This window comes from Photorhabdus akhurstii (genome assembly GCF_019090985.1).
GTDB classification, from domain to species: domain Bacteria; phylum Pseudomonadota; class Gammaproteobacteria; order Enterobacterales; family Enterobacteriaceae; genus Photorhabdus; species Photorhabdus akhurstii.
The window spans coordinates 4144378-4202048 of sequence record NZ_CP020335.1 but is presented as its reverse complement, the minus strand read 5'-3'; the positions used below and the strand labels follow the sequence as shown (position 1 = coordinate 4202048).

Here is a 57671-nt window from a genome sequence, read left to right as displayed (position 1 = left end):
GCACTAAAGGCAGTGTTCGTCCAGACTGGTGTCAGGGCAATGTTTGTAGTGTTGAAGTGAAGAACTATAATATTGCAACGAACAAAAATGGCTTGATTAATAATGTTGCCAAACAGGCGATTGAACGGCAGAAGAATCTACCTGCGGGGATGGAACAACGGATAGTTATTGATGTTCGAGGGCAAGCAATAACTGCCAAGCAAAAAATGCAAATAGTTCAAGGAATAGTGCAGAAATCAAATGGTTCTATAAATTCATCATCCATCAGGTTTAAAACAGAATGAAAAATGTTGGTATACATGCCGCTATGACATTAGCTGAAATAGGCACTGCATCTGATATAAATGGATTTTTCAATTTAGTGGTAACGTTATTGAAACATCGTAATAAAGGGAGTAAGTACCCTTGGGTCACAGAAAATCTCTATCGGCGTTCTTTGAAGTATGAGGAATTATCAAGTGTCAAAAGAGATCTTGACAGTATAGAAAGGTCATTTTCACAGATATCAGCTAAAGGTATTGATTGGATGTCGTTAGGAGTGAACGTAAATAATACGAAATTAAATCTGAAAGGAGAGTCGCTATCAATTGTTTTCAAAAGGCTTTTTAGTGCATTTTCTGAAGCATTAGAATGTACTGAAGTTTATTATCAAGAGCTTAACGAATATATCCCTGTAAGAATAGGTTTTACTGATACACCATATTATATTGATGAGATTAATCGCCCCCTTGAAAAATACGATGCTTTAGGTCCAGACGATCCTCCATTCTGGTTACGTTAAAGAAGTTCTCGATATGCTGAACTGACCTAAAGAATTGGACAGGTTGCACTAAACAGCTAATGATATCTGAGTTCGGAATTCTACCGGACTCAGGACATTCAATTTTAAAGGTTTTGTAGAGGCTAAAAGCGCATTAGATTATCTTGCTACTGCAATCGCTATTATTCCCGGTGCGGGTGATGCCGCTGGAAAAACTATCAAGGCGGTAGAGAAAGCCTTACAGAAAGGTGATATTGGGGAAGCTTCCAAACTGCTCAATAAGGCCAGTGATGAAATTACATCAGTCTCACGCCCTAGCCATAGAAAATCAGAAATTGATGTCGGGAAAGATTTGGGGGATGGAATGGTCAGGTTACATTTAAAGAGGGTAAGGAAGTCCCCTATGGAACTAAAGGCAGTGTTCGTCCAGACTGGTGTCAGGGCAATATTTGTAGTGTTGAAGTGAAAAACTATAATATTGCAACGAACAAAAATGGCTTGATTAATAATGTTGCCAAACAGGCGATTGAACGGCAGAAGAATCTACCTGCGGGGATGAGACAAGAAGTTGTTATTGATATTCGAGGGCAACATGTTACACAAAGGCAAAAGGATACTATCATTCAGGGAATAGTTCAAAAATCGAATGGTGCAATCAGTCCGACAGATATAGGGTTTAAAACAAAATGAAAAACATAGGGTTTCATGGTGGCCATACTGTTTATGAACATGGTCCTGCTTCAGATGTGGTTGTTTTTTTTCAGTGTATAACGACTTATGCCGAATATGTTCAATCTGAATATGATTTTAGTTTATTAACGGATCGTCTTTATCGTCGTTATCTGAAACAAGATGAGCTCAAACCAGCAGAGGAGCTTATGTCTATTGTTGAATATTTATTTAGTAAAATTCAGAGTAATACAGTAGATTGGCAAAAGATGGGAGGAGATACTGAGTTAACCAATCTGGATTTTAAGCAGCCAACATTAAATCTTGTATTTATGGATTATTTCCGTCGTTTTATTGATGCTAAGGAGTCTGCAAAATCATTTTTAGACACATTTAAAATATATCAACCAGTAAAAATAGTGATCTCCGATTTACCATGGTTTATTGATGATAAAAATCGCCCTCTTGAGCAATACGATGCCTTAGATCCAGATGATCCACCATTCTGGTTACGTTAAAGAAGTTCTCGATATGCTGAACTGACCAAAAAATTGGACAGGTTACACTAAACAGCTAATGATATCTGAGTCTTGGAATTCTACCGGACTCAGGCCATTCAATTTTAAAGGTTTTGTAGAGGCTAAGAGTGCATTAGATTATCTGGCCGCCGCAGTAGCGATTATTCCGGGTGCGGGAGATGCCGCCGGGAAAACTATCAAGGCGGTAGAGAAAGCCTTACAGAAAGGTGATATTGGGGAAGCTTCCAAACTGCTCAATAAGGCCAGTGATGAAGTTAATACAGCAAGATATTTTGGTCAGGAAAGAAAATATTGGTCAGCTGAGCCAATTGAATTTCAAGGAAATAAGGTTTATCAGAGAAATGATATATTCGAACCGAAATATATTGACCTAAAATCAGGAAAAACAAACATAGAGCTAATGTCATCTGGTCGCGCACCAATCGGTACAGATGGTAAGCCAGTGAATCTTCACCACATGTTACAGAAACAAGATGGTGCAATTGCAGAAATTACACAATCTTTCCATAAAGAAAATCATGGGGTTATACATATTAATGACAATAGTATTCCTTCAGGCATAAATAGAGCAGAATTTAACAAATGGCGTTCTAACTATTGGAAAGATAGAGCTAAAAGTTATAAATAGGTGTAAAAATGAATAACGATTTAGATAAAATTATCAATGAGTTAAAGCTTCTATCTGGTGGAGAAAGAAACAATATAGATCTACCAGACGATGAATTGTTGGCACAATATGAACGTGATATTGGTTTTACTTTTCCTAATGACTATAAAAAAGTTTTAAAGGAAATAGGGAATGTTTTCTATGGTTCCATAGGATTATTATCCGTAACTAAAGATAAACAAAATTATGGTGAGTTATCTCAATCTCTTGAAGATGCAAGAGAGTTAGGAGTCCCTAAAGACTGGTTACCTATTTGTGAAGATAATGGAAACTACTACTGTCTTCTTTCTGACGGTCAAGTTAGATACTGGTCCCATGACGGTTATAGTGATGAAATGTGGCTGGATATCACTGATTGGCTCCAACAAGTATGGATAAATGGTAATTAATGAATATTCACCTCAGTCAACGACTGGGGTCTGTTCACTTTGACTGGAATGTTATTGCCTCCGCCCTGATTGCAGAAAGTTTAACGGGTGGAGTACCTTTCACAGAAATACCTAATAAACCTGGTCGTTATTATGCCAAGTTAGCAAACGGTAGTACCGTAAACTTGCGTAAAGTTTCAACCAGTGCAGATAGAACTAAAGCACGCTGGACGATTGAAATTATTGGTGATGAGCAAATAGGAAAATTGCAAGATAAGGTTAAGAAACCTGTGGAAATAAAGTTTCAATAAGGCATTAATATGTTATTTCATGATGATGAATATAAAGTATTTCGAGATGAGTTAGAAGGGAGCTCCCCGAGTACTATTTGGGGGGCTATGTGTGCAAATAACTTAAACAAAATTAACCTTTCTTTTGAAGGGAGAAAGAACTATTTTTTGGAGTTTATTGAGCGGTTGTTAAAAGAAAACAAAATCAAACTTGCTAAAAACGGTGTGTTTTTGGAAGGTACCACCGACGAGCAATTGACGCATTTTCGGGTTGTTTTTCCTAAGACCGAAGAGGAGTTATATTATGGTCTATGGTTCACATTTGAAGAATGTCCTGGAGGGATAGTTTGGGTTTCGGATGACGGTTCGTTAGATTGGACATAGTTGCAGGGAGTAAATAGATGAAAAGAATAAAATTAATGGCTGATTACGATTGTTATCCATTATGGCTTGATTCAGATGATGAGGTTGGGAATATTGATCCTGATGTTTTACCAATTAGTGATTCTCTCAAAGAAGAATTAAATAATTGGTCTAAACAATATGATGAAACATTAAATTTGGATGATCCCTTAAATTCTGGATTTTCAACCCCAGAAGCAGAAATAGTCTTTAAGGAGAAAGGTCAATATCTGCGAGAAAAGCTACAAACTGAATTGAACAGTGGCTATGAAGTAGTATATCAGTAATGATTACTAATCCCCGATTGTTAGTTAACTGCACCCCAAAAGTTAGACCCTAACTGATTAAGGTGCAATTCATCCAATCGGGGCTATATTCTTCTATTTTTATGATAACTGGTTTGCCAGCATAAAAGCCGAGCTGTTCCAGTTAGAACCCTGTAATAGTGAGTTGAGGTCGATGAAAAATATGGCCGGGTAGTTACAGTAGACTTTGGGATTATAAGACAATGAATAAATTAAACAATATTACTCTTACTGAGTACGACTTTAGACAACTTAATTTGATGAAAGAAACTCTAGGAGCATATGTTGAAAATAAAATTCCTTTAAATGTACTAATTGATCGCTTAAGAGATTTATTGGATTGCTTACAAGATGTGAATAATGGATGGAAGGAGCAGTTTTATGAGCATTGGCTGGGTTTGGAGCAAGTTTATGCTGTAGCTTTAGATAGAAATGAACCACTAAGTCAATATGAAAGTTATATTAATGATTCAGTTAAGGGACTGAATAGCCTGTTAGGATTGTGATTAAAAGATACCGATTTTTTTAAGCTATACCCTAATTTCTGGATAGTTTTATCCGATGGTTAGCATGATTTGGGGCTGGTATTGTGTACCGGACTCAGGCCATTCAATTTTAAAGGTTTTGTAGAGGCTAAAAGCGCATTAGATTATCTTGCTACTGCAATCGCTATTATTCCAGGCGCGGGTGATGCCGCCGGGAAGGCTATCAAGGCAGCAGAGAAAGCCTTACAGAAAGGTGATATTGGGGAAGCTTCCAAACTGCTCAATAAGGCCAGTGATGAAATAAAAGTTAAGTGGGTTGATGAAAATGCAAGCATGAGTCAACGGGCAAAAGGCTATAATGATTCTGCATCAGGTGCTCGTTCAAATATTGAAACTAAAAAGGGACAGGCTCCCAGTATTGATAGAAGAGACACTGATGGAAAAAACAAGCCTGTTAGGTTTGATGGTGTAGATGATAATGTCATGATAGACAGAAAAATATCTGTTGTGACAACCCGAAAAGCGAAAGATCAGGCATTACGACAATCAGATGCGTTAAAGCGCAATGGTATGACAGGACGTTGGGAAGTACCTGATCAAACTCAGGCGAATAGAGCACAAAAAATGTTTGATGAATTTGGAATCAAAAACATAGAGGTGAAAGTTGTTAAAGAATAGCAATATTAGGCTTGTAAAGGTCATTATTGATCTTGCCATATTTTTGGAGTTTACAAGTGAAGAACTGCTTAATCCGGATTCAGCAATAGAAATAATGGAACAAATGGCAGCGGAACTTCAGTTACTTAATGATGATGAGAAACAAGAGGTAATTAGACTTTTCCAAGATTTATCAGATAATTATACTGGTGAAGTATATGATTATGTAAAAGGATTACCAGAATTTCTTGGCTTAATTTAATAGAAAGAACCCTGACATGTTGAATTGCACCCCAAAAGTTAGATGCTAATTGATTAAGGTGTAGTTCATCCAATTAAAGAGGCAAGGAAGTTCCCTATGGTACTAAAGGCAGTGTTCGTCCAGACTGGTGTCAGGGCAATATTTGTAGTGTTGCAGTGAAAAACTATAATATTGCAACGAACAAAATGGCTTGATTAATAATGTTGCCAGACAGGCGATTGAACGGCAGAAGAATCTACCTGCGGGGATGGAACAACGGATAGTTATTGATGTTCGAGGGCAAACCGTGTCACTAGAACAGGAGAGGGAAATTATTAAAGGCATTGTTCAAAAATTAAATGGAATTATAGACCCAGCGGTGATCGAATTTAAAGGGTAACTCACATGAAACATATCGGTTTTTATGGTGGTAGTTCTATTGTGGAACTTGGTTCTGTTTCAGAAATGACCCAATTTTTTTCTGTCTTAAATGAACAGATACACGATATTAACGATCGAAAAATCTTGTTTCAGTTTTACCAGAAGTATCTTCATCTTTATGAATTAGAAACAGCATCTTCGTTAGTAACACAACTCCAGCAGAAATTATCAAAGGAGCAGAAATGCAGATTTTTTAAATATTTTGAAGGAATAGAGCGTTGTATAAAATCAGCTCAAGTATTTCATGAAGACTGGGGTATTTATAAGCCAGTCAGAATAGTGATAACAGACATGCCTGATTTTATGACAGATAGAGATCGCCCTCTTGAGCAATACGATGCTTTAGGTCCAGATGACCCGCCATTCTGGCTACGTCAAAAAAAGCTCCTAGTTTTATGGTGTACCACCCAAAAGTTGGGCAGCTTACGCTAAGCGGCTAATAATGCCTGAGTTCGGAATTCTACCGGACTCAGGCCATTTAACCTTGGGTACTTTGGCCGCTGAATTAGCCGCGATCACGCTGGATAAAACCTTTAGCGACCCGATGGCAATTCAGGTATTAAAGAAAGTGTCAACAATCTGGCAGAAGGATTGAATCATACCGCAAAACCGCTGTTAAGAAATGCTAAACCTGATACCTATGTTAATCCATTATTCAAAATAAGGAATATTCTTAAATCGTCTAAAACTTTCAATAACGTGTTGTCGGTTAATCAGCTTTTCTTTAATACTTAATAACGCTTTATTCTATCAACAAAGGTTAAAAATTTTTAGGATTAATAAATCAGAAATGTGATAACGGTTAGACAGGTATTTAACCGGTTAACAGCGAGTGAAAGCAGCTCGGAAAAACAATGATATTAAATTGATTTTAGCGTTAAATCACACTGACGGTATAAAAATAGGAATGATTTAAATTAAACAGTAAAAAAGAGATGTTATTAAATGGGCTAAAACAGTGTAAAGCCGATTTAAACTATCACGGTTTTGTATAATAAATGTAAAATAGTAACGCTGCAAGTAACTTAATTCGTATGTTGTTAAATCGTTTATTTGATGGTTTTGTTTTTCATGATTAATGATTTAATTGGTTTATGAAAAATTTTACTCCTTGGTTAAAAGCGTATTAAAATCAATTCATTTTAAAAAATAAATTATCTGATTAACTTATTCATGTTTTTATTTGTCCGTTTTTCTCAGGAAGCATAAGCATTAATAAAATCAATTTTTGTTTTCATTTTTCACTGATGGTTTTATAATGGACAGGCTTTAAACTATTATTAAAAATCATTGTTTTTAACCCTTGGGTTAATCGGTATAAAGTTTTAACCATAGTTTTAACCATAGTTTTAACCATAGTTTTAACCATAGTTTTAACCTGTAAAACCCTTTTCTGCCTGTTTTTTATTAAGTTTAATCATCATGGTTTATTGTGTTTTATATTTAAAAAATATTAATCTCACTCGCTTTTTATCTTTATAAATCAGCCAGAAAATAGCCTGATGATGTAAAGATACTCTTTCGAATAATCACGCTTTTTTCAGGATTTAAATTCTGCCAAATTAACCTGTTTTACCCATTTTTTATTACATTATTTTAGCGACTTGCTGCGTAAAATGATGGAAATAAAGCTCTTGAATATCAGGCTGTATAGATAATATTATTTTACTTGCTGATTTCTTTTTCACTCTTTGTTAATGATTAATGGATTTCGATTAACTGTTACACTAAAAAACTCTACTTATTGAGTTAAATCCGCCTTTTATATAAAAGCTTTAATTCCTCTTTATTCTCACCGATAGATATATTAAATATGACAATAAATAAGCTTTTTAAAATCATGTTGTACCTTTTAAAAGTGAGCATTAATAACGCACTGATTTTCTTAACCCTTAGTTTACTCATTACCGATAAAAGGAGGGGGTCTTAACACCTGTTTTATCACCTTGGAATAAGGTGTAGTTAATATTATTTGCATAGGTGAATATAACATTATTGAGGAAAACTCAGCAGTGATAGTCGAGACGTTAAAAGTCAATAATCTGAAATGTGCATGTTCACTGCGTGCACGTTAATCGTAAATAATCACTAATATTATAGTTAATAAAGATATAATAACTTGAGTGTTTTATCTATCTATATTGGTGAAAGTTGATGGAAAATATAAATTTAAAAAAACACCTTTCTTGAGAATTTTTGTTTTTTTATTGAAGAAAAAAAGACATTTAGAATATTGTTCCCCGTAACAATTTAAATATAAATTGTTTTTATTTTATACTGAAAGTATTTATATGATTTTTTTGTTTATAATATAAGACTAAATTTGTTTGACAGTTTTGTATTTGATGATTATTGTTCATCCCTGATTTGCAGGTGTTATTTAAAATACAATAATATCTCTTGTTATTATTTCTTTTAAATATGAATGGAGTTTTGTGATGCTATTCAATTTATTGTTTTTTATTGGAAATTTTTATTTTCACAAATTAATTAATATGGGTGATTGTATTTGATTGATAATAAATTGAAACTATTTCTAATGTAATGGTTCGTTATTACATATTTGTTTTTAAATTTAGTGTAAATCTGAGCGTGATTCGTCATTTTAATTACTGATGAATGCAGGGTTATTTTTTTACAATTGATGTAAAGCAGTAAAAATATCCTCACTATAAGAGGATGACAATTATTTTTCCGTCGTTGTTGATAAAATATTTAAAATAAATTGGCTACAGGCCATATAGGAGTAAATAAGTGAAATACGACTTTATTGTCGTTGGTTCAGGGGCAATTGCAGGTTCAATCGCTTATGAGCTGGCAAGCAGAAATTTCTCGGTTTGTAGGGTTGGAGAGACCGATCGAACTAATGCCGCCTCCAAAGCCGCCGGTGCAATGAATGGCTGTTTTGGTGAAATTACCAGTGGTTTATTAGCCAGTGAACACGGTAAGTTGAAATTGAATATGGATTGTATCGCCAAAGAGCTTTGGCCGGCTTGGGCGCAACGGTTAGCTGACGCTTCCGGTGATACCCGATCGTTGTTCACCGCTCAAGGCACTCATGTGATACTCAACACTGCCGGGATGGAAGAGATTGACACTATCAATTATGAGGCTATCGAGCAAACTCTGATCGATTATGCGGCTGCTTATGAAACTGTTGATCCACGTGAAATTGAGTGGTTAAAACCCAACGATTTAGTGCGTCCGTTGCGTGCTCTGTATATCCCTGATGAACATGCGCTGAACTCGCATTTATTGCTGGAAAAGCTGGATGCGGCATTTGTGGCTGAGGGTGGGGTCCTTAAAGCAGAGAATATTAAATGTGTGCTAATCGAAGAGGGTTTAGCCACCGGCGTTGAATTGCTAAGTGGTGAGCGTTTAATGGCAGATAAAGTCGTTGTAGCTGCCGGTGCGCACTCGTTGGATCTGTTATCAAATATACCTTCTATTGTTCGCCAGATTCCGCCAATCTTTGCTGGTTATGGGGTATCTATTCTGGTCAAGATGCCAAAAGGCAGAGAATTACCAACGTCAGTCATCCGTACCCCGAACCGGGCATTTGCCTGTGGGCTGCATTGTGTACCACGCGGTGATGGTGTGCTGTACCTTGGCGCAACCAATATTCTGGCCGAAAAACCACGCAGTCAGGCATCGATTTCTGATGTGCAGTTCTTGTTGGATTGTGCGTTAGATCAGTTGGATATTAACTTACATGATGCTGAAATCCTTTCAATCCAGGTTGGCAACCGGCCAATCCCGGCTGATGGATTCCCGTTGATTGGTGAATGTGGCGTGAATGGTCTTTGGCTGGCTACCGGTACTTATCGCGATGGCTTACATCAGTCGCCATTATTGGCGGATTACATCGCCAACGCTTTGACCGGAGTAGAAAATAGACTGATTAATCTTGATGATTTCAAGCCCGTTCGTCCGCCGCTGGTGGGTTTCTCCCGTGAAGTGATGGCGAAAGAAACTACCCAACAAATGTTTGCTACCGGCTATGAATATCGTTGGAATATCAAACCTTATTGGCTGCCACTACTGAATGAAGGGATGATGCGCAATTATCAGAATTTAATTGAGTCTCTTCATCCGCAGTTCACTCCACCGCCGGAGCTGGTCGCCTTCGCTCATATTTATGAATCCATGCGTGAACGGTTACGTAGTTATTATGAGGCATGGTCATGAGTTTTTCGCTGAAAGATCAAGTCGTCATTGATAACGCCAGGAAATTACTGTCAGAGGCAGGGGTTTGGGATGTGGAAACTGATCTCACATGCCTGATTGACCGTTATCTGGAAAGACATTGTAAGGATCGCGCCCGTGATGAATTTATGCTTGCGGTTCATGAACGCTGTAACCGGATACCACTCGGGCATATTGTCGGTACTACGGATTTTGATGGATTGCCTCTGACGGTGGGGACGGGGGTATTTATTCCACGTCCTCATAGCCAGGTTATTCATAAATGGTTGGAGAGTGAATATCAAGCGCCTCACGGGGCAGTGGTTCTGGACTTATGTTCCGGTAGTGGCGCCATCGGTTTAGCCATTGCTAAACGTCGCCCGGATTTAAAGGTCACTTGTGTCGAATATGATGATGTGGCTTTTCAATACCTGACGCGCAATATCCATCGGTTGGCGAATTGGGCGATTAAAGCCGATGCATTAAAAGCAGATTTACGGGATTGGCAAGCATTTTCTCAATTTAACGAATCGGTGGCGTTGATTGTGGCGAATCCACCTTATGTGCCGGAACAGCAGGAAATATTGCCGGAATGGGAGGAGCATCATCCTTATGCGTCGGTGTATTCGGGGGATGATGGGCTTGACTTAACGCGGTTGATTATCAAACAAGCTAAACAGTTCCTGCAATCAGAGGGTTGGTTAGTGATTGAACATGGTGAAAGCCAGGAAGAGAGCGTCAGAGCATTATTTGCAGATGCTGGTTTTTCTCTGGTACGAACCATTATTGATGAAGATGTTTCTGACACAACGGGCAGTTCGGTAATCACTGTTGGTTGTAAGCTCCTTTGAACTTAACCAGTTGGAATCTAAATAATGAATGTAAAACACAAGCAGGATTGGATGACAATTCGCCGGTCACGGACAACCGGCGCTTTAGCACAGGCTATCGATGAAGGTTTGACCAGCTTCACTGTGGTAGAGCGTCAAGGTAAGCAAGTTACTACAGAGGAAGGAAAAGTTTTTACTGAATTTGTTTCCTGCTCTTATTTGGGATTAGAACATCATCCGGCCTTAATTGAAGCTGCAAATCAGGCAATGTCTCGCACAGGGATACATTTGTCATCGTCCCGTGGCGCGATGCGCCCACAATATTTGGGGCAATTAGAGAAACTGTTGGAAGAGATTTATCAGGGGGGGTCTGTTGCTGTGTTTACTTCCACCAGCAATGTTCACCTTGGTGTATTACCGTTATTGGGGAGTGGTTCTTTACCCAGTTATCCTCTTTCCCAGCCTGTACATTGGTTGATGGATAAAACTGCTCACGCATCTATGCAGGTATTACGCGGTATTCTCGAACAGTTCGGACCGGTATCTCGGGTTGATAGCGCAGATGTACAGTCAGTACAGCAAGTTTTGCAGAATTGTCAGGAGAATCAGCGGACGCCTATCCTGCTGATTGATGGTATTGGTTCAATGAATGGTTTAATTCCGGTTGCGGAATTAACTCGACAATTGGCCGCGGCTGGAGGCTATGTTTATGTAGATGATGCTCATGGTATTTCCATTATGGGGCGTCATGGCGCCGGTTATGCCTTTGCTGCCCTTGACCATGTTTTGCCGTCCAACTTCATACTTGCAGGTTCGTTATCCAAAGCATTTGGCGGCGCCGGGGGTTTTGTGGTGGTTGCAAGTGCCGATGATGTCGAAGTGATCAGTACCTTAGCAAATCCTCTGGTTTTTGGTCATTCGATCATGGTACCGATGTTGGCAGCTAACGTTGCCTCAGCAAAACTTCATCTTAGCCTTGAGATAGAAATCCGGCAGGAACAGTTATGGAAAAACATCAATCTGTTTGATTCTTTGATGGGTAATCAGTTGATGAATGCCGGTGTTCAATCTCCCGTTCGTGGCGCTTTATTCGAAAATGAAGCGGAAGGGCTTGAAGCGGCTCGTTTGCTGCGTGACAACGGCATCTTATTGTTCCCGGTATTTTATCCACTGGTCCCGGATGGCAATGCGATGCTGCGTTTTGCCTTCTCTAGTGAACATAAGGCCGGCGAAATCAAGCACTTAGTAAATACCTTATTTGAAATAAGGGAAAAAGGGCTGAATTGGGTGGAGCCACAGGCTGTAGTTCCACAGGTATAAACGACGCCAGCTTATCAATAAAGAAGATAATTGAAATGAATCAGTGCGAAGATTAAACATATGACTCAATCAATAATAAATAAGCAGGGTATATTACAACCTTACAGGGAATCTCTGGATGATATTAATATGCAGATTCTGGCGCTGCTTTCTGAACGAATGAAAGTCTGCATGAAAATCGCCGAGGTAAAGGCGGAACAGGATATTCCGATGATGCAGCCACAACGTATTACCTCGTTATTGGATATGTTGCGGGATAAATCAACAGATTTTGGGTTACGGCCTGAATATACTGAAGCAATATTTCAACTGGTTATTGAAGAAACTTGCCGTCGAGAAGAAGATCTGATTGATCAGTTGTTACACGAGAAAGTAAAGAATAATGAAAATACTGCTCATTGATAATTATGATTCCTTTACGCAAAACATTGCTCAATATCTGTATGAAGTGACGGGCAGTGTGCCGTCAGTAGTCACCAATTCTTTGACTTATGAAGAGTTAACAATAGACGAATATGATGCGGTAGTCCTTTCTCCAGGGCCAGGACATCCGGCTGAAAGCAGTGATTTTGGTGTCTGTGCTGAGGTTATTGCACGTGCCAAAGTTCCACTGTTGGGTATTTGTCTCGGTCATCAGGGAATTAGCCTGGCATTTGGCGGCTGTGTGGAACATGCCCCCAATCCGGTACATGGCTATCGCAGCCGCATCAGGAACACCGGAGAAGGATTATTCCTCGGTTTGCCTGAACAGTTTGAAGTGGTCAGATATCACTCGTTGGTATGTACCCGGCTTCCTGACAATCTAAAATGTACGGCCTGGACTGATGATGGCTTAATCATGGCGATTGAGCACACCGAAAGGCCGATCTGGAGTGTTCAATTTCACCCTGAATCGATTGATTCTGAATATGGGCATGAGCTACTCAGTAATTTCGTGCGTATAGCGGAGATGTATAAAGAGAATAACAAACAGGAGGTTGCCGCTCAGAATATATGTACTGATGTCAATGAGGCTTATCTTGCGGTAGGTGGAAGACAATATCTCAACCTGAATTATCGTGAATGTAAGGAGATAGTCGATCCTAACTCCTTGTTTATTCAACGTTACGGCAATGATACACACGCTTTCTGGCTTGATAGTGAAAATTCCGACAGACCTAATGCCCGCTTCTCAATGATGGGAAGCGGTAATGAGCAGGGCGCTGTCAGGCTTGAATACAGTGTACAGACTGAGAGTTTGCGTTTGACCGGTCCCGATGGCGAGAGGAGTGTTCAGGGAGACTTTTTCTCACTGATGTCTGAATTGCTTGGTTTTGTGGAAATTTCGCTGCCAAAATCGATGCCATTTGTATTTAAAGGCGGCTTTGTCGGTTATTTAGGATATGAATTAAAAGCGCTGACAATTGGCAGCAACAAATACCGTTCAGAACATCCTGATGCCAGCTTAATATTTACTCCGCATTTTTTTGTATTTGATCACCAACAGAATAAGCTTTATGAGTGTCTTATCTCGCCAATAGGACAGCCACAAAATTGGCCGCCGGAACTTTTAATTACCAATGCAGAAAATACCGGTGAAGTGATACCTGACTTTATTCCTGGCGCGGTTGATCAGAATAAAATTTGTCTGGAATATGGCGCTCAGAAGTATATAGATGGAATCCATAAATCACTTCAATACATCACAGATGGTGAATCTTATGAAATCTGCCTGACGAATAGGGCAAAGATGGCTTATTCCGGGCATCCATTGGACGCTTATCGGCGTATGCGTTATGCCAGCCCTGTACCTTATGGCGCTTATCTGGCATGTGGGGATTTTTCTGTACTCAGTGCGTCGCCAGAAACGTTTTTACGTATTGATGAGACCAGAAATATTGAATCCAGACCGATTAAGGGGACCCGGCCACGAGGAAAAACGGCAGCAGATGATCAGCGTTTGCAGATGGAATTGAGTCAATCCACTAAGGATAGGGCAGAAAATCTGATGATAGTGGACTTGGTGCGCCATGATCTTAATCAGGTATGCCGTCCAGGCAGTGTGCATGTACCTGAATTATTTAAAGTTGAGAGCTTCTCTTCTGTACATCAATTGGTTTCGACCATTCGCGGTGAGTTATGCGAAGAAACGTCATCAATGGAGGCTATCCGGGCATGTTTTCCAGGAGGATCAATGACCGGAGCGCCGAAGAAACGTACAATGGAGATTATTGATGCTTTAGAGTCATCGGCACGCGGTGTTTATTCCGGCGCGCTTGGATGGCTATCTTTCAGTGGTGAAGTGGAATTGAGCATTGTGATACGTACGGCTGTATTACATCAAGAATGTGCTGAATTTGGCATTGGAGGCGCAATTGTCGCTCATTCCGATCCTTATGGCGAATTTGAAGAAACATTGGTCAAAGCGAGTGTTCCCTATTTCAGTTTTAGTCATATGGCGGAGGAAGCGTGTGAGTAACCATAAAGTGGTCATTCTTGGTGGGCGAGGGGCTATTGGTTCTTTATTGAGTCGCCTTTTTACTGGTTGTGGTCACATAGCCTACAGTGTCGACAAACGAACGCAGGGAATGCGTTCTCATGACTATTATTCTCATGACTATCAGATTGATATCTTAAACCCGGCGGCTGATGCGGGAGAGGTTTTTAGTGGGGCGAAGGCGGTAGTCTTTGCCTTACCGGAAGCCGTCGCTATACAAGCGTTGCCTTGGGTGTTGTCTGCTGTTGGTGATGATGTACAGATCGTGTCAACCTGTTCAGTTCAGGCCCCTTTCTATTCTGCGTTAAGAGCTGCCGCCCCCGGGCAGCCTTTTATTGGTGTTAACCCGATGTTCTCGCCATCTTTGCCGGAGCAAAAAAGGCCAGTTGCAGTCATTCTCGATAACTGTCATGTTAGTGAACATTGGATTGAGCGGGTATTGGCGCAGGCTGATATGCGTATCAGTAGGATGACGCCGGAGGAACATGATCGCGTTATGGCGCTTTGTCAGGCTTTGCCTCATGCCGCGATCCTGATTTTTGGCCTGGTGCTGGCGAAAAGTCCGTTAGATATCCGTACCTTGGCAACAATTGCGCCACCGCCGATGCGTACAATGTTGGCGTTATTATCAAGGATCTTACGTAATCCAATAGAAGTGTACTGGGACGTTCAACATGAAAACCCGATGGCTGCCGAACCGCGTCAGGCGTTGCTGCATGCCATACAACAGTTAAATTCGATAGTACAGGCTGGCGATCAAACTGAATTTGGCAATAACCTCGGAGATATTGCGCAACAACTGGGGGAACAGCTCGATATCAGTGCTGCTGATTGCCAGCATATTTTTTCAACGCTTGAATGATATAGGAAAGGAGTTGAGGGGATGTCGTTAAATAGAGTTGCTGAGGCTAACGGGCGGGCAGGACTCAGAAATTGGCTGGGATTACTGATATTGATGTTGCCAGTATTATTGGTGACTGTGGACAATACGATCTTAAGCTTTGCTTTACCAAAAATTGCGGAAGCTCTGGGGCCTAGTGCAAGTCAGCAATTATGGATAATTGATGCTTATTCATTGGTATTGGCTGGTTTATTGGTATCAATGGGGAGTATTGGCGATCGTGTCGGCCATCGTTCATTACTGCTATTTGGATCGTTGGGATTCACGGTTATTTCGGTGTTCACAGCACTGTCAACTTCACCTGAACAATTGATTATCGGGCGAGCCGTACTTGGATTTTTTGGTGCGATGCTGATGCCTTCTACTTTGGCTTTAATAAGCGTGCTTTTTGAGGATCGTGAACAGCGTCGATTGGCTGTCGCTATTTGGGCGACAACATTAACTATTGGTTCAGCCTTAGGTCCCGTAGTGGGTGGTGTTCTATTACAATTTTTCGATTGGAGTGCAATTTTCCTCTTGGCAGTACCGGTATTAGTACCGTTGCTGATTTTCGGACCGATGTTATTGCCAGAGTCCGATAAAAAACAGGATGGTATTATCGATGTGTATAGCGTTCTGTTATCGATCGTTGCTATGGGTGGTATTGTTTACGCGATTAAACACCTTGCCAGTGATGGGTTTGAAATGAGTGTCATATTCGAACTGTCGGTTGGCCTTATTGCCGGCGTGCTATTTGTTCGCCGACAACAGCGTCTGCCTGTGCCGTTGATGGATCTTTCCCTATTCCGTAACGGTATGTTTACCGGTTCGATTATTGTTAACTTACTGAGCTTGGCATTGCTGGTTGGTTTTGTCTTTTTTGCCACCCAGGTCTTGCAAATTGTACTCGGTATGGAGCCGATTATGGCTAGCCTGGCGCTGGTTCCCGGACAAATAATGGCGATTGTTATGGGGATGGCGATAGTGCCCATTGCTCAACGGGTGCCGGCTCATTATCTGGTGCCAATTTTGCTGAGTATTGCAGGTATTTCATTTCTTCTGGTCGCGAGTATCGGCAGTGATTTAGTCACTCTGATTGTTGCTTTTGCGTTATTAGATATTAGTGTGGGAGCAATTGCTTCGGTATCTAACGATTTGGTGCTTTCGTCAGTACCCTCCTCTAAAGCGGGGGCGGCATCATCAATAAGCGAAACGGCTTATGAAGTGGGTGTTGTACTTGGTACGACGATTCTGGGGGGATTGGTCACGGCCTTCTATCGTATAACATTACAATTGCCGAATGAGGTCTCTCAGGAACAAGCTGGATTGGCTTTAGAGACTCTGGCAGGAGCTTACGTTGTAGCAAACTCATTAGCTGAATCAGAGGGACAGAAACTGATGACAGCGGCGGCGGAATCATTCACCAGCGCTATTCATATGATGAGCTGGTTGACAGCGGCATTGACTGCGGGGGTGGTATTGCTCGCCTGGCGTTTGCTGAAAGCGCCGCAGAAAGAACAAGTGCTTGAGTACTGATAGTTTGACGTGCAGCCATTAGAAATGGCTGCACTATTGTTTTGAGCGGCTATGTTTTGAGTGGTTATCCGCAGTTATTAAATATACTGAAAATAACATTTCATCTCACAGTATTATTTATATTTCTAAAATTCTAAAGGAATATGATAAATAGAGTAATTAATGAGTGGTAATAAATTGAAATTTATAATAATTATTTCTCCGATCTATTGTTGATTCAATTATTTCTATTTGTTCCTTGTTTTATCAGGGACATTTCATTGGTTTTTTTGCATTTAAATATTTATTTGTAAAATGAGTTTGTTTAAAAGTTGAAGTTTGTTTGTAAAAAATATTCTTATTGTTAAAAAGGAATTACTTTCCATCTTTAATTTAAATTACATTCATAGTTTCAATATTCAATAATATCTATAGGTTTTTATTTTATTGTAATTTTTAAATGCAATCTATTTGTTGTTTTTATTCTTTTTTTATAATAATACCTCGTGAGATAAATATAAAATTGAAATTTTCAATTAACACACATTAGAAGGTAGCGATATATCACATAAATACTCTCTTTAATTAATGAAAAAAGTGGGGAATTACATTAATATTTTAGATTGTGTAATTTAAATATTGTATCCAATCACTTTCTGTAAAGTGAATAAATATTTACCTAATTAATTCTCATCGTAATTATTTTTCTGGCATACCCGCTATCGAAGTGCTTATATCTTTTGCCAGAAAAAACTGATGTTTTCGCTACGGCTAATCTGGTCATTAGCCAAAAGCAAGATTTTACTATTAGCAGTTTATACCCTATGGATTTCAAGATGTATCGCGACGGCAAGGGAGTGAATCCCCGGGAGCATAGGTAACTATGTGACTGGGGTGAGCGAGTGCAGCCAACAAAGAGGCAACTTGAAAGATGACGGGTATAGTGACATTACCGGTAGTGATGGCAGTAGAGACTTTAGAACTTGGCTAAATAGACAACGGATATATGAAGTTATCCTAAATGTATAAACTTAAATTCAGAGGAATTCTCATGGATAAAATAAGAACGTTTTCTGAGGCTTTAGCAGTATTACGTCAACGTCACCATTTGTTTGGTATAGAACGACAGCCAAAGCAACTTAAGACCTCCGACTTTGATGGGCCGGTGGTATTTTCTAACGATCTGGAAACGGCTACTGTGCCGCCTGCATTTTTTACGGTGCAAACGATACAAGAGCTGAAAGCACTCGGTGGGGTGCCTGACAGTCATTATGGCTCTGGAAAAATGGAACCCCATCATCCGTTGCCTGAACCGTTTTCTGCTGAACGACTGGCAGACGCCTCTGGTAATCATATTGATTTATGCAAAGCCTTTCGTGCCTATATCTATGGTGATTCTGCTTTGGTCAGAGATTATGAGGAAATGCTTAATGCTAAGCGTTTTCCGATGAAAATTGCGTTCTTCGGTGGCGAAGAACTCACAATATCCGCAGATAATCCATTGATTATTGCAGATAAAGATTGCTATGGCGAACCTGTTGTCTTGGTATACGACCAGATAACCATTGAGCCAGGAGGTGAAATTATTTACTGCACTAATGGTACGGTTAAAGCTAATGCTATTGTAGGTCATGGAAGTGCTCAGAAGCCTGATTTTATCAGTAAAGGCAGTAATGGAATTGATGGTTTTGATGGTGAATCAGGATGTAATGGACTTAATGGCAGAGATGGTGTTGCTGGCATAGATAAGGCATACGGCTGCGCTGTTGAATCCACCGCCGGTACTGATGCAATTGACGGCTCTTCCGGAGGATTAGGGATGGGGGGAGGAAGTGGTGGAAATGCAAATGACATAGTTATTGATGTTCAACTTATTACTGGGCCAGTAAATGTGTTGTCGATAGGCGGCAATGGAGGGAATGGCGGTAATGGTGGAAATGGCGGCAATGGAGGGACAGGAGGCAATGGAGGTAATGAAGTAGGCAAATGTAGCGCAGGGAATGGTGGGAACGGGGGTAATGGTGGAGATGGAGGGCATGCGGGCAATGGAGGGAAAGGTGGAGATAGTGGTAACGTATATATTTATTTTCCTGAAGGTCAGCCGGTAATTAATGCTCGGTCATATGGAGGTAATGGCGGTAATGGAGGGAAAGGCGGGAAAGGTGGAGAAGGCGGGAAAGGTGGAGCTGGCGATAGTAGTCAGCCAGGAATATCTGGTCAAGATGGTATTGATGGAAAATCAGGAGGGGTAGGTGTAGCTGGCAAGATATATGTTAACGGTAATGTACAGGGTTAATCCTTAGGGGCGCAATAATCAGGCTGGTTTGAACGACGGTAATTGAGCTGACGGTTTGGCGTTGATGAGTAAATATAATAATTTTTTTGCAAATGATTAATCGAAGTAAGAAATATCGATGTGAATCGGCAGCGGGTCTGATGGTTTATGAAATTGGAAGCTTTGTCCGACAGAACCGGGGAACCGTCACCATATTAAATTGCCGATTTGCCCGTATTGAACTACAACAAGATGTGCAGCTATTGCCGATAGCTGCACTATATCATGATAATTAATGTCTATGGATTTATATCTTATGGTGATTTTTGAAAAATAGAATCGTACTTATTGTTTTATTTGTATTTTCTAATAATACCTCATGAGATAAGTATAAAATTGAAATTTTTAATTAATATCTATTAAAAGGGGGTGATGTATCACAGAAATATTTTCTATAATTAATGGAAAAGATGGGGATTTACATTAATATTTTAAATTGCGTAATTGTAATATCGTATCTAATTGCTTTCTGTAAAGTGAATAAATACTTACCTAATTCATTCTCATAGTGATTATTTTTCTGGCATACCTATTGTTGAAGTGACCATATCCTTTGCCAGAAAAAATCGATATTTTTGCTATGGCTAATCTGGTAACTAGTCAAAGGCAAAATTCTGGCTATTTAGCCATTCAGTACCACAACCGGTAGTAATAACAGTAGATACTTTAAAACCTGGTCAAATGAACAACGGATATGTGAAGTTATCTTAAACAGCGTATAAACTCAGGAGAATTCCCGTGGACAAAAGAAAAACTGTTGCTGAAACTTTGGCGAAATTACATCAGTATCATCATTTGGTTGGTATAGAACGGCAGCCAAAGCAACTTAAGACCTCGGATTTTGACGGCAAGGTAATATTCTCTAACGATCCAAAGACAGCTACTGTGCCACCTGCATTTCTCACGGTACAGACAATACAAGAGATGAAGGAACTCGGCGGTGTGCCTGACAGTGAATATGGCCCCGGCAAAATGGAGCCTCATCATCCGTTACCTGAGCCGTTTTCTGCTGAACGACTGGCAGATGTCATGGGGTATCATATTGATTTGTGCAAAGCTTTTAGGGCCTATATTTATGGTGATTCTGCTTTAGTCAAAGATTATGAAGAAATGCTTAATGCGAAGCGTTTCCCGATGACGGTTGCATTATACAGTGGGGAAAAAATCACTATCACCGCTGATAATCCATTGATTGTTGAGGATAAAGATGACTATGGCGAACCGGTTGTTTTGGTATATGACGAGATAATCATTGAACCGGGAGGTCAAATTATTTACCGCACTAATGGTCGGATCGAAGCTAACACTCTTGTAGGGAATGGAAGTTCTATACATCAAGGCATTATTAATAAAGGCACTCATGGCGCCAATGGGGTTGATGGTGCAATGGGATCTCGTGGAGCTACCGGCAGCGATGGTGGTGATGGTATATCGGATAAATATGGCTGCTTAATTGACGCTACGCCGGGTATGGATGGTGCGCCGGGTTCTGCCGGAGCGCCTGGGGGTGATGGCGCTCCAGGGGGAGGAGCAAATGACCTAACTATTGATGTTCAATATGTTACTGGAATAATAAGGGCGGTAACGTTAGGTGGCAGAGGTGGAAATGGCGGTACCGGGGGGCTTGGCGGCGCCGGGGGGCAAGGGGGAAATGGAGGGAGTTCGGGACCTTTGAAAAATGGAGAAATCAGGAAGTGTCTTAGTGCGGATTCGGGAAATGGGGCAAATGGAGGAGATGGCGGAAATGGAGGGAATGGGGGTAAAGGTGGCGACAGTGGCAACATATATGTTAATTACTCTGATGGTGATCCAATACTTGAGGTTGAGTCATATTGTGGTTTTGGCGGGGAAGGCGGGAGAGGGGGATTGGGCGGAATAGGTGGTTATCCTGGAGATAACCCTATGCCACACTTTCCTAAAAAAAGTGAAAAATATGGGTTCAGTGGTAAAACTGGTCGTGTGGGAGAATTTGGCGATGACGGCGCCACTGGCAAGATATATATCAACGGTAAAGAAAAAAAACCTGATCATTAGTGGTGCCGCAATCAGGCTGGTCTGAGCTAATACATATACCTAATGGATTTCAAGATGGATCGCGACGGCAAGGGAGTGCAGCCAACAAAGAGGCAACTTGAAAGATGACGGGTATAGATAAGCATTATTTTTTATCCTTTATTTAAATTACACTCATAATTTCATTGTTCGATAATATCTATATATTTCTATCTTGTTGTGATTTTTGAAAAAATACAATCATATTTATTGTTTTTGTTTCCTAATAATAACCAGTGAGATAAATATAAAATTGAAATTTTTGACTGGCATACATAAAAAGATAGTGATGTATCACAGAAATATTATCTTTAATTAATGAAAAAAATGGATAATTACATTAACATTTCAAATTGTGTGATTTAAATGTTATATCCAATCCCTTTATATAAAGTGAATAAATGCTTACCTAATTAATTCTCATGGAAATTATTTTTCTGGCCTACCCGTTGTTGAAATTTTATATCCTTTGCCAGAAAAAATCGATGTTTTCGCTATGGCTATTCAGCCATTCAGTACCACGAACGGTAGTAATAACAGCATATATTCTGGAGATTGACCAAATGGATAATGGATATATGAAGTTATCTTAAACAACATATAAACTCAGGAGAATTCCCGTGGATAAAAGAAGAACTGTTGCTGAAACCTTGGCGGTATTACGTCAGGATTATAATCTGATTGGTGTGGAACGGCAGCCAAAGCAACTTAAGACCTCGGATTTTGCCGGCAAGGTAATATTCTCTAACGATCCAGAGACAGCTTCTGTGCCGCCTGCGTTTTTTACGGTACAAACCATACAGGAGCTGAAAGCACTCGGGGGTATTTCTGACAGTGAGTATGGCCCTGGCAGAATGGAGCCCCATCATCCGTTACCTGACCCGTTTTCTGCTGAACGACTAGCAAATGTCACCGGTTATCATATCGATTTGTGCAAAGCTTTTAGGGCCTATATTTATGGTGATTCTGCTTTGGTTAAAGATTATGAAAGAATTCTTAATGCTAAGCGTTTCCCGATGAAGGTTGCGTTATACAGTGGCGAAAGAATTACTGTTACCGCAGGTGCGCCATTGATTGTTGAAGATAAAGATGATTATGGCGAACCCGTTGTCTTGGTGTATGACCAGATAATCATTGAACCGGGAGGTCAAATTATTTACCGCACTAATGGTAAGGTCGAAGCTAACACTGTTGTAGGGAATGGCAATGATAAAAAGCAGAGCATTGTCAGTAAAGGTCTTGATGGAGCCGATGGTTTTGGGGGCGAACAGGGAAGTAATGGAGTGAATGGCAGCAATGGTTATATTGGTTCAGAGGATAAACACGGTTGCTCTGTTAAATCCACGCCAGGCACTGATGCAACTGGCGGTTCTTCTGGAGCGCAAGGGATGGATGGCAAAAGGGGGGGAAGTGCAAATGATGTCATTATTGATGTTGAACTTTTTACTGGAGTAGTCAACGCGGCATCGATAGGCGGTAAGGGGGGGAATGGTGGATATGGCGGTAATGGGGGGAATGGAGGGAATGGGGGAAATGGAGGAGATGCAACAAAAAAATGTATTGCTGGATATGGAGGCAGGGGAGGGGATGGCGGAAATGGAGGGGATGGGGGGAATGGGGGTAAAGGTGGGGACAGTGGTAACATCTATGTCAATTTCACTCAGGGTCAGCCAGTAATTAATGCGCTGTCATATAAAGGTTATGGCGGAAATGGAGGGATAGGTGGTAAGGGAGGAACAGGCGGAATAGGTGGGTCAGGTGGCGGTAGTAGTGGTGAATTAAGTAGTGGTGAATTAAATAGTGAGGGTCATGACGGAGTATCTGGTGACGCTGGTACTGATGGAAAATCCGGCGATGCAGGTACCGCTGGCAAGGTATATGTTAACGGTCATGCACAGAAGCATGGTGATGATCGGGCTTTGGACTGGCTAAACGACTATAAATAAGGGAGAGAGGGGGTCAGAGCTTTGGCTTACCACCTCATCCGCCGAAATGTATTCCTAGTCCGACTGAATGGTGTTAGTGAGTAAGCGCGATAATCGGGTAAGTAATAGATCGGAGTAAAGAATCCCACTATGGATATCAATATGATGAGATGTGACAATATGCCGATTGCCATTATCGGTATGGGTTGCCGTTTTCCTGGGGGCGTTAACTCCCCAGAAGAATTTTGGCAACTGTTGTGTGGTTCAAGCGACGCTATTACCCCAGTCCCCCCCGAACGTTGGTCAACTCAGGTTTATTATTCTCGGGATCGCAATCTACCAGGGCGAATGGTGGCGCGAGAAGGAGGGTTTATCACTGATATAGCCGGTTTTGATGCAGCGGCGTTTAGTATCAGTAGCGCAGAAGCGCCTTTTATTGATCCACAACATCGTCTGATGTTGCAGGTAACTTGGGAAGCGCTGGAGCGTGCGAGAATACCACCAAAATCGTTGGCGGGTCAGGCGGTTGGTGTCTATATTGGCGCTTTCACTCATGATTATTTGCACCTGCAATTTACTGATTTGCGTCAGATGACGGGCTATACCTCAACTGGCACAATGGGAACTATGTTGTCAAACCGTATTTCCCATGCGTTTGATTTTCAAGGGCCATCTTTGACCATCGATAGCGCCTGTTCATCGTCCTTATTGGCGATACATTTGGCTTGTGACAGTTTACGGCGGGGAGAGTCACAATTGGCGCTGGCAGGCGGCAGTCAGTTAATGCTGATCCCTGATTTTTCGATAGTGGAAAGCCGTACTGGTTTTCTGTCACTGACCAATCGTTGTCACAGCTTTTCAGCTAACGCTGATGGTTATGTGCGTAGTGAGGGGGTGGGCGCTGTTTTGCTGAAACCCTTGAGTGCGGCTTTACAGGATGGCGATCCCATCTTGGCAGTGATCCACGGTTCGGCCGCAAATCAGGATGGCCGTACTGCCACGATGACCCAACCAAGCGGCGCGGCACAGCAGCGGGTGATTCGAGCAGCTTGCGCTCAGGCGGGGATTTCGCCGGAAGAGATTGATTATATTGAGGCTCATGGTACTGGAACGGCGGTCGGTGATCCGATAGAAGCAGAAGCTTTGGGGCTGGTATGTCGTCCAGAACCGACAGATCGCCCATTACTGATCGGTGCGTGTAAATCCGTGATTGGTCATACAGAAGCCGCGGCGGGCATTGCCGGATTGATTAAAGCGGTATTATGTTTACAGCGAAGGCAAGTGCCGGGCAATTTACATGCCGATCCGCCTAACCCCTATATTCGTTTTGCGGAATTAGGATTGCAGGTTCCACGACAGTTAACGTCATTGCCTAAAGGTAGAGTTGTCGCGGGAGTGAATTCTTTTGGTTTTGGCGGGACGAATGTCCATGTGGTATTGAGTAATTATGTGTCCCCTTGCGTACAACTTCGCGAAACCGAAGGGCTGGCTTTCATGTTGCCATTATCTGCCCAATCTGAGTTTTCCCTGACACAACAAGCACAGCGTATCGCCGATTTACTACAGCAGCAGCCAGAGATTGCCCTTGATGATCTATGTTACAGTTTAGCGATGACTCGTCACCGTTTCCCGCTGCGTAAAGCCATAATATTTAGTGATCGAAAACAGTTGCAACAACAGTTAACGCATCTGAGTCTGTCGCCGAAGCATAATAATAGAAAGGTAGATCACTTGGCTTGGGTGTTTCCTGGTGTTGGCGGTGAAGGGTGGCAGGAGGTGGCAACTTGGTTTCAGTTATTTCCTGCATTTGCCGAGCAATTCAGGCGTTGCGAAGCTATTTGGGCTGAGTTTTCTGCGCCGTCTCTACGTGCTGCATTACTGGTTACTGACGATTTAATGGCGCCGCCGGTGCAGTTTGCGGTACAAATATCTATGGTCGCTCAGTTGCAGCAGTGGGGATTTAGGCCAGCGGCATTGCTTGGTCATAGTACCGGTGAAATGGCGGCTTGTTATCTGGCGGGAATTTATGATCTGACTCAGGCATTGACACTTTTGTATCATCGTTATTACCGCTATCGTGATCTGCAAAGCGCGTTGGATCAGAAGGGCGGATTGTTGATGGTAGCGGCCACGGTGGAACAGATACAGCCCTATTTGTCTGCCCATGATGTTGATCCCGCAGTCGTGATTGCTGGAAGAAACAGCGCCAATAGTTGTCTGTTATCGGGTCCGGTAAGCGGATTAACTGCCATTTCCCATCGTTTAAAACATCATCGTATCGCCAGTAGCCACATTAACTATGGTATTGCTGCCCATTCTCCATTGCTGGAACCACTCCGGGCAGGGTTAATTGCCGATGCTGCGACTATTCCGGCCTCAAAACCCTTATTACCTGTGTTCTCATCAGTCACAGGGAAGAAAATTAATGATAAGTTGGGTCCTGAGCATTGGGCTGACAATATGATCGAACCCTTTCGTTTTGATGATGCGATGGAAAATATGCTGAAAGCAGGTTTCCACCATTTCCTTGAAATTTCACCCACATCCCTGTTGAGCGGTGGATTGAAGGATTGGAGTAAACCTTATCGCGGCCAGGTGTTTGCTTGTCGAACAGGGCAGAACTGGTCACAGCTATTGGGCCAATTATTTGAAGCCGGTATTGAGCCTGATTGGCGGACTATGACGCCTATGGCTCATTTAATCGATCTGCCAACGTATCCCTGGCATCAGCAATCTTATTGGCATGAACCGAAAATCAGCCGTCGCCACCGGCTGCGCAAGTCGAGCGGTGTGTTATTGGGCGAAGCACAGCCAGGTAGCGAGAGTTGGCAGGCTGAATTGGTTGTTGAGCAGGCGCCTTGGCTACTCGATCATGTCGTCATGGGAAATGCGATGTTTCCTGCTGCCGGCTATATCGAAGTCATGTTAACCGCGGCGCGTATCTGCTTTCCGGGTGTTGGATTGGCGCTGAATAATATTGTGTTGCAATCGGCTTTACTGCTGGAACCCGGCATGGAGTTCAGGCTAAAAACCCGCTTGGATCGTCAGCGAATGGAAGTGCAGGTATACACTGCCAATAATCTGGATGAAGATACCCAATACCAATTTGCAGCCAGTGCACAAGTAAACATTGTCGTGCCGGGCGCGACTGCCTGTGTTATCCCATCATCAGTTGTAAATGAGCGCTATCTTGGTACGCAGAATCAGGAGGCTCAGGAGACGTTGTGTCAGGGGGAATTGTATCAGAAGGAATTGTATCAGAAAGAATTGTATCAGAAAGAATTGTATCAGGCGTTTCAACACCTGCATTTTAGTTATAGCGGGGTATTTCGTACTCTGTGTCAGGCGATTATCGGTGAAAAGGAGACAATCTGTGAGATTGAGTTGCCACCTACGCCAGAGGGAATGAATTTCCACCCGGCGGCTTTGGATGGCATTTTCCAGTCGCTGCTGGCGATTCAGTCTGTTGGCGTTAATGCTCCAATCCCTGCTAGCGATTTCCGTATTCCGGTAACTATTCGACATCTACGCATTAACGGTAAACTATCCGGCCGAGTGAGAGCCTGTGCTCGAATGACTGAGCAGACACAACAACAGTGGCTTGGTGATATTGATGTATGCACTGACCGCGGCATACTGATTTGCCAAATCAAAGGATTTTGCGTTCAGCTTGTCAGTAACAGGAAAAGCGATTTATTGCCAGTACCTCACAATCTGGTGATAGGTCAACCCCTGTGGCGTGAAGTGCCTTCTTGCCCATTGCTAGCGCCTTTAGCACCATGTTTAGCACGATGGGCTATTTTTGGCGATGAAACTGTGTTGGCAGAGGAATTGGCGAGTGAATTGCAACGGCGTGGTGGATATGCCTATCTACGTTCCGGCCTGCCTGACAGTGAGCAGAAAGTTCAGGAGTTGGTTGATACTCTTCCTTCTGAGGTTGAAAGGATACTGATCCTCTGGCCGTTACATAATCCACGCAAGACCTATCATGCTTTGATCTATTTGTGTGCGGCATTGGCAGAACGAGCGGTGAAACCACGCCTGTGGGTCATAACTCGATATGCTCATCAGGTGACTGAACAAGATCTGCCTGATCCGTTTGCTGCTGCATTATGGGGAATGATGCGGGTTATCGGTCAACAGGAAGCGACTTCACTCTGGGGAGGGTTGTTGGATATTGACAGTACTACTGCGCCAGCTCAGTGGTGGAATGCATTATTAACGGATGATGGTGAGGATCAATTAGCTCTGCGTCGTGATCAACGCTATGCGCTACGTCTTGTGCCGTTGCCAGAAATGCCGCCATTGTTGCCGTTGGCGCATTTTCGTCCAGACGGCAGCTATTTGCTGACGGGCGCTTTCGGGGGAATGGGACGTCAGTTGATTTCCTGGATGGTAAAGCATGGTGCTCGTCATTTGTTGTTGATCGGCCGTTGTCATACGCTTGAGACGGATGATCAGATGTTACTGGAAATGCTACGTCAACAGGGGATTGAAGCAGAATATCTGCCGGTTGATCTGGGTGATGTAAAAATGACTAATAATTGTCTGGCTCAGTATCGGCAACGGGCCAGTCAGCCGTTACGAGGCGTAATTCATTGTGCCGCGCATGTTGAAGCTCAAGGATATCGTGAACTGAGTACTCAGGCTTTCGATAGAGTCTTTGCCGCTAAAGCACTTTCTGCCTGGACACTGCATCAGGCATTAGCTGATGCGCCGTTAGAGCATTTCGTTATGTTTTCCTCAATAAGCTCATTATTGTCTTTGCCGGGTATGGCATCTTATGCAGCCGCAAATGCCATGCTGGACAGCTTGGCCTATTTGCGGCGTCAGCAAGGTTTACCTGCGTTGAGCCTTAACTGGGGGCCGTGGAAAGCAGGTATTGCTTTACGAGATAGTCGCATGCTCCCGGTGTCCGAAGACAATGGGCTGCCGCTATTTAGCTTAGAAGAGGGGTTAGCCACGTTAGAGCGTCTGTTTGCCCGCATTGAGCCGCAACTGGTGCCGTTCTTGGCTGATTGGTCAGTATTACTCTCTGGTCCAATGCGCCATCTGGCATTATTTCGTGATATTCAGCAGGAAAGCGTAGCTCAGGCTTTACCAGCAGACAGGGGGCTTGAGGCCAATAACTTGGATGATGTTGTCAGTTTATTACAGGCTTTCTGCGGTGAGATTGTTGGGACGAAAGCTGAGGTTTTTCATCCGGATCAACCACTGACTGACAATGGTATTGATTCGCTGAATGGGGTGATGTTGGTGCAAAAAATTAACAAACAGTTACGTGTGGATATTCCATTGGAATTGTTGTTGAACAATAAGCCACTGTCAGAACTTGCATCGTTGATTACGTATCGATTGCAAGTTAAGTTAATTGCGAAGTAGGAATAACCTGAGTCAAAGTATTTTCTGAAAGCCCGATAGGGCTTTCAGGTTGTTGATTTTTAAAGCTTCGACTATCACTGCCGAGTTTTTACCAATGATAAAATAGATAAGAAGAGACGTTTTTTATCTGTCAGTGTGGCTTTAAAATCTGGAAAAATAGCTTGATATTAGAAGAGAAAACATCAGGAAACACGGGTTTTACATGACAGAGTTATTTACAGATTCTTTGTGATTTTTGAAAAATACAATTATGCTCATTGTTTTTATTTGTATTTTATAATAATACACCATGAGATAAATATAAAATTGAAATTTTTAATTAGTATCTATTAAGGGGTAGTGATATATCACGGAGATATTCGTCATAATTAATGGAAAAAGTGGTGAATTATATTAATATTTTAAATTGTGTAATTTAAATTTCATATTTAAATTGACTTCCGTAAGTGAATAAATATTTACCTAATTAATTCTCGTCGTAATTATTTTTCTGGCCTGCATGTTGTTGGAAGTGGCTATATCCTTTGTCAGAAAAAATCGATGTTTTCACTCTGGCTAATCTGGTGATTAGTCAGGGGAAAAATTCTGACTATTCGCTATTTAGTGACATAACCGGTAGTGATAGTAGTAGAGATTTGGGAACTTGGTCAGATGGGTAATTGATATACGAAGTTATTCTAACTGTATAGACTTAAACTTAGGAGAATTTTCATGGAAAAAATAAGAACGGTTGCTGAAACGTTAGCAATATTACATCAATATCACCATCCGGTTGGTCTGGAACGACAGCCAAAGCAACTTAAGACCGCCGACTTTGACGGGCCGGTAATATTTTCTAACGATCCGGAAACGGCTACTGTGCCGCCGGCATTTTTTACAATACAAACGATACAAGAGCTGAAAGCACTTGGCGGTGTACCTGACAGTCGGTATGGTCCTGGAAAAATGGAACCCTATCATCCGTTACCTGAACCGTTTTCTGCTGAACGTCTGGCAAACGTCTCGGCTAATCATATTGATTTATGCAAAGCCTTTCGCGCCTATATCTATGGTGATTCTGCTTTGGTCAAAGATTATGAAGAAATGCTAAATGCTAAGCGTTTTCCGATGAAAGTTGCGTTTTACAATGGTGAAGAGATCACTGTTTCTGAAAGTAATCCATTGATTATTAAAGATAAAGAACAATGTGGCGAACTGGTTGTCTTGGTGTACGACCAGATAACCGTTGAACCGGAAGGCAAAGTAATTTGCTACACCAATGGCAGGATTGAAGCGAATGCCATTCAAGGGCTTGGAGGCGGGCCGCTGCACTTTGTCCATAAAGGGCGAGATGGAGAAATGGGTGCTCCTGGCGCGGCTGGAAATAGCGGAGTGAATGGCATTGATGGTTTACCTGGTCGTAAGAAAAAAGATACCTGTGTAACTCCCCCTACACCGGGTACCGATGGAACTGAAGGTTCTCCGGGAACGAAAGGATCGGATGGAGAACCAGGTGGAGTGGCGGAGAAATTAAGTGTCACAACTGCTCATCTGGATGGAGAGGTATATTTGGTGTCTGAAGGAGGGGCTGGGGGAAATGGAGGGGGTGGCGGTGATGGTGGCGGTGGGGGGAACGGTGGAGATGGAGGCTTTTGTTATAATGGTGCCGATGGGGATTGTTCTGGTGGTCATAGTTATGTTACTACGGACCCACGTTATTTTTCTGGGAATGGGGGGGATGGAGCAAATGGAGGGGCGGGTGGGAATGGAGGTAATGGGGGGAATGGTGGAGATGGGGGTGACATAGAGTGTAACTATTCTACTGGTAATCCAAACATGAGTTATTGGTCAACAGCAGGTTTGCCAGGGGCTGGTGGTAGAGCGGGAAGGGGAGGGAAAGGCGGTGATGGTGGTTCTGCGTGGTGTGATATGAAGGATAGAATTAGAAACTTAAATTGTTCTGGAATTCCTGGTAAAAAGGGGATTAATGGAGAGTCAGGGAGGCCAGGGATGCAAGGAAAGGGGGGGCAGATATATATCAATGGCAAATTACGTTGAAGGAAAATTATGTTGAACGTTCCGTTTTCTAAACATAAACTGTTTGGAAACGATAAATATAAAATCGAAATTTTCAATTAGCATCTATTAAAAGGTAGTGATATATCACGGAAATATTTTCTATAATTAATGGAAGAAATGGTAATTTACATTAATATTTTAAATTGATAAATTCCAATATTGTATCTAATGACTTTCTGTAAAGTAAATAAATATTTACCTAATTAATTCTCGTCGCAATTATTTTTCTGGCCTGCCGGTTGTTGAAATGGTTATACCCTTTGTCAGAAAAAATCGATGTTTTTGCTCCGGCTAATCTGATGATTAGTCAGGGGCAAAATTCTGACTATTAGTTATTTAGTGACATAACCGGTAGTGATAGTAGTAGAGATTTGGAAACGTGGTCAGATGGATAATTGATATATGAAGTTATTCTAAACGTATAAATTTAAACTTAGGAGAATTTTCATGGAAAAAATAAGAACGGTTGCTGAGACGTTGGCAATATTACATCAATATCATCATCCGTTTGGTCTGGAACGACAGCTAAAGCAGCTTAAGACCGCCGACTTTGACGGGCCGGTAATATTTTCTAACGATCTGGAAACGGCCACTGTGCCGCCTGCATTTTTTACAGTGCAAACGATACAAGAGCTGAAAGCACTCAACGGTGTGCCTGATAATCAGTATAGCTCTGGAAAAATGGAATCCCATCATCCGTTACCTGAACCATTTTCTACTGAACGGCTGGCAAATGCCCCTGATAATCATATTGATTTATGCAAAGCCTTTAGTGCTTATATCTATGGTGATTCTGCTTTGGTGAAAGATTATGAAGAAATGCTCAATGCTAAGCGTTTTCCGATGAAAGTTGCGTTCTACAGTGGCGACGAGATCACGATAAGCAAAGATAATCCGTTGATTATCAGAGATAAAGATCACAGCGGCAAACTGGTTGTCTTGGTGTATGACAAGATAACTATTGAACCGGAAGGTGAAGTGATTTGCTACACCAATGGCAGGATTGAAGCGAATGTCATTCAAGGGAACTCGTATCACTTTACCAATACAGCGGACTATGGAAAAGATGGTGCTGCTGGTACAGATGGAAACAGTGGAGCTGATGGCGCTAAGGGTAATCCTGGTATTCAGAATAAACATGAGTGTACAACGGACGCAGCACCAGGTTCTGATGGAACTAACGGTTCTTCGGGAGCGCGGGGAGCAGATGGTGAGCCTGGTAAAGCGGGGGAGAAACTAACTATCGCATGCCCTTATGTGAGAGGTACAGTAAATTTGTGGTCGGCGGGAGGTAATGGAGGTAATGGTGGTGATGGCGGTCATGGAGGTAATGGTGGTAAGGGAGGAGACGGGGGTTATGGTAGTGTTGATAAGGCTGTTGGTGATCATCATGATTATAATACTACTACCTCTCTGTGTAAGTCTGGGAACGGAGGGAAAGGAGGAGATGGAGGCGATGGAGGGGATGGGGGTAATGGCGGTCATAGTGGGGATGGGGGGGACATATATTTTAGCTATTCCGAAGGCAATCCGCTCATTAAATGTTTAGCATCACCAGGTATTGCGGGAGCTGGTGGTCATCCGGGAATGAGAGGGAAAGGTGGTGATGGTGGCTCTACATTGACTAACTCTGGGGGTGGAGGTACAACGTCGAGTATTACCGGAGAATTTGGTCAAGCGGGTACTGATGGAAAGCGGGGAGAGCCAGGAGAGCAAAAAGGAAATGTGGGGCGGATCTATGTTAACGGTAAATTGCAAGATAGCCAATAAAGAAAGTTTATTTCCGTTTCCTAAACATCAACTGTTTGGAAATGAGTGAGTTCGGGTTTTCGTCTGTATCGCATTAGTTTATTGGATATGGTGATATTTAAACTTGTTTTACTTAGAGAAAATTTATTGGCCAACAACACGCTATCTGAAATTTTCGATGATGCGAAAATACCCTGTTTTTTAAATAGGTTTATCAGCAACCTGATGTGTAGCCATTTCCAATGGCTACACTGTATCGGGATAATTATTGCTCCAAATCTATTGTTGATTCAGTTATTTTGATTTACTGTTTATTTCACTAGGGCTATTTTATTGACCTTTTTGTTGGTCATTTTAGGCGTCTCTTTGTAAAGTGAGTTTTTTAAAAATTGGATTTTATTGGTGAAAGAATCTTTTTCTTGTAAAGAAGAATTATTTTCTATCTTTAATTTAAATTACATTCATAATTTCATTATTCGGTAATATCTGTGGGTTTATATTTTTTGTGATTTTTTAAAATTAAAACAATATTATTATTTCCTAATAATACAATGAGGAAAATATAGAGTTGAAGTTTTTAATTAGCATCTGTTGAAAAGTAGTGATGTATCACAGAAATATTTTCCATAATTAATGAAAAAAGTGGAGGTTTATATTAATATTTAAAATTGTGTAATTTAAATATTGCATCTAATTGTTTTCTGTAAAGTAAATAAATACTTGCCTGATTAATTCTCATGGGAGTTATTTTTCTGGCCTGCCTGTTGTTGAGGTATCCATATTCTTTGCCAAAAAAAATCGATGTTTTTGCCTTGGCTAATTTGGTGATTAGCCAGAGCGAAATTCTGACTATTAGCAATATTAGTGACATAACCGGTAGTGATAGTAGTAGGAACTTTTCAACTTGGTCAGATGGATAATTAATATATGAAGTTATTCTAAACGTATAAATTTAAACTTAGGAGAGTTCTCATGGATAAAATAAGAACGGTTGCTGAGACGTTGGCAATATTACATCAATATCATCATCCGTTTGGCTTGGAGCGACAGCCAAAGCAACTTAAGACCTCTGACTTTGACGGGCCGGTAATATTCTCTAACGATCTGAAAACGGCTACTGTGCCGCCTGCGTTTTTTACAGTACAAACGATACAAGAGCTGAAAGCACTCAACGGCGTGCCTGACAGTCAGTATAGCTCTGGAAAAATGGAATCCCATCATCCGTTACCTGAACCGTTTTCTGCTGAACGGCTGGTAAACGTCCCGGCTAATCATATTGATTTATGCAAGGCCTTTAGTGCTTATATCTATGGTGATTCTGCTTTGGTCAAAGATTATGAAGAAATGCTCAATGCTAAGCGTTTTCCGATGAAAGTGGCGTTCTACAGTGGCGACGAAATTACTATAAGTAAAGATAATCCGTTGATTATCAGAGATAAAGATAACCGTGGCGAACCGGTTGTCTTAGTGTACAACAAGATAACTATTGAACCGGAAGGCAAAGTGATTTGCTACACCAATGGCAGGATTGAAGCAAATGTTATTCAAGGTAGCTCATATGACCTTACCAGTAGAGGGAAAGATGGAAAAGATGGTGCTGTTGGTACAAATGGAAACAGTGGCGCTGATGGTGCTAAGGGTACTCCTGGGCTTCAGGATAAACATAAGTGTATAACGAACCCTTCACCAGGTTCTGATGGAACTCATGGTTCTTCGGGAGTGCGGGGAGCGGATGGCGAATCTGCTAAGGCGGGGGATAAACTAACTATTGCATGTCCTTATGTGAGAGGAACAGTAAATTTGTGGTCGGCGGGAGGTAATGGAGGTAATGGTGGTGATGGCGGTCATGGAGGTGATGGTGGTAAGGGGGGAAATGGGGGTTATGGCAGTTTCTTTGAGGTTATTGACTCTAATCATCGTCATATTACTACTAACTCACTGTGTCAGTCTGGGCTTGGAGGGAACGGAGGAAATGGAGGCGATGGAGGAGATGGGGGTAATGGAGGTCATAGTGGGGATGGGGGGGACATATATTTTAGCTACTCCGAAGGCGATCCGCGCATCAATTGTGGGGCATTCCAAGGTTTTGCGGGAGCGGGCGGTAGGCCGGGATGGAGAGGGAAAGGCGGTGATGGCGGTTCTACATTAACTAATACTGGGAATGGAGATACAACGTCGAATATTACCGGAAAGTTCGGTCAGGCGGGTGTTGATGGAAAGTCGGGGGAGCCAGGAGAGCGAACAGGAAATGCGGGACGGATATATGTTAACGGCAAATTGCAAAACTGATTACGATAAAGAAAGTTTGTTTCCGTTTCCTAAATACAAACTGTTTGGAAACGAGTGAGCTAGAGTTTTCGCCTGTATCGCATTAGTTTATTAGGGATAGCGAGGTTGACTACTATTAATAGTGCAACGATTTGGTTTAGCTGGCGATAAATAGCAATCTTGTTCCAGGCAATCCAATTTACTTGAACACAACGACAGAAGACTTGGTATCTAACCAGCAGATACAGTGATTGAGGTGAATAATTTGGATGATGTTGTTAGAGTGTTAAGTTGGTGTTGGAACGTGCATCGTTGATTACCTATCTAGTGTTAAAACAACCGTAGTTTGTAGTTAATTCAGTGCACCATATGGTTAATGTGTGCACTGAATTCTGAACGCTCTCAAATTTTCGAGAAAAGTTATTTCAACCAACCTTTCTTCTGTGCGGTTTCCAATTGCGGCAGCAGATACTGCCATAATTCAGGATAGACATCGGCAATAAATTTATTGCGGTTAATTACTTGCTCAAAACGAATACCATCTTCTACCCAACTCTGCCCTTTATTATACAGATTCATCAGCATCGGCATGAGTCTATCCAGTGTAAGGGCAAAGCGGGCGTCTTGGCTTTCTTTGGCTTCATACTCTTGCCAAAGTGACATAAAATGACTTTTTTGTGGTTCGGGGAGTAAACCAAAAAGACGGTGGGCGGCTTTGACTTCCTGTTCATGAATGGCCTCACGGGCTGCTAAATCGTAAACCATCACATCACCGGCATCAATTTCTACAATATCGTGAATTAATGCCATTTGAATAACCCGCTGGATATCTACCCCTTTTACATAGGGCGCAAAACTCATTGCGGCGATAGCAAAATGCCAACTATGCTCGGCTGAATTTTCCCGACGATAGTTATCCAGCAACTTAGTTCGCCGCTGAACTTTTTTCAGCTTATCCAGCTCCATCAAAAAACCGATGACATTAGTAAAAGGGCCAAAATCAACGGTAGGTACTGCTAACGACATATAAACCTCATCAATTATTTTCTTCATCGAGAGAATAAGGCAGAGGCTGAATAGCGAGTGAATGTCCTTCATCGTCGCGGACACGGAATACACTATGATTTTCCATATCGTTATTCATGACGACTTGTACCCAGACACTATTATCATTCAGTTTAACGGCAGCCAAAACGGTGCCTGTTCTCCGCCACTTATCTCCTAATTGCCATTCCAAATCATCTCCAGCCATAGGAGTTTTGGTAGCACTGCCAGCCAGCCAGTACATGGCGCGTTTATTGGCGCCGCGATATTTAGCGCGGGCCACCATTTCCTGACCGGTATAACACCCTTTTTTAAAACAGATACTTCCTGCCAATGCTTGGAGGTTAGTTGCCTGAGGAATAAATTGCGTACTATTTGCGGCATCAATGATCGGGAAACCAGCTTCAATATCCAGAGCTAACCACTGTTCGCTGTTATTAAGCTGAGCTTGAAGTTTTTCTGTTAATTGTTCAACGGTTGCGGTGTTTGTTACCAAGAGGAAACGTTCAGACGGCAAGGTAAAATGGAGCAAAGTCGTAGTTTCATGTTCAACGACAGCATTATCAGCATCGGGTAGTGTTGGGAAAATATTATTCAGTGCCTCGCGGCAGTTTTTACCTGCAACTCCGAGCAATACCGCGTTTTCATCTTGAACTAGCGTAATTTTAGAGAATACGGCATATTTTTTCAGTTCTGTAAGCTGGTTTTCCAACACACTGCGACGTTCAATATAAGCAAGGCTTTCACCACGATGGAAGAGGCGCAGATTACTCCACATTTTGCCTTTTGCATCACAATGCGCACTAAGTACATGCTGATTCGTTGCAAGTGCGGAAATATCTGCTGTAACCTGACTTTGTAGATATTTTTCTGTATCCGGTCCAGTTGCGGTTATCAGGCCCCAGTCATCCAGTGATATTAATGTCAGGGGAAGGGTTGATGAAGACGATGGAGATTGTGAAGAGAACGGAGTTTTATAAGCCATGACACATCCTGCCAGTCAGATATTTGAGCCAATGATGCATCAATGGTAAAAGAGCTGAAGCACAATGCAAGTAGTTATTATTGCTATTAGCTGGCATGATGCATGAGTTTGCCGGGCGACTTAATGGCTAATGGCGTTAAAACTAACAATGAGAATTAAAAAGGGGATTCTTTGAACATGGATATTGATAATAAAGCACGTATTCATTGGGCATGTCGACGTGGAATGCGTGAGCTGGATATTTCAATTATGCCGTTTTTTGAGTATGAATATGACTCACTCAGTGATGATGATAAACGACTTTTTATTCGCTTGCTTGAATGTGCTGATCCTGATCTATTTAACTGGTTGATGAATCATGGACGCCCGGCAGATGAAGAGCTATTTCGCATGATTAAACTTATTCAGAATAGAAATAAAGATCGTGGTCCTGTGGAGGTGTGATCTCAGGGTATCTTGGCATACCCAGTTAATTTCCACCTGTGTTCATGGTGTAATCGCGCTTATAGTGCTACTTGCTCCGTGGCCTGCGGATAACGCTGTTTTCTGGATTTTCTGGCTTCCTTTGGTACTGTTGATTATTGCCAGTTGGGGGCGTAGCCAGAAAAATATCCGTAAATCACAAGGGCTTTTAGTTCTGTTCAGTGATAATAAGTTGCAATGGAAGAAGCACGAGTGGCGAATTATCCGGCGCCCGTGGTTATGTCGCTATGGCATATTAATTACGGCTCAATCTTTTTATAACCAGAAAAAAATCCGTTTATGGGTCGCATCCGATGGTATGTCACAGGATGAATGGAGGCATATTAATCAACTGTTGTTGCAATATCCTGATATCTGATTGAGCTGAAATTTTTCTGAATTTAAAGCAGAGGCTCCATTTCTTGCAGGATTTGCATACACCATTGCGATAAACGATCATCAGTTTGTTCATACTGGTTTACGTCATCTAATGCCAGCCCGACAAATTGTGTGCCATTATCCGTTAATGGTTTCGGGCTGGTAAATTCATAGCCTTCGGTTGGCCAGAAGCCAATGAAATGGACACCTGAAGGGCGTAAATGGTGATATAGCATACCGAGAGCGTCAAGAAACCAATCGCTATAATCAATTTGATCGCCCATACCATACATGGCGACAATTTTCCCCCGTAAATCGAGGGAAGGAATTTGCTCCCAAATATCCAACCAATCTTCCTGTAATTCGCCAAAATCCCATGTCGGAATGCCAAGAATCAGTACAGCGTACTCTTCCATTAATTCAGGTGTTGTCTCTTTGATATTGTGGAGATCAACTAAATCTTCACCGAGGATATCGCGAATTTTCTCTGCTGCCATTTCGGTGTAGCAGGTGCTGGAGCCGTAAAAAAGACCAATCTTCATCATTAATCATTATGGTTTTTGAATATCTGGATTGGCATTGTAACAGAATAATTGCTTTTTCAGGCATAATAGCCGACAGAGATGTGCAGATTTAAGGGAAGTATTTCGTGTCAAAACAACCAACTCAGTTGACTAATCCACTGATAGAACAATTTCTTGATGCTATCTGGTTGGAACATGATCTCGCGGAAAATACGCTTGCTTCTTACCGGCTGGATTTACAAGCCCTGGATAACTGGTTGATACATCATGGTCATAATTTATTATCTGTCCAGACGATAGATTTGCACTCTTTTCTGGCGGAACGCATGGATGGCGGGTATAAAGCCAGTAGCTCGGCGCGTTTACTCAGTGCTATGCGCCAGTTGTTTCTCTATTTTTATCGGGAAAAAATGCGGGAAGATGATCCGACAGCGCTTTTGTCCGCACCGAAATTACCAAAGCGATTGCCTAAAGATTTGAGTGAAAAGCAGGTCGAGGATCTACTTAATGCGCCCTGTACAGATCAACCGGTGGAGCTAAGGGATAAAGCGATGCTTGAAGTGCTTTATGCCTGTGGTTTGCGAGTATCTGAGCTAGTAGGGTTGACCCTTTCCGATGTCAGCTTGCGTCAAGGCGTGGTGAGAGTGATTGGTAAAGGGAATAAAGAACGGTTAGTACCTTTAGGGGAAGAGGCGATTTACTGGCTGGAGCATTATGTGGAGTATGGAAGAGCCGGGTTACTGAATGGTGCAACGCTGGATGTGCTTTTTCCTAGCAAACGGGGGCGACAAATGACCCGGCAGACTTTCTGGCATCGTATTAAACATTATGCGCTGTTGGCTGGAATCGATACTGAACGGTTATCTCCCCATGTTTTGCGTCACGCATTTGCCACACATTTGCTTAATCATGGCGCTGATTTGCGAGTTGTGCAGATGTTATTGGGGCATAGTGATCTATCCACAACACAAATATATACTCATGTAGCAACAGAACGGCTTAAATTGCTACATCAACAACATCATCCGCGTGGGTGAGCACGGATTTAAAGGAACCGAAAATGAAAAAAAGCGTGTTATGTTTCCCTCTGTTACTGGCCTGGTTTAGCGGAAATGCGCTTGCTGATGATGATGCTGTCCATAGAACGATGCAGAAACTAGGGATAAAAGCAGAAAACATCCAGCCATCACCTATTGTTGGTTTAAATACGGTAGTGACCGAGCAAGGGATCATTTATCTCTCTGATGACGGGAAATATTTATTGCAAGGGCCAATTTATGATGTCAGTGGCAGCTCTCCTGTCAATGTCAGTAATCAATTGTTGATGAAAAAGCTGGAAGCAATGACAGATCAAATGATTATTTACAAAGCGCCAAAAGAGAAGCATGTCGTTACCGTTTTCACGGATATTACCTGTGGTTACTGCCATAAATTGCATGAAAACATGCAAGAGTACAATAAACTGGGTATTACTGTGCGCTATCTGGCGTTCCCCCGTCAGGGCATGCAGCACCAATCTGCTAAAGATATGCAATCTATCTGGTGTAGCGCAACACCGCAGAAATCATTGGATGCTGCGTTTAAAGATGGAGATGTTTCGCCAATTAAGAGCTGTAAAGTGGATATTGCTAACCATTACAAATTGGGTCTCCAGTTTGGCGTCCAGGGAACGCCGGCGATTATCCTTAAGGATGGCAGTCTGTTAGGTGGATATATGCCGCCAGAGGCTTTGGCAGCGGCATTGGCGCAACGTGGTAAATAAGTTTAGTGAATATTGAAACACAACTCCGCCGCCGCCCGGTGGTGGATGACAGTCATCTTCCACAACAGATTCATCCATTACTGCGTCGTTTGTATGCCATTCGTGGTATCCAGCAAGCGAATGAATTGGAGCGTGGCGTTCAAGGCTTATTGAATTACCAGCATTTGAGTGGCGTGGAACAGGCGGTGGCGCTCTTGTTGACAGCACTTCATGAACACTGGCGTATTGTTATTGTCGGTGATTTTGATGCTGATGGGGCAACGAGCACGGCATTGGCGATCCGATCATTACGCTCGATGGGATATCGCCATCTGGATTATCTGGTGCCAAATCGTTTTGACGATGGTTATGGTTTAAGCCCGCAGGTGGTCGAAGAGGTCGTCAAAAAAGGCGCTGACCTAATTATTACCGTGGATAATGGTATCTCTTCCCATGAAGGAGTTGCGGCTGCCCATCAGCACCGTATGAAAGTGATTGTCACGGATCACCACTTGCCGGGCGATATTTTGCCGGCTGCCGATGCCATTATTAATCCCAATTTATCCGATTGCTCTTTCCCATCTAAATCTTTGGCAGGGGTTGGCGTCACGTTTTATCTGATGTCGGCTTTAAGGGCGGCGCTGAGAAAAGATCAGTGGTTTGAAAAGCAAGGAATTGCTCTGCCGAATCTGGCAGAAATGTTGGATTTGGTTGCGTTAGGCACGGTTGCCGATGTTGTACCTTTGGATGCCAATAACCGGATTCTGGTTTATCAGGGATTGAATCGCGTTCGTGCAGGGCGTTGCTGTGCGGGAATTCGGGCATTATTGGAAGTTTCCAAACGTGATGCCTATAAGCTAGCAGCCAGTGACTTAGGCTTTTTTCTTGGGCCAAGACTGAATGCCGCTGGTCGCCTCGATGATATGTCCATTGGCGTCACTTTATTGCTAACTGACGACATGGCAAAGGCGCGCCAGATAGCTTGCGAACTGGACAGTCTTAACCATACCCGGCGTGAAATAGAGCAGGGAATGCAACAAGAAGCCCTGCAAATTTGTGACAAACTTGAACGTACCAGTACTGAGCTGCCTTATGGGCTGGCGCTTTATCATCCAGAATGGCATCAGGGAGTAGTCGGCATTCTGGCTTCTCGCATTAAAGAACGTTTTCATCGGCCTGTTATCGCTTTCGCACCGGCAGGGGACGGTATTTTGAAAGGTTCTGGTCGTTCAGTGCAGGGGTTGCATATGCGTGATGCGCTTGAGCGGCTTGATACTTTGCATCCGGGGTTGATACTTAAATTTGGCGGTCACGCGATGGCTGCCGGTTTGTCACTTGAGCAGGATAAATTTGAACAATTTCAGCGTCACTTTTCTGCGTTAATGGCGGATTGGTTAGATATTTCGCAACTTGAAGGTGTTATCTGGAGTGATGGTGAGCTAGCGATCAATGAACTGTCATTGGACATTGCAGAGATGTTGCGTGATGGCGGTCCTTGGGGGCAGGCATTCCCGGAGCCGGTTTTTGACGGTAAATTCAAGCTACTGCAACAGCGCATTGTTGGAGAACGTCATTTAAAGGTGATAGTGGAGCCATTAAACGGTGGCCCGATGCTAGACGGGATCGCGTTCAATATCGATCCTACCCGCTGGCCGGATAACAGTGTCCGTGAAGTAGAACTTGCCTATAAACTGGATATTAATGAATTTCGTGGCAACCGTAATGTACAGCTTTTGATCCAACATCTCTGGCCTTATTAACCGCGTGATCAGTAGGTAGCCAGTTATTGTCATGTACGCTTGTATGAATGCGTGACAAATCTGTTGAAGTGCTATAAACCCTGTGTCGAATCCGCTACAATACGCGGTTCGAAAATTATCCATTTATCTACGACTACACAACGTAAGACACGAAAATATGTTTGAAATTAATCCGGTAAAAAACCACATTCAGGACCTGTCTGAACGGACAACGGTTCTGAGGGGGTATCTTTGACTATGATGCCAAGAAAGAACGCTTAGAAGAAGTTAATGCTGAACTGGAACAGCCTGATGTTTGGAATGAACCGGAGCGGGCACAGGCTTTGGGTAAAGAGCGCTCTTCACTGGAAGGGATTGTTGAGACTATCGATCAGCTTGAGCAAGGTCTGGAAGATGTACAGGGCCTGCTGGAATTGGCAGTAGAAGCTGACGATGAAGAGACTTTTAATGAAGCAGTGGTAGAGCTGGGACAGCTTGAAGACAAGTTGGGTGAGTTAGAATTTCGCCGTATGTTTTCTGGTGAGTATGACAGTGCGGACTGTTATCTTGACTTGCAGGCCGGCTCTGGCGGCACCGAGGCTCAGGATTGGGCAAGTATGCTGATGCGTATGTATCTGCGTTGGGCTGAATCCAAAGGTTTTAAAACTGAAATCATTGAAGAATCAGATGGTGAAGTTGCTGGCTTGAAATCAGCGACTATCAAGATCATGGGTGATTATGCTTATGGTTGGTTGCGTACTGAAACCGGTGTGCACCGTTTGGTACGTAAAAGCCCATTTGATTCTGGCGGTCGTCGCCATACTTCATTCAGTTCTGCTTTCATCTATCCCGAAGTGGATGATGATATCGATATTGAAATTAACCCGGCGGACTTACGTATCGACGTTTATCGCGCATCCGGTGCGGGTGGGCAGCACGTTAACAAAACAGAATCTGCGGTGCGTATTACCCATATTCCAACCAACATTGTGACTCAGTGTCAGAATGATCGTTCTCAGCATAAAAACAAAGACCAGGCGATGAAACAGCTAAAAGCGAAGCTGTATGAACTGGAAATGCAGAAAAAGAACGCCAATAAACAGGAAATGGAAGAGAATAAATCCGATATTGGTTGGGGTAGTCAGATTCGCTCTTATGTTCTGGATGACTCACGCATCAAAGATTTGCGCACCGGCGTTGAAACACGTAATACACAAGCGGTGCTGGATGGTGATCTCGATAAATTCATTGAAGCAAGCCTTAAAGCTGGCTTATGAGGAACTAAAATGTCACAACAACAACAGGGTGCTGAGCAGGCTCCCGATTTAAATAATGAACTGCAAACCCGCCGCGAAAAACTGGCTACTTTACGGGAAAATGGTATTGCGTTCCCGAATGATTTCCGTCGTGAAAATATTTCAGAAGATTTGCACGCCAAATACGACGACAAAACTCAGGAAGAGCTGGAAGCACTGAATATTGAAGTGACGGTTGGCGGTCGTATGATGACGCGTCGCATCATGGGTAAGGCTTCTTTCGTCACGCTACAAGATATGGGCGGTCGTATTCAGTTATATGTTGCCCGTGACGATCTGCCGGAAGGTATTTATAACGAACAGTTTAAAAAATGGGATCTGGGAGACATTCTGGGCGCGCGTGGCAAACTGTTTAAAACTAAAACCGGCGAACTTTCTGTTCACTGCACCGAACTGCGTCTGCTGACAAAAGCGCTGCGTCCATTGCCGGATAAATTCCACGGTTTGGCTGATCAAGAAACTCGTTACCGCCAGCGTTATCTGGATCTGATCGCCAACGAAGAATCGCGCAAAACTTTCCAAATTCGCTCTCAGGTCTTATCGGCCTTGCGTAGCTTTATGGTCAGTAAAGGCTTTATGGAAGTGGAAACGCCAATGATGCAGGTTATTCCTGGCGGCGCCTCGGCACGTCCATTTATTACTCACCACAATGCGCTGGATATTGATATGTATCTGCGTATTGCGCCGGAACTTTACCTGAAACGTCTGGTTGTTGGTGGTTTTGAGCGTGTGTTTGAAATTAACCGCAACTTCCGTAATGAAGGCGTATCTCCGCGCCATAACCCTGAGTTCACCATGATGGAACTCTACATGGCGTATGCGGATTACAAGGATCTGATCGTCCTGATAGAAGAGCTGTTCCGCACGCTGACGCAAAATATTTTGGGGAATACTCTGGTTAAATATGGCGAGCAGGAATTTGATTTCGGTAAACCGTTTGCTCAAATGACCATGAAACAGGCCATTTGCCAATATCGTCCTGAAACCAACATGGCTGATTTGGATGATATGGATAAAGCGGTGGCTATCGCTGAATCTCTTGGCATTGAAGTGGAAAAAGGTTGGGGTCTTGGTCGTGTTCAGTGTGAAATCTTTGAAGAAACGGCGGAAAGCCATCTGATTCAACCAACATTTATCACTGAATATCCGGCAGAAGTTTCTCCGCTAGCGCGTCGTAATGATGCAAATCCATTTATCACTGACCGTTTTGAATTCTTTATTGGTGGGCGTGAGATTGGCAACGGCTTCTCAGAGTTGAATGACGCCGAAGATCAGGCGGAACGTTTTGCTGAACAGGTTCGCCAGAAAGATGAAGGCGATGACGAAGCTATGTTCTACGATGAAGATTATGTAACGGCTTTGGAACATGGTATGCCGCCAACAGCCGGTTTAGGTATTGGTATTGACCGTATGATTATGTTGCTGACAAATAGCCATACCATCCGTGACGTCATTCTGTTCCCGGCAATGCGCCCGCAGAAATAACAGATTGAATTAAATTTTAAATTCCAACTCCTCTGTAGCATAACTGCTAGGGGAGTTTTTATTTTCAACTGCCTTAAATATAGACAACTGAAACAGATAATGGCTTGCTGATGCCAACGAAGTCGCTATAATAATTTATGTTATCCCCAAGCGAGCGTAGTTCAATGGCAGAACGAGAGCTTCCCAAGCTCTATACGAGGGTTCGATTCCCTTCGCTCGCTCCAGTTCTGTTTTCTTTCTAGAAAATGCTGTCGCATTGAAAATATGCTTTTTGATATGATGTAAATTAAATCAAAAGAATTTACGAATGATAATCAATATAAGTTAATAATTAACTCATCGTTTAATATGAAAAGAATCCCGTTATTAAATCAACCTCGAATCGGCTAGGCGTGATGTATTTTGAGTGCGAATACATCACCATAGAAAGCATTCTATGGTAAATAAATAATTAATAGAGACTATTTACCATGAAAGAAAAACATTGGTCAAAAATCCAATTTTTACATGAAGCTATAACTAATCAAAGTATTGTCATCAAAGGAACCCATAGCTATTATAGCGATTGCTGGAGTGGCGGTTTTGAAGAATCTGTCGTTCGCTATTTGTATGGTGATAAGATCAGTCTTCAATGGGAGTCTAAGTGGCCAATTGATAAATTGTATATTGGCGATTATGTTTGTATAGGTGCTGAAACTATCATTCTTATGGGTGGAAACAATACACACAGAGCGGATTGGTTCTGTTTATATCCATTCATGGAATATATCGAAGAGGCGTATGTAGGCAAAGGTGACACGCATATTCATGATGGCGTGTGGCTTGGTATGCGTTCAATGATTATGCCAGGCGTTACTATTGGAGAAGGCGCTATCGTTGCTGCTAATAGCGTTGTCACTAAAGATGTTGAGCCATATAGTATTGTTGCTGGAACGCCTGCGAAATTAGTTAAATATCGCTTTGAGCCGCACATTATCAATGAGCTACTTGCGTTAAAAATATATGATTGGTCAGAAGAGAAATTTAATGCTTTAAAACCCTATCTCTGTGCTTCGGATATTAAGGCATTAAGATCTGCTGTAAGGTCATATTGATGGGAATAGTTAATTAGTTCCGTAGAATAATTAATTAGGCTTGATTAGACTAATTAAATGTGATTTTTAAGACGTTCTATTATTGAATTATTTAACTGAAATACATTAATTGTTAGTTTAAATACCGTTTCGGCATTCAAGCCGCAAACGGTATTTATTTAATATTCCTTCAATATAAAAGAAAATATGTTACTATCCTCTTATGAAAAGAAAAAATACACCGACGCCACATGATGCTATTTTTAAAAAATTTTTAAGTCATACTGATACCGCCAGAGATTTTCTAGAGATACACTTACCTGCGACATTACGGGCAGTTTGTGATCTTGATACACTGCGACTGGAATCGGGGTCATTTATTGAGGACAATCTGCGGGTACATTATTCCGACATCCTGTATTCATTAAAAACTACGCAGGGTGAGAGTTATGTGTATTGCGTGATTGAACACCAGAGTTCCCCGGATAAGATGATGGCATTCCGGCTGATGCGTTACAGTATTTCAGCGATGCAATGGCATTTGGAGCAGGGACATAAAAAATTGCCGCTGGTTATTCCGGTGTTGTTCTATCACGGAAAAGTGCGGCCGTATCCGTGGAGTACCAACTGGTTCGACTGCTTTGATGCTTCGGCTCTGGCGGAAGAGATCTATTCCAGCGCGTTTCCGCTGGTAGATGTGACGGTAATCCCGGATGATGAAATCTTGACGCACAAACGGGTCGCACTACTGGAAATAGTACAAAAACATATCCGGCAACGTGATATGGCGGAGTTACGGCAAAAGCTGGCCATGTTGTTTGCGTATGATTACTATACAGATGAGCAGCTAAAAAGCATGCTAAACTACATATTACTGGTGGGAGATACCGCCGATCCAGAAGGTTTTATCCGGCAACTGGCAGAACAGTTCCCGAAGTATGAGGAGGTACTGATGACAATAGCGCAGAAATTGAAACATAAAGGACTTCAAGAAGGACTTCAAAAATGCCAAGAAGCACATCAAGAAGGATTGCAGAAAGGTAAAAAACAGGCGATTCTGGAAATCGCCTGTAGAATGATGAACAATGGTATCGATCGTGAAACAATAATGAAAAGCACAGGGTTGAGCCAGAACGAACTTGAACAAATACATCACTGATTCGTGCTGAGAGCCGTAATCGGTATTTAAAGATTCGTGTTAGAAGAGGGGCTTGTCCAGCGAGTAACGGGACCGTCCCCTAGAAATATGAGGAGGTAATTGATGACAATAGCGCAAAAACTGGAGCAGAAAGCGTTCCAAGAAGGATTTCAGGAAGCATACCAAGAAGCATATCAAGAGGCATACCAAGAGGCATACCAAGAAGGATTACAGAAAGGTAAAAAACAGAAGATTCTGGAAATCGCCTGTAGAATGATGAACAATGGTATCGATCATGAAACGATAATGAAAAGTACAGGGTTGAGCCAGAAAGAACTTGAACAAATACATCACTGATTCGTGCTGAGAGCCTGAATCGGTATTTAACGATTCGTGTTAAAAGAGGGGCTTGTCTGGCGACTGGCAGAACAGTCCCTGAAATATGAGGAGGTACTGATGACAATAGCGCAGAAACTAACGCAGAAAGCATACCAAGAAGGATACAGAAAAGGATTACAGATAGGTGGAAAACTGGCGCTTGTGAAAATCGTGTATGCAATGATAGACAATGGTATAGACCATGAAACGATAATTAAAATCATTGTGATGAGCCGGAGTAAGATTGAACAAATAGCCGATTAACTTATGCTGACACCTTATTGGCATGAAAATTCGTGTAATATAATAGGTGCACAGAACTTTACATAGAAGCTGTATATTATTTGGATAGGTTTAAAATCATACTTTTTCTGTCGGGTATTAAGCTTTTTAATTGAAATAGTATTTGAATAATTAAACAATACTCTTCAAATAAAACATTTGAAACATCGTAATCCGATAAATTTTCTCTTGGAAGCGGCAACCGGATTGGTTGCCTATACCGTTTAATCTAAAAAACAAATCTGAATCTATGTACCTCTGAGTTAGACGTTCTTATAATAGGAAATATTTCCGTTATTGGTAAATAATCGAATGCTGAAACAGGTTGAATTAAGCCATCATACGAAAATAGATTCAGTAGATATCTGATATTCTCTTGGCGCTTTTAATTAAGATTTCTTTGTAATCAGGCGTCTGTTTTTCCACATTGGAAAATATAGCTTGAAGCGTGGCATGAGTTATTTCTTTGCCGGCGAATTCTGGCATGCCGCTATTGAACGGTGGTTCTGGGCTATATTGCATTGCCAATTGGACTGCTTGTGCATATTCTTCACCTTTGATTTCAGCAAGCAATGTTAAACCGAAATCAATACCTGCGGTGACTCCACCTCCAGTAACCCGGTTTCTATCAATAACGACTCTTTTATTAACCGGTATTGCACCGAATTCGTTGAGATCGTCTATCATCGACCAATGAGTCGCCGCCTGATACCCTTTTAGCAAGCCTGCGGCTCCTAATAGGATAGATCCTGTACATACACTTGTTACCCAAGACGCTTTATTTCCCACTTTATGCATCCAATCAAGCATGTCTAATTCGGCAAGCAAAGCATAAGGATTTCCTGTACCGGGAACACATAAAATATCCACTTTATCTAATTGCTCAAATGTAGTGCTCGGCGAGAATGATATATATTCCAGCTCAGTACGCACCGGAAGTAAATCGTGCCAAACATATTCAATATTTAACCATCCTCCTACTTCAAGAACTGTTGCGGGACCAATCATATCAAGTGGCGTCATGCCTGGGAAAATGACAAAGGCGAGAGTGGGTTTTTCTCCAGACGATGTTTTCATTAACGAAGATAATGCCGCAGGATGTTCCTTAGATGTGTTTTTCATGGAGAAGTTTTCCTTATCGAGATTGAAACGAGAACTGAAATTCATATGCCGCTATTTTTAGCGATCGCTGAATATTTGTATTCCCGGTAGTAAATTGATGGAACAACTGTAACCCTAAACTAATTGGCGTATATGCCAATATTGCGACGATTTACGCCAACTGCCATAATTGCCTTATGGACATTAAAACTCTCTATTTTCTAATCTTCCCCAACGTAAATCTGCTGGACCTTTCAGGGCCATTGCAGGTCTTTACCACAGCCAATGAACTGGCAGAGAAGGCTGGTCACAGGCGGCCTTACGCCATAAAAGTCGTGGCTTGTGAGTCCGGGCAGGTAATGACGCAAGCCGGAATAACTGTGCAGGCAGAACCCTTACCTAAGTTGGATTCTCCCGCCGATACTCTGATCGTTGCCGGGGGCATTGGCGTTGAATCAGCGTCGAACCATTTGCCATTACGTGATTGGTTAAAGGGGCATGCATCGCTGGCCCGGCGTATTGTGTCTATATGCAGTGGGGCATTCATTCTGGCTGCTTGCGGGTTGCTTGATGGTCGCAGAGTCGTCACACACTGGAGTAGCTGTGCCGAGCTAGCCCGGCGTTACAGTAAATTGCGGGTAGAATGTGATCCTATTTTTATTCAGGATGGCCCGGTGTGGACTTCTGCTGGCGTCACCGCAGGAATCGATTTGGCTCTGGCATTGTTGGAGGAAGATTTCGGTCATAAATTGGCGCTGGATGTTGCACGGGAACTCGTTATGTTTCTCAAACGTCCCGGTGGGCAGGAACAGTTTAGTGCTCCACTGGCATTACAAAGCAGTACGAGTAAATTTGCAGATTTGCACGCTTGGATGACCAACAATTTGGCGGGAGACCTCTCAGTAGCCGCTTTGGCCGCCCGGGCCAATATGAGTGAGCGCAGCTTTGTGCGCCACTATGGCCAACATGTAGGAATTACGCCAGCTAAGGCGGTGGAGCGATTCCGCTTGGAAGCGGCGCGTCAACTTTTAGTTGAATCTACGCTATCGCTCAAGTGCATAGCCTCCCGTTGTGGTTTCGGCTGTGAAGATACTTTGCGTCGTAGTTTCTTCCGGGCATACGGTAGTACTCCACAGGATTATCGTAAGCATTTCAAAACGACGTTTTAAATCACGTTTTCGTTAACGTTCGTTCCTTCATTCCCCGCCAATTCTTGTTTCAGTCGTCGCCACAATGTAGTGCGGCTAATCCCCAGATACTCCGCAGCGGCTTGGCGATCGCCAGAAAACCGTTTCAAGGTTTCATGGGCTGAAAGTGGCGCAACAAGTGAGGATTGTTCAGTCAACGAAGGTTTTATACTTTTTTCTGCCAGCTTGAGTGTAGATTTACGCTCCGGTGAAAGGGCTAATATCAATTCCGGTGTTAAGGTATGCTCAGGATGAGCACTGAGATATAACGTTACCCGTTCCATGAGATTACGTAATTCTCGGACATTGCCGGGCCAATGATAGGTTTGCAATGCTTCCTGACAGGCAGCAAGCTCTTGCACTCTTGATTGTGATACCGGCAAGTTCAATGCGGCAAATGCTCGTCGCAGATATTCCAGCGCCAATATACCAACATCGTTGCCCCTTTCTCTGAGGGCTGGAATATTGATCCGTAATACACTCAGACGATAGAACAGGTCTGTTCGAAAACGCCCCTCTTGCACCCAAGTATCCAAATCGCAATGTGTGGCGCAAATGATCCGAACATCAACGACAATGGGGCGGTGCCCTCCTACTCTGACAACGGATTTTTCTTCTAGTACCCGCAATAGCCGCGTTTGAAGGGGCAGTGGCATTTCACCAATTTCATCCAGAAATAACGTGCCTCGATGAGCAACTTCAAAAAGACCCGCACGTCCTCCACGTCGTGAACCGGTGAAAGCCCCTTCCTCATAACCAAACAATTCAGCTTCCAATAGGGATTCAGCAATGGCGCCGCAGTTAACGGCGACAAACGGGCGTTGATGTTTACCTGCAATCTGACCATACCGCAGAGCATATTCATGGTGAATGGCTTGTGCCACCAGTTCCTTCCCTGTACCACTTTCCCCTTGTATTAGCACTGTGGCAGGCGAGCGGGCGTATAGCATAATAGTGTTGCGCACATGTTCCATTACCGCTGAATCTCCCCGGATATCATTGAGAGTATGACGGGTACGCAAACTATTCTCGGTTGGATAAGCAGAAACTGAGGCTTGGTTGAGTTTGGTCATTCTGGCGATATCCAGAGCATCACGGAATGCCTGGCGGATAGAATTAGCGGAGTAGACAAAAACACCCACCAATTCAGCTTCATAGGCAAGATCGGTAATCAACCCGGCACCGACAATCACTTTAATGCCGATGGCTTTTAGTGCATTGACTTGGGCCCGTGCGTCTTCTTCCGTTACGTAACTGCGTTGTTCAATTCGCAAGTTGAACCGTTGCTGAAATTCTTCTAGCGCGGGTAACGTGTTCTGATAGGTGATAACACCAATACGAGAGCTGATTTGTCGTGCACGGGCTAATGCCTGCATAAAATCAAATCCGCTGGCTTTGGCGATAATAACGGGCACTGACAAACGGCTTTTAAGATAGGCGCCATTAGAACCGGCACAGAGCACAGCATCACAACATTCAGTTGTTAACCGTTGACGAATATGCTGAACCGCATTTTCAAAACCGAGTTGGATAGGCGTGATATTGGCCTGATGATCGAACTCTGGTGTGATATCACGGAAGAGATCAAAAAGACGGGAAACAGATACTGTCCAAATGACCGGTTTATCACGTTCTGTTGACGGTATTTCTGCCATGCTATTCCTCTATCTGTACGCTGCTTTCGTTTTTCCCACCACAATAGTTCAATGTTTCGCAATTGTTTCATTCATGTTTCGTGAAACGTAATTGATTCATTATGAAACAGGTGTGTTTTTCTATCAATGGTACTTTCCTACAAACTAATAAATATTTTTATCGTTACTTTTCGATTAAAAAACAAAATCTTATCGTTATTTTGTGTTTGTTTTTTAAAACCGCCAGCCATTTTTTATTTTGTTGGCACACCTATTGCTAGGTAACAAATGAGTTTCATTATAATAACAATGAGGTCCTAACATGGCGCTTTCCTCTGCTGGTTTGGCATTGCGTCAGGCTATAGAAGCCGAATCTCCACTACAGATCGTTGGCGCCATTAATGCGAATCATGCGTTGCTGGCTAAACGGGCGGGCTATAAAGCCATCTATCTTTCTGGTGGTGGTGTATCGGCGGGTTCATTGGGGATGCCTGACCTGGGAATTTCAACGCTGGATGATGTGTTAATAGATATTCGTCGTATTACGGATGTATGTGATTTGCCATTGCTGGTGGATGCTGATATCGGTTTTGGCTCTTCTGCCTTTAATGTGGCACGTACAGTGCGCTCAATGATCAAAGCAGGGGCGGCGGGGTTGCACATTGAAGATCAGGTCGGTGCGAAGCGCTGCGGTCATCGCCCGAATAAAGAGATTGTATCAAAAGAGGAAATGGTTGATCGCATTAAGGCCGCAGTCGATGCTCGTACTGATAAGCATTTTGTCATTATGGCCCGCACTGATGCCTTGGCTGTTGAAGGATTAGCTGCGGCTCTTGACAGGGCAAAAGCCTATATCGAAGCCGGGGCAGATATGCTGTTTCCTGAAGCGATCACTGAATTACACATGTATCAAGCATTTGCGTCAACAACCGGGGTTCCAATACTAGCCAACATCACCGAATTTGGTGCGACTCCACTTTTCACGACTGAGGAGTTGAAAAGTGTGGATGTTTCCATCGTGCTCTACCCGCTTTCTGCTTTCCGAGCAATGAATAAAGCAGCCGAGCAGGTTTATGCCACACTCCGTCGCGAAGGGACGCAGAAGAGTGTGATCAGCATGATGCAGACTCGCAATGAGTTATACGAGAGCATCAACTACTACGATTTTGAACAAAAATTGGATGTGCTTTTCTCCCAGAAAAAGTCTCAATGATGGACAGTTCCACCTAATTTCATCGTTTTATATGGCATAAAAACAGTAGAGGTGATACCCATGAGCGAACAGAACACGATGACTGAGTTAACCACTTTCAAGCCTAAAAAATCGGTAGCCCTTTCTGGCGTCAGTGCGGGTAACACAGCGCTTTGTACCGTTGGAAAGACCGGTAATGATCTGCATTACCGTGGTTACGATATTCTTGATCTTGCGACCCAGTGTGAATTTGAAGAAGTTGCATACCTACTGATCCATGAAAAATTGCCTTCCTGCGCTGAACTGGCTACCTATAAAACGAAATTAAAAGCATTACGGGGTCTGCCGAGTAGTGTAAAGGCAGCACTGGAAACATTGCCCGCAGCTGCCCATCCGATGGATGTCATGCGTACGGGCGCCTCTATTCTTGGTTGTACATTGCCTGAGAAAGACGATCATAATCTTGCGGGAGCGCGTGATATTGCTGATAGATTACTAGCCTCTTTCAGCTCCATGTTGCTCTATTGGTATCACTATAGCCACAATGGGCGTCGTATTGAGGTGGAAACGGATAATGAGTCGATAGGCGGGCATTTTCTGCACCTCCTGCATGGTAAAAAACCCAGTGAATCGTGGGAAAAAGCCATGCATACCTCCCTAATTCTTTATGCGGAACACGAATTTAATGCTTCGACATTTACCAGCCGGGTTATCGCAGGAACTGGTACGGATATCTACTCTGCCATTATCGGAGCGATTGGTGCGTTGAGAGGACCAAAACATGGTGGAGCAAATGAAGTCTCTTTTGAAATTCAACAGCGTTATGAAAATCCTGATGAAGCAGAGAGGGATATCCTGGCGCGATTAGAAAGAAAAGAGGTCATTATCGGCTTCGGTCATCCGGTTTATACCATCTCTGATCCCCGTCACAAAGTGATTAAAAATGTGGCTCTGCAACTTTCCAAACAGGCAGGAACCACCAAAATGTTTGATATCGCGGATCGAATAGAAGCGGTGATGTGGGCCAATAAGAAAATGTTCCCGAACCTTGATTGGTTCTCAGCGGTTTCTTATCACATGATGGGAGTGCCAACTGCGATGTTTACACCACTGTTTGTGATTGCTCGCACTGCGGGATGGGCGGCCCACATTATTGAACAGCGTATTGATAACAAAATTATTCGTCCAGCAGCCAACTATACCGGGCCAGAAAATCAAGTATTTATGCCAATTAGTAAACGTGGGTAACGCTATTTTCGATGCAGAGATCCCTGTATACGTGTTTTTTTAACAAGGAATTATTATGTCTACCTCTGTTGTAAGCAATCGCCCTGAATATGATCAGGTGATTGTGGATATTGTGGATTATGTTATGGAATACGCCATCACATCATCCATCGCCTATGAAACGGCTTATTACTGCTTTCTGGATACATTAGGTTGCGGGTTGGAGGCACTGGAATATCCGGCTTGTAAGAAATTGCTAGGGCCGATTGTGCCGGGGACAGTGGTACCTAATGGCGTGCGCGTGCCGGGAACGCGGTTTCAACTCGATCCGGTACAGGCGGCATTTAACATTGGTGCGATGATCCGCTGGCTAGACTTCAATGACACATGGCTTGCCGCTGAATGGGGGCATCCATCCGATAACCTCGGTGGCATCTTGGCAATAGCTGACTGGCTATCAAGAAATGCCGTTGCTGGTGGGAAAAAGCCTCTCACGATCAAAGATGTTTTGGCGAGTATGGTTAAAGCGCATGAAATTCAGGGATGTCTTGCACTGGAGAATGCATTTAATAAAGTCGGTTTAGATCATGTTGTGCTGGTAAAAGTGGCTTCGACCGCTGTTGTTGCTGAAATGTTGGGATTGAATCGGGAAGAGATCCTGAGCGCGGTATCGCTGGCTTGGGTTGATGGACAGTCGCTGCGAACTTACCGCCATGCTCCCAATACCGGTTCACGCAAATCTTGGGCTGCCGGCGATGCGACATCCCGCGCGGTGCGTTTGGCTTTGATGGCGCAAAAGGGTGAAATGGGATATCCCTCGGTATTAACCGCAAAAACGTGGGGATTCTATGATGTTCTGTTCAATGGTCAGCCTTTTAAATTCCAGCGTGCCTATGGCTCTTATGTGATGGAAAACGTGCTGTTCAAAATCGCTTTCCCGGCAGAATTTCATGCTCAAACTGCGGTGGAAGCGGCAATGAGCCTGCATCAACAATTGAAAGATGCAGGTAAAACTATCAATGACATTACAAAGATCACCATTCGTACCCATGAAGCCTGCATTCGGATTATCGATAAACAAGGCCCGTTAAACAATCCTGCGGACCGAGATCACTGTATTCAGTATATGGTTGCGATTCCTTTGATTTTTGGCCGCCTTACTGCGGCGGATTACGAAGATAGCGTTGCGGCAGATCCCCGCATTGATGCACTGCGGGAAAAAATAGTGTGTGTTGAAGATCTTGATTTTACCCGTGATTATCACGATCCAGAAAAACGCTCTATTGCTAACGCATTAACTGTTACGTTTACAGATGGCAGCCAGCTTGATGAAGTTAAAGTTGAATTCCCCATCGGCCATGCTCGCCGCCGTAAGGAAGGTATTCCATTATTGCTGAAAAAATTCAGCACCAACCTGGCACGCCAGTTCCCTGAGACACAACAGAAAAAAATCCTGTCTGTTTCCCTTGACCGTTCGTTACTGGAAAACATGTCTGTAAACGAATATCTCGATTTGTACGTTATTTAAATTTGTCATGCTATCGGCGGCCGCTCTCCCAAGTGCCGCTCTATCATCTACGGCAGCACTAGGAGAGATTATGTCATTCAACGCTTTTTATCAGCAATCTATTGATGATCCCAATTCTTTCTGGGCAGAACAGGCGCAACGTATTTTCTGGCAACACCCGTTTGAGCAAGTGCTGGATTATAGCAATCCTCCCTTTGCTCGCTGGTTTTGCGGGGGAAAAACCAACCTATGTTACAACGCGTTGGATCGCTGGCTGGAAAGCCAGCCCGATGCCAAAGCGCTTATCACGATTTCAACAGAAACCAATAGTGAGAAAGTATTTACTTTCAGGGAATTACATCAGGAAGTGAATAGAACGGCGGCTATGATGCTCTCTCTGGGGGTTAAAAAAGGTGACAGGGTTTTAGTTTATATGCCAATGGTTGCTGAAGCTTTGTTTGTTTTGCTCGCTTGTGCCCGTATTGGTGCCGTTCACTCTGTTGTCTTTGGTGGTTTTGCTTCTCAAAGCCTTGCTACTCGGCTGGATAATGCTGAGCCAGTGTTGGTGGTGTCTGCTGATGGAGGATCGCGCGGCGGCAAAGTTATTCCTTACAAGCCATTGTTGGATGAGGCTATCGAACTGGCGAATCACAAACCCCGTCATGTGTTGATGGTTAACCGCGGACTATCGGAAATGGTTTGGGTGCCGGGGAGAGATATCGATTTCGCTACATTGCGGCAAGAGCACTTTGATGCAGACGTACCCGTGACCTGGCTTGAATCAAATGAAACCTCCTGTGTGCTCTATACATCCGGCACAACGGGCACGCCAAAGGGCGTACAGCGTGATGTTGGAGGTTATGCTGTCGCACTGGCAACATCTATGGATATCATTTTTGGCGGTAAAGCGGGGGAGGTGTTTTTTAGCACCTCAGATATCGGCTGGATCGTCGGGCATTCTTATATTGTTTATGCTCCTTTAATTGCAGGAATGGCGACGATTATGTATGAAGGGCTGCCGATACGGCCAGATGCGGGCATTTGGTGGAAAATAGTGGAGAAATATCAAGTAACGCAGATGTTTTCAGCACCTACAGCGATTCGTGTACTGAAAAAATATCCAATTGAATGTATTGGTAAATACGATATTTCATCACTTAAAACATTGTATTTGGCGGGAGAACCGCTAGATGAGCATACCGCCCGCTGGATTGCTGAGGCTATTAATGTCCCGGTCATAGATAATTACTGGCAGACCGAGACCGGTTGGCCGATTATGGCTATTGCCCGCCCGCTGGATGACAGGCCGAGTCGATTTGGCAGTACTGGTTTCCCGATGTATGGTTTTCATGTCAAGCTCATCAATGAACTGACTGGCAAAGCGTGTGGTGATAACGAAAAAGGAATGCTCGTTATTGAAGGGCCTTTGCCCCCAGGTTGCATCCAAACTATCTATGGTGATGATACACGTTTTCTCAACACCTATTGGCGACATTTTGAGCATGCTGTTTATTCCACATTCGATTGGGGTATCCGTGATAGTAATGGTTATTATTTTATTTTGGGGCGTTCGGATGATGTGATTAACGTGGCCGGGCACCGTCTGGGAACAAGGGAGATAGAAGAGTGTATTGCCAGCCATGAAGATGTTGCCGAAGTGGCTGTTATTGGCATTAAGGATGCTATCAAAGGGCAAGTCGCGGTTGCTTTTGTTGTCCTAAAGGATGGGAAGGAGATCCAGAATGCCGAGCATTTTGCTGTTTTGGAAAAAGTCTTGATGGATTTGGTCAATAAGCAAATTGGTAGTGTAGGCCGCCCGGCACGGATCTATTTTGTCTCTCAGCTTCCCAAAACACGTTCAGGAAAAATGTTGCGTCGAACCATGCAGGCAATATGTGAAGGACGTGAACCCGGTGATCTTGCCCTGATTGAAAATCCTGCTTCATTAGACGTCATTCGAGAAGCTGTTTTTCAGTGAATAGCTTTTCATAATATTGCGGCGCTTTGATTTTTCCTTGTTGATTTTCTAGAAGCGGGATACTGCCTCCATAAACTGCTTTATTAACAATTACTATATACCCTATGGATTTCAACATGCAGGTTGGCCCTTTCTCGAAGCCTTGCCGCGTTAGTTTCAGCACTGAGGGAAACAAGTGTGATTTTTGGCATTATTTTCAGTGCATGGATTCTCAAAGAGAAGATAGGGCTGGTAAGATTGATTTGTACTTTGATAGTCATGGTTGGCATTTTTTTAACCATTTTAAAGTAAAATAGTATCTTGTGCTTTACCGGATATATATGGCGGGCTGAAATTTTGGTCGAATTTAATGAAAATAATCCCGCAGATTTTAGAAAAATAATAAATTTTGCCGCTAAAGCGACATTCCTGCATAAAGTGTTTTAACATTTGGTCGTTAAATACGTACAATCTCGTCCCTGAATGTGTTCTCTACAGAATAGGCTTAGTTTGTCACTGATC

53 protein-coding genes, 1 tRNA gene and 1 pseudogene (1 of these 55 running past the window's edge) are annotated in these 57671 nt (G+C 42.8%); 50 read left to right on the top strand and 5 right to left on the bottom strand.

Features of this window, described 5'->3' with window-relative positions; translation table 11 throughout:
- Positions 1 to 56 precede the first annotated feature (56 nt).
- The 31 genes from B0X70_RS17940 to B0X70_RS17800 all read left to right on the top strand — a co-directional run bounded on the left by B0X70_RS17940 (position 57) and on the right by B0X70_RS17800 (position 34820).
- Positions 57 to 284 carry a hypothetical protein gene (locus B0X70_RS17940; RefSeq protein ID WP_246593337.1) on the top strand — a complete coding sequence of 76 codons (228 nt, stop codon included), beginning with the start codon at positions 57 to 59 and terminating at the stop codon, positions 282 to 284.
- Positions 281 to 781: an Imm70 family immunity protein gene (locus B0X70_RS17935; protein WP_217470021.1), complete on the top strand. Its 501-nt coding sequence runs from the start codon at positions 281 to 283 to the stop codon at positions 779 to 781. The genes B0X70_RS17940 and B0X70_RS17935 overlap by 4 nt, the downstream gene beginning before the upstream one ends.
- Positions 782 to 1222: 441 nt before the next feature.
- Positions 1223 to 1450: a hypothetical protein gene (locus tag B0X70_RS25365; RefSeq protein ID WP_235319431.1), complete on the top strand. Its 228-nt coding sequence runs from the start codon at positions 1223 to 1225 to the stop codon at positions 1448 to 1450.
- Positions 1447 to 1947: a hypothetical protein gene (locus B0X70_RS17925; protein WP_036810725.1), complete on the top strand. Its 501-nt coding sequence runs from the start codon at positions 1447 to 1449 to the stop codon at positions 1945 to 1947. The genes B0X70_RS25365 and B0X70_RS17925 overlap by 4 nt, the downstream gene beginning before the upstream one ends.
- Positions 1948 to 2005: 58 nt before the next feature.
- The gene (locus tag B0X70_RS17920; protein WP_217470019.1) at positions 2006 to 2596 is read left to right on the top strand and encodes an HNH/ENDO VII family nuclease; all 591 of its coding nucleotides are present in this window, start codon (positions 2006 to 2008) and stop codon (positions 2594 to 2596) included.
- An 8-nt stretch (positions 2597 to 2604) separates the two neighbouring features.
- Complete coding sequence (locus B0X70_RS17915; protein ID WP_036810732.1) at positions 2605 to 3024, top strand: SMI1/KNR4 family protein; 420 nt, start codon at positions 2605 to 2607, stop codon at positions 3022 to 3024.
- Entirely contained in the window at positions 3024 to 3314 is a 291-nt protein-coding gene (locus B0X70_RS17910; RefSeq protein WP_105399597.1) for a hemagglutinin, read from the top strand. Before B0X70_RS17915 ends, B0X70_RS17910 begins: the two co-directional genes overlap by 1 nt.
- 9 nt (positions 3315 to 3323) lie before the next feature.
- On the top strand, positions 3324 to 3677 hold the full coding sequence (locus tag B0X70_RS17905; protein ID WP_036810729.1) for a DUF596 domain-containing protein: 354 nt from the start codon (positions 3324 to 3326) through the stop codon (positions 3675 to 3677).
- Between the two features lie 17 nt (positions 3678 to 3694).
- A complete protein-coding gene (locus tag B0X70_RS17900; RefSeq protein WP_105397039.1) occupies positions 3695 to 3982 on the top strand; it encodes an immunity protein CdiI family protein in 288 nt (95 codons plus the stop codon).
- Between the two features lie 221 nt (positions 3983 to 4203).
- Positions 4204 to 4506, top strand: a complete 303-nt coding sequence (locus tag B0X70_RS17895; protein WP_217470017.1) for a hypothetical protein — start codon at positions 4204 to 4206, stop codon at positions 4504 to 4506.
- Positions 4507 to 4575: 69 nt separating this feature from the next.
- Positions 4576 to 5163, top strand: a complete 588-nt coding sequence (locus B0X70_RS25360; RefSeq protein ID WP_246593336.1) for a hypothetical protein — start codon at positions 4576 to 4578, stop codon at positions 5161 to 5163.
- Positions 5150 to 5404: a hypothetical protein gene (locus B0X70_RS17885; protein WP_036782105.1), complete on the top strand. Its 255-nt coding sequence runs from the start codon at positions 5150 to 5152 to the stop codon at positions 5402 to 5404. The genes B0X70_RS25360 and B0X70_RS17885 overlap by 14 nt, the downstream gene beginning before the upstream one ends.
- Before the next feature lie 190 nt (positions 5405 to 5594).
- Complete coding sequence (locus B0X70_RS25355) at positions 5595 to 5783, top strand: hypothetical protein (protein ID WP_246593335.1); 189 nt, start codon at positions 5595 to 5597, stop codon at positions 5781 to 5783.
- A gap of 5 nt (positions 5784 to 5788) precedes the next feature.
- Entirely contained in the window at positions 5789 to 6256 is a 468-nt protein-coding gene (locus B0X70_RS17875) for a hypothetical protein (protein WP_217470015.1), read from the top strand.
- 10 nt (positions 6257 to 6266) lie between these two features.
- Complete coding sequence (locus B0X70_RS17870) at positions 6267 to 6419, top strand: hypothetical protein (RefSeq protein ID WP_217470014.1); 153 nt, start codon at positions 6267 to 6269, stop codon at positions 6417 to 6419.
- Positions 6420 to 8578: 2159 nt separating this feature from the next.
- Positions 8579 to 10012: an NAD(P)/FAD-dependent oxidoreductase gene (locus tag B0X70_RS17865; protein WP_217470013.1), complete on the top strand. Its 1434-nt coding sequence runs from the start codon at positions 8579 to 8581 to the stop codon at positions 10010 to 10012.
- The gene (locus tag B0X70_RS17860; protein ID WP_217470012.1) at positions 10009 to 10860 is read left to right on the top strand and encodes a HemK/PrmC family methyltransferase; all 852 of its coding nucleotides are present in this window, start codon (positions 10009 to 10011) and stop codon (positions 10858 to 10860) included. The genes B0X70_RS17865 and B0X70_RS17860 overlap by 4 nt, the downstream gene beginning before the upstream one ends.
- Before the next feature lie 24 nt (positions 10861 to 10884).
- On the top strand, positions 10885 to 12159 hold the full coding sequence (locus tag B0X70_RS17855) for an 8-amino-7-oxononanoate synthase family protein (RefSeq protein ID WP_217470011.1): 1275 nt from the start codon (positions 10885 to 10887) through the stop codon (positions 12157 to 12159).
- A 60-nt stretch (positions 12160 to 12219) separates the two neighbouring features.
- The gene (locus B0X70_RS17850; RefSeq protein ID WP_036810691.1) at positions 12220 to 12561 is read left to right on the top strand and encodes a chorismate mutase; all 342 of its coding nucleotides are present in this window, start codon (positions 12220 to 12222) and stop codon (positions 12559 to 12561) included.
- Complete coding sequence (gene pabB / locus B0X70_RS17845; protein ID WP_217470010.1) at positions 12542 to 14617, top strand: aminodeoxychorismate synthase component I; 2076 nt, start codon at positions 12542 to 12544, stop codon at positions 14615 to 14617. Before B0X70_RS17850 ends, pabB begins: the two co-directional genes overlap by 20 nt.
- Complete coding sequence (locus B0X70_RS17840; protein ID WP_217470009.1) at positions 14610 to 15497, top strand: prephenate dehydrogenase dimerization domain-containing protein; 888 nt, start codon at positions 14610 to 14612, stop codon at positions 15495 to 15497. Before pabB ends, B0X70_RS17840 begins: the two co-directional genes overlap by 8 nt.
- Positions 15498 to 15518: 21 nt before the next feature.
- Positions 15519 to 17051 (top strand): MFS transporter, encoded by a 1533-nt coding sequence (locus B0X70_RS17835; RefSeq protein ID WP_217470007.1) that lies wholly within the window; start codon positions 15519 to 15521, stop codon positions 17049 to 17051.
- A gap of 1030 nt (positions 17052 to 18081) precedes the next feature.
- Positions 18082 to 19326 (top strand): hypothetical protein, encoded by a 1245-nt coding sequence (locus B0X70_RS17830; RefSeq protein WP_217470006.1) that lies wholly within the window; start codon positions 18082 to 18084, stop codon positions 19324 to 19326.
- A gap of 140 nt (positions 19327 to 19466) precedes the next feature.
- Positions 19467 to 19601 carry a hypothetical protein gene (locus B0X70_RS25620; RefSeq protein WP_256448140.1) on the top strand — a complete coding sequence of 45 codons (135 nt, stop codon included), beginning with the start codon at positions 19467 to 19469 and terminating at the stop codon, positions 19599 to 19601.
- Positions 19602 to 20103: 502 nt separating this feature from the next.
- Complete coding sequence (locus B0X70_RS25350; RefSeq protein ID WP_036810678.1) at positions 20104 to 21399, top strand: hypothetical protein; 1296 nt, start codon at positions 20104 to 20106, stop codon at positions 21397 to 21399.
- Between the two features lie 638 nt (positions 21400 to 22037).
- Positions 22038 to 23363 carry a hypothetical protein gene (locus B0X70_RS17820; RefSeq protein WP_217470004.1) on the top strand — a complete coding sequence of 442 codons (1326 nt, stop codon included), beginning with the start codon at positions 22038 to 22040 and terminating at the stop codon, positions 23361 to 23363.
- Between the two features lie 141 nt (positions 23364 to 23504).
- Positions 23505 to 28724 carry a type I polyketide synthase gene (locus tag B0X70_RS17815; RefSeq protein WP_217470003.1) on the top strand — a complete coding sequence of 1740 codons (5220 nt, stop codon included), beginning with the start codon at positions 23505 to 23507 and terminating at the stop codon, positions 28722 to 28724.
- Positions 28725 to 29248: 524 nt separating this feature from the next.
- On the top strand, positions 29249 to 29383 hold the full coding sequence (locus B0X70_RS25615) for a hypothetical protein (RefSeq protein ID WP_256448139.1): 135 nt from the start codon (positions 29249 to 29251) through the stop codon (positions 29381 to 29383).
- Between the two features lie 52 nt (positions 29384 to 29435).
- Positions 29436 to 30761: a collagen-like protein gene (locus B0X70_RS17810; RefSeq protein ID WP_217470002.1), complete on the top strand. Its 1326-nt coding sequence runs from the start codon at positions 29436 to 29438 to the stop codon at positions 30759 to 30761.
- 468 nt (positions 30762 to 31229) lie between these two features.
- Positions 31230 to 32552, top strand: coding sequence for a collagen-like triple helix repeat-containing protein (locus B0X70_RS17805; protein ID WP_217470001.1), 1323 nt, complete (start codon positions 31230 to 31232; stop codon positions 32550 to 32552).
- A 951-nt stretch (positions 32553 to 33503) separates the two neighbouring features.
- Entirely contained in the window at positions 33504 to 34820 is a 1317-nt protein-coding gene (locus B0X70_RS17800; protein ID WP_217470000.1) for a collagen-like protein, read from the top strand.
- A gap of 399 nt (positions 34821 to 35219) precedes the next feature.
- Here the strand turns inward: B0X70_RS17800 and B0X70_RS17795 are convergent, their stop codons facing one another.
- Entirely contained in the window at positions 35220 to 35825 is a 606-nt protein-coding gene (locus B0X70_RS17795) for an HD domain-containing protein (protein WP_046394519.1), read from the bottom strand.
- 10 nt (positions 35826 to 35835) lie between these two features.
- A complete protein-coding gene (ygfZ, locus tag B0X70_RS17790; protein ID WP_046394520.1) occupies positions 35836 to 36828 on the bottom strand; it encodes a tRNA-modifying protein YgfZ in 993 nt (330 codons plus the stop codon).
- Between the two features lie 177 nt (positions 36829 to 37005).
- Between ygfZ and sdhE the strand changes: the two genes are divergently transcribed.
- Both sdhE and B0X70_RS17780 read left to right on the top strand, forming a co-directional pair.
- Complete coding sequence (sdhE, locus tag B0X70_RS17785; protein WP_036777610.1) at positions 37006 to 37272, top strand: FAD assembly factor SdhE; 267 nt, start codon at positions 37006 to 37008, stop codon at positions 37270 to 37272.
- Positions 37253 to 37669, top strand: a complete 417-nt coding sequence (locus B0X70_RS17780) for a protein YgfX (RefSeq protein WP_046394521.1) — start codon at positions 37253 to 37255, stop codon at positions 37667 to 37669. The genes sdhE and B0X70_RS17780 overlap by 20 nt, the downstream gene beginning before the upstream one ends.
- A gap of 22 nt (positions 37670 to 37691) precedes the next feature.
- Here B0X70_RS17780 and fldB read toward each other — a convergent pair whose 3' ends face one another.
- Positions 37692 to 38210: a flavodoxin FldB gene (gene fldB / locus B0X70_RS17775; RefSeq protein WP_217469999.1), complete on the bottom strand. Its 519-nt coding sequence runs from the start codon at positions 38208 to 38210 to the stop codon at positions 37692 to 37694.
- A 107-nt stretch (positions 38211 to 38317) separates the two neighbouring features.
- Here fldB and xerD point away from each other — a divergent pair, with 107 nt between their 5' ends.
- The 10 genes and pseudogenes from xerD to B0X70_RS17725 all read left to right on the top strand — a co-directional run bounded on the left by xerD (position 38318) and on the right by B0X70_RS17725 (position 47326).
- Positions 38318 to 39229, top strand: coding sequence for a site-specific tyrosine recombinase XerD (gene xerD / locus B0X70_RS17770; protein ID WP_051560698.1), 912 nt, complete (start codon positions 38318 to 38320; stop codon positions 39227 to 39229).
- Between the two features lie 23 nt (positions 39230 to 39252).
- Positions 39253 to 39954: a bifunctional protein-disulfide isomerase/oxidoreductase DsbC gene (gene dsbC, locus B0X70_RS17765; protein ID WP_105398497.1), complete on the top strand. Its 702-nt coding sequence runs from the start codon at positions 39253 to 39255 to the stop codon at positions 39952 to 39954.
- A 5-nt stretch (positions 39955 to 39959) separates the two neighbouring features.
- Positions 39960 to 41693 carry a single-stranded-DNA-specific exonuclease RecJ gene (gene recJ, locus B0X70_RS17760; protein WP_217469998.1) on the top strand — a complete coding sequence of 578 codons (1734 nt, stop codon included), beginning with the start codon at positions 39960 to 39962 and terminating at the stop codon, positions 41691 to 41693.
- A 157-nt stretch (positions 41694 to 41850) separates the two neighbouring features.
- Positions 41851 to 42949 (top strand): peptide chain release factor 2 gene (gene prfB, locus B0X70_RS17755; protein WP_105395549.1). Its coding sequence is split into 2 segments (ribosomal slippage): positions 41851 to 41925 and positions 41927 to 42949, totalling 1098 coding nucleotides; the frame shifts between segments, so codons are not numbered across the junction.
- 9 nt (positions 42950 to 42958) lie between these two features.
- Positions 42959 to 44473, top strand: coding sequence for a lysine--tRNA ligase (lysS, locus tag B0X70_RS17750; RefSeq protein WP_217469997.1), 1515 nt, complete (start codon positions 42959 to 42961; stop codon positions 44471 to 44473).
- Positions 44474 to 44623: 150 nt separating this feature from the next.
- Positions 44624 to 44697: transfer RNA gene (locus B0X70_RS17745), tRNA-Gly, on the top strand.
- A gap of 246 nt (positions 44698 to 44943) precedes the next feature.
- Positions 44944 to 45567: a CatB-related O-acetyltransferase gene (locus B0X70_RS17740; RefSeq protein ID WP_217469995.1), complete on the top strand. Its 624-nt coding sequence runs from the start codon at positions 44944 to 44946 to the stop codon at positions 45565 to 45567.
- Between the two features lie 202 nt (positions 45568 to 45769).
- Positions 45770 to 46705: an Rpn family recombination-promoting nuclease/putative transposase gene (locus tag B0X70_RS17735; protein WP_217469993.1), complete on the top strand. Its 936-nt coding sequence runs from the start codon at positions 45770 to 45772 to the stop codon at positions 46703 to 46705.
- An 83-nt stretch (positions 46706 to 46788) separates the two neighbouring features.
- A pseudogene (locus B0X70_RS17730) lies at positions 46789 to 47041 on the top strand (ISNCY family transposase); the annotation flags it as partial.
- A gap of 99 nt (positions 47042 to 47140) precedes the next feature.
- Complete coding sequence (locus tag B0X70_RS17725; protein ID WP_217469989.1) at positions 47141 to 47326, top strand: RpnC/YadD family protein; 186 nt, start codon at positions 47141 to 47143, stop codon at positions 47324 to 47326.
- A 372-nt stretch (positions 47327 to 47698) separates the two neighbouring features.
- Here B0X70_RS17725 and B0X70_RS17720 read toward each other — a convergent pair whose 3' ends face one another.
- Entirely contained in the window at positions 47699 to 48466 is a 768-nt protein-coding gene (locus tag B0X70_RS17720; protein ID WP_113025066.1) for a DJ-1/PfpI family protein, read from the bottom strand.
- A 176-nt stretch (positions 48467 to 48642) separates the two neighbouring features.
- Between B0X70_RS17720 and B0X70_RS17715 the strand changes: the two genes are divergently transcribed.
- A complete protein-coding gene (locus B0X70_RS17715; protein WP_036810638.1) occupies positions 48643 to 49614 on the top strand; it encodes a GlxA family transcriptional regulator in 972 nt (323 codons plus the stop codon).
- Here the strand turns inward: B0X70_RS17715 and prpR are convergent.
- Positions 49611 to 51287, bottom strand: coding sequence for a propionate catabolism operon regulatory protein PrpR (prpR, locus tag B0X70_RS17710; RefSeq protein ID WP_217469988.1), 1677 nt, complete (start codon positions 51285 to 51287; stop codon positions 49611 to 49613). The genes B0X70_RS17715 and prpR overlap by 4 nt on opposite strands.
- 301 nt (positions 51288 to 51588) lie before the next feature.
- Here prpR and prpB point away from each other — a divergent pair, with 301 nt between their 5' ends.
- From prpB to B0X70_RS17680, 6 genes are all read left to right on the top strand, one after another.
- Complete coding sequence (prpB, locus tag B0X70_RS17705) at positions 51589 to 52479, top strand: methylisocitrate lyase (RefSeq protein ID WP_217469986.1); 891 nt, start codon at positions 51589 to 51591, stop codon at positions 52477 to 52479.
- A gap of 60 nt (positions 52480 to 52539) precedes the next feature.
- Positions 52540 to 53706, top strand: a complete 1167-nt coding sequence (gene prpC, locus B0X70_RS17700) for a bifunctional 2-methylcitrate synthase/citrate synthase (RefSeq protein WP_217469984.1) — start codon at positions 52540 to 52542, stop codon at positions 53704 to 53706.
- A 55-nt stretch (positions 53707 to 53761) separates the two neighbouring features.
- Entirely contained in the window at positions 53762 to 55213 is a 1452-nt protein-coding gene (locus tag B0X70_RS17695; protein ID WP_217469982.1) for a bifunctional 2-methylcitrate dehydratase/aconitate hydratase, read from the top strand.
- A gap of 7 nt (positions 55214 to 55220) precedes the next feature.
- Positions 55221 to 57170: a propionate--CoA ligase gene (locus B0X70_RS17690; RefSeq protein WP_256448138.1), complete on the top strand. Its 1950-nt coding sequence runs from the start codon at positions 55221 to 55223 to the stop codon at positions 57168 to 57170.
- A 123-nt stretch (positions 57171 to 57293) separates the two neighbouring features.
- On the top strand, positions 57294 to 57461 hold the full coding sequence (locus tag B0X70_RS17685) for an EamA family transporter (RefSeq protein ID WP_250150892.1): 168 nt from the start codon (positions 57294 to 57296) through the stop codon (positions 57459 to 57461).
- A 171-nt stretch (positions 57462 to 57632) separates the two neighbouring features.
- Positions 57633 to 57671: the 5' end (the start) of a DUF2946 domain-containing protein gene (locus B0X70_RS17680; protein WP_256448137.1), read on the top strand. It continues 480 nt past the right edge of the window; the window shows 39 of its 519 coding nt (coding positions 1–39); the start codon lies at positions 57633 to 57635; the stop codon falls past the right edge of the window.

What these genes read in the sequence shown, in the direction of transcription:
- B0X70_RS17860 (WP_217470012.1), top strand. Translation starts at nt 10,009, where the DNA reads ATGAGTTTTTCGCTGAAAGATCAAGTCGTCATTGATAACGCCAGGAAA.
- B0X70_RS17875 (WP_217470015.1), top strand. Translation starts at nt 5,789, where the DNA reads ATGAAACATATCGGTTTTTATGGTGGTAGTTCTATTGTGGAACTTGGT.
- B0X70_RS17855 (WP_217470011.1), top strand. Translation starts at nt 10,885, where the DNA reads ATGAATGTAAAACACAAGCAGGATTGGATGACAATTCGCCGGTCACGG.
- B0X70_RS17695 (WP_217469982.1), top strand. Translation starts at nt 53,762, where the DNA reads ATGTCTACCTCTGTTGTAAGCAATCGCCCTGAATATGATCAGGTGATT.
- B0X70_RS17805 (WP_217470001.1), top strand. Translation starts at nt 31,230, where the DNA reads ATGGAAAAAATAAGAACGGTTGCTGAGACGTTGGCAATATTACATCAA.
- dsbC (WP_105398497.1), top strand. Translation starts at nt 39,253, where the DNA reads ATGAAAAAAAGCGTGTTATGTTTCCCTCTGTTACTGGCCTGGTTTAGC.
- B0X70_RS17810 (WP_217470002.1), top strand. Translation starts at nt 29,436, where the DNA reads ATGGAAAAAATAAGAACGGTTGCTGAAACGTTAGCAATATTACATCAA.
- B0X70_RS17795 (WP_046394519.1), bottom strand. Translation starts at nt 35,825, where the DNA reads ATGTCGTTAGCAGTACCTACCGTTGATTTTGGCCCTTTTACTAATGTC.
- B0X70_RS17900 (WP_105397039.1), top strand. Translation starts at nt 3,695, where the DNA reads ATGAAAAGAATAAAATTAATGGCTGATTACGATTGTTATCCATTATGG.
- B0X70_RS17835 (WP_217470007.1), top strand. Translation starts at nt 15,519, where the DNA reads ATGTCGTTAAATAGAGTTGCTGAGGCTAACGGGCGGGCAGGACTCAGA.
- B0X70_RS17905 (WP_036810729.1), top strand. Translation starts at nt 3,324, where the DNA reads ATGTTATTTCATGATGATGAATATAAAGTATTTCGAGATGAGTTAGAA.
- B0X70_RS17720 (WP_113025066.1), bottom strand. Translation starts at nt 48,466, where the DNA reads ATGAAAAACACATCTAAGGAACATCCTGCGGCATTATCTTCGTTAATG.
- B0X70_RS17740 (WP_217469995.1), top strand. Translation starts at nt 44,944, where the DNA reads ATGAAAGAAAAACATTGGTCAAAAATCCAATTTTTACATGAAGCTATA.
- B0X70_RS17935 (WP_217470021.1), top strand. Translation starts at nt 281, where the DNA reads ATGAAAAATGTTGGTATACATGCCGCTATGACATTAGCTGAAATAGGC.
- sdhE (WP_036777610.1), top strand. Translation starts at nt 37,006, where the DNA reads ATGGATATTGATAATAAAGCACGTATTCATTGGGCATGTCGACGTGGA.
- prpR (WP_217469988.1), bottom strand. Translation starts at nt 51,287, where the DNA reads ATGGCAGAAATACCGTCAACAGAACGTGATAAACCGGTCATTTGGACA.
- B0X70_RS17910 (WP_105399597.1), top strand. Translation starts at nt 3,024, where the DNA reads ATGAATATTCACCTCAGTCAACGACTGGGGTCTGTTCACTTTGACTGG.
- B0X70_RS17735 (WP_217469993.1), top strand. Translation starts at nt 45,770, where the DNA reads ATGAAAAGAAAAAATACACCGACGCCACATGATGCTATTTTTAAAAAA.
- prpB (WP_217469986.1), top strand. Translation starts at nt 51,589, where the DNA reads ATGGCGCTTTCCTCTGCTGGTTTGGCATTGCGTCAGGCTATAGAAGCC.
- B0X70_RS17925 (WP_036810725.1), top strand. Translation starts at nt 1,447, where the DNA reads ATGAAAAACATAGGGTTTCATGGTGGCCATACTGTTTATGAACATGGT.
- ygfZ (WP_046394520.1), bottom strand. Translation starts at nt 36,828, where the DNA reads ATGGCTTATAAAACTCCGTTCTCTTCACAATCTCCATCGTCTTCATCA.
- B0X70_RS17715 (WP_036810638.1), top strand. Translation starts at nt 48,643, where the DNA reads ATGGACATTAAAACTCTCTATTTTCTAATCTTCCCCAACGTAAATCTG.
- B0X70_RS17850 (WP_036810691.1), top strand. Translation starts at nt 12,220, where the DNA reads ATGACTCAATCAATAATAAATAAGCAGGGTATATTACAACCTTACAGG.
- lysS (WP_217469997.1), top strand. Translation starts at nt 42,959, where the DNA reads ATGTCACAACAACAACAGGGTGCTGAGCAGGCTCCCGATTTAAATAAT.
- pabB (WP_217470010.1), top strand. Translation starts at nt 12,542, where the DNA reads ATGAAAATACTGCTCATTGATAATTATGATTCCTTTACGCAAAACATT.
- B0X70_RS17895 (WP_217470017.1), top strand. Translation starts at nt 4,204, where the DNA reads ATGAATAAATTAAACAATATTACTCTTACTGAGTACGACTTTAGACAA.
- B0X70_RS17690 (WP_256448138.1), top strand. Translation starts at nt 55,221, where the DNA reads ATGCTATCGGCGGCCGCTCTCCCAAGTGCCGCTCTATCATCTACGGCA.
- B0X70_RS17830 (WP_217470006.1), top strand. Translation starts at nt 18,082, where the DNA reads ATGGATAAAATAAGAACGTTTTCTGAGGCTTTAGCAGTATTACGTCAA.
- B0X70_RS25620 (WP_256448140.1), top strand. Translation starts at nt 19,467, where the DNA reads ATGGTTTATGAAATTGGAAGCTTTGTCCGACAGAACCGGGGAACCGTC.
- B0X70_RS17800 (WP_217470000.1), top strand. Translation starts at nt 33,504, where the DNA reads ATGGATAAAATAAGAACGGTTGCTGAGACGTTGGCAATATTACATCAA.
- B0X70_RS17870 (WP_217470014.1), top strand. Translation starts at nt 6,267, where the DNA reads ATGCCTGAGTTCGGAATTCTACCGGACTCAGGCCATTTAACCTTGGGT.
- B0X70_RS17815 (WP_217470003.1), top strand. Translation starts at nt 23,505, where the DNA reads ATGATGAGATGTGACAATATGCCGATTGCCATTATCGGTATGGGTTGC.
- prpC (WP_217469984.1), top strand. Translation starts at nt 52,540, where the DNA reads ATGAGCGAACAGAACACGATGACTGAGTTAACCACTTTCAAGCCTAAA.
- B0X70_RS17920 (WP_217470019.1), top strand. Translation starts at nt 2,006, where the DNA reads ATGATATCTGAGTCTTGGAATTCTACCGGACTCAGGCCATTCAATTTT.
- B0X70_RS17915 (WP_036810732.1), top strand. Translation starts at nt 2,605, where the DNA reads ATGAATAACGATTTAGATAAAATTATCAATGAGTTAAAGCTTCTATCT.
- B0X70_RS17725 (WP_217469989.1), top strand. Translation starts at nt 47,141, where the DNA reads ATGACAATAGCGCAGAAACTAACGCAGAAAGCATACCAAGAAGGATAC.
- fldB (WP_217469999.1), bottom strand. Translation starts at nt 38,210, where the DNA reads ATGAAGATTGGTCTTTTTTACGGCTCCAGCACCTGCTACACCGAAATG.